Origin of the sequence: Methylobacterium sp. J-030 (assembly GCF_022829545.1) — a bacterium.
In the GTDB taxonomy this organism is placed as follows: domain Bacteria; phylum Pseudomonadota; class Alphaproteobacteria; order Rhizobiales; family Beijerinckiaceae; genus Methylobacterium.
The window spans coordinates 1-42,498 of record NZ_JAKSYM010000030.1 but is presented as its reverse complement, the minus strand read 5'-3'; the positions used below and the strand labels follow the sequence as shown (position 1 = coordinate 42,498).

Annotated in this window: 37 protein-coding genes, 4 pseudogenes and 1 riboswitch; of the genes and pseudogenes, 22 read left to right on the top strand and 19 right to left on the bottom strand. The window is 65.4% G+C overall.

Translation table 11 applies throughout. The annotated features are described in order from the left end of the window. A partial coding sequence (locus MKK75_RS00800) for a phytanoyl-CoA dioxygenase family protein (RefSeq protein WP_244040734.1) occupies positions 1 to 519 on the top strand: 519 nt, incomplete at its 5' end. Positions 520 to 559: 40 nt separating this feature from the next. Here the strand turns inward: MKK75_RS00800 and MKK75_RS00795 are convergent. Further along, positions 560 to 1,651: a glycosyltransferase gene (locus MKK75_RS00795; RefSeq protein WP_244040733.1), complete on the bottom strand. Its 1,092-nt coding sequence runs from the start codon at positions 1,649 to 1,651 to the stop codon at positions 560 to 562. Positions 1,652 to 2,221: 570 nt separating this feature from the next. Beyond that, positions 2,222 to 2,416: riboswitch (cobalamin riboswitch) on the top strand. A 107-nt stretch (positions 2,417 to 2,523) separates the two neighbouring features. Here MKK75_RS00795 and MKK75_RS00790 point away from each other — a divergent pair. Further along, the gene (locus MKK75_RS00790) at positions 2,524 to 4,662 is read left to right on the top strand and encodes a carbohydrate porin (protein ID WP_244040732.1); all 2,139 of its coding nucleotides are present in this window, start codon (positions 2,524 to 2,526) and stop codon (positions 4,660 to 4,662) included. A 645-nt stretch (positions 4,663 to 5,307) separates the two neighbouring features. Here the strand turns inward: MKK75_RS00790 and MKK75_RS00785 are convergent. The 3 genes and pseudogenes from MKK75_RS00785 to MKK75_RS00775 all read right to left on the bottom strand — a co-directional run bounded on the left by MKK75_RS00785 (position 5,308) and on the right by MKK75_RS00775 (position 7,318). Next, positions 5,308 to 5,544: a PsiF family protein gene (locus MKK75_RS00785; protein ID WP_244040731.1), complete on the bottom strand. Its 237-nt coding sequence runs from the start codon at positions 5,542 to 5,544 to the stop codon at positions 5,308 to 5,310. Between the two features lie 104 nt (positions 5,545 to 5,648). Beyond that, a pseudogene (locus MKK75_RS00780) lies at positions 5,649 to 5,793 on the bottom strand (IS5/IS1182 family transposase); the annotation flags it as partial. 286 nt (positions 5,794 to 6,079) lie between these two features. After that, positions 6,080 to 7,318, bottom strand: coding sequence for a sugar-transfer associated ATP-grasp domain-containing protein (locus tag MKK75_RS00775; protein WP_244040730.1), 1,239 nt, complete (start codon positions 7,316 to 7,318; stop codon positions 6,080 to 6,082). Positions 7,319 to 7,575: 257 nt separating this feature from the next. On the opposite strand from MKK75_RS00775, the pseudogene MKK75_RS00770 reads away from it, so the two are divergent. Beyond that, positions 7,576 to 8,965 (top strand): annotated as a pseudogene (locus MKK75_RS00770) (pyridoxal phosphate-dependent decarboxylase family protein). Positions 8,966 to 8,977: 12 nt separating this feature from the next. On the opposite strand, the gene MKK75_RS35575 reads toward MKK75_RS00770, so the two are convergent. Both MKK75_RS35575 and MKK75_RS35990 read right to left on the bottom strand, forming a co-directional pair. Beyond that, on the bottom strand, positions 8,978 to 9,562 hold the full coding sequence (locus MKK75_RS35575; protein ID WP_279593464.1) for a response regulator transcription factor: 585 nt from the start codon (positions 9,560 to 9,562) through the stop codon (positions 8,978 to 8,980). After that, complete coding sequence (locus tag MKK75_RS35990; RefSeq protein ID WP_244040729.1) at positions 9,559 to 10,617, bottom strand: sensor histidine kinase; 1,059 nt, start codon at positions 10,615 to 10,617, stop codon at positions 9,559 to 9,561. The genes MKK75_RS35575 and MKK75_RS35990 overlap by 4 nt, the downstream gene beginning before the upstream one ends. Before the next feature lie 208 nt (positions 10,618 to 10,825). Between MKK75_RS35990 and MKK75_RS00750 the strand changes: the two genes are divergently transcribed. The 4 genes from MKK75_RS00750 (at position 10,826) to MKK75_RS35985 (ending at position 16,924) form a co-directional block, all read left to right on the top strand. Further along, positions 10,826 to 12,115, top strand: a complete 1,290-nt coding sequence (locus MKK75_RS00750) for an efflux RND transporter periplasmic adaptor subunit (protein WP_244040728.1) — start codon at positions 10,826 to 10,828, stop codon at positions 12,113 to 12,115. Between the two features lie 66 nt (positions 12,116 to 12,181). Further along, positions 12,182 to 15,355, top strand: a complete 3,174-nt coding sequence (locus tag MKK75_RS00745) for an efflux RND transporter permease subunit (protein WP_244040727.1) — start codon at positions 12,182 to 12,184, stop codon at positions 15,353 to 15,355. A gap of 88 nt (positions 15,356 to 15,443) precedes the next feature. Then, entirely contained in the window at positions 15,444 to 16,256 is an 813-nt protein-coding gene (locus tag MKK75_RS00740) for an IS5 family transposase (RefSeq protein WP_244040726.1), read from the top strand. Positions 16,257 to 16,681: 425 nt separating this feature from the next. Then, positions 16,682 to 16,924: a hypothetical protein gene (locus MKK75_RS35985; RefSeq protein WP_313901823.1), complete on the top strand. Its 243-nt coding sequence runs from the start codon at positions 16,682 to 16,684 to the stop codon at positions 16,922 to 16,924. Between the two features lie 768 nt (positions 16,925 to 17,692). Here the strand turns inward: MKK75_RS35985 and MKK75_RS00725 are convergent. From MKK75_RS00725 to MKK75_RS36265, 10 genes are all read right to left on the bottom strand, one after another. Then, complete coding sequence (locus MKK75_RS00725) at positions 17,693 to 18,277, bottom strand: cyclic nucleotide-binding domain-containing protein (protein ID WP_244040724.1); 585 nt, start codon at positions 18,275 to 18,277, stop codon at positions 17,693 to 17,695. A gap of 172 nt (positions 18,278 to 18,449) precedes the next feature. Further along, positions 18,450 to 19,334 (bottom strand): MaoC family dehydratase N-terminal domain-containing protein, encoded by an 885-nt coding sequence (locus MKK75_RS00720; protein WP_244040723.1) that lies wholly within the window; start codon positions 19,332 to 19,334, stop codon positions 18,450 to 18,452. A gap of 19 nt (positions 19,335 to 19,353) precedes the next feature. Beyond that, positions 19,354 to 20,469, bottom strand: a complete 1,116-nt coding sequence (locus MKK75_RS00715) for a CaiB/BaiF CoA transferase family protein (RefSeq protein ID WP_244040722.1) — start codon at positions 20,467 to 20,469, stop codon at positions 19,354 to 19,356. Then, positions 20,469 to 21,632, bottom strand: a complete 1,164-nt coding sequence (locus tag MKK75_RS00710) for an acyl-CoA dehydrogenase family protein (protein WP_244040721.1) — start codon at positions 21,630 to 21,632, stop codon at positions 20,469 to 20,471. Before MKK75_RS00710 ends, MKK75_RS00715 begins: the two co-directional genes overlap by 1 nt. A gap of 391 nt (positions 21,633 to 22,023) precedes the next feature. Continuing rightward, positions 22,024 to 23,568, bottom strand: coding sequence for a citrate lyase subunit alpha (citF, locus tag MKK75_RS00705; RefSeq protein WP_244040720.1), 1,545 nt, complete (start codon positions 23,566 to 23,568; stop codon positions 22,024 to 22,026). After that, on the bottom strand, positions 23,568 to 24,446 hold the full coding sequence (locus tag MKK75_RS00700) for an HpcH/HpaI aldolase/citrate lyase family protein (protein WP_244040719.1): 879 nt from the start codon (positions 24,444 to 24,446) through the stop codon (positions 23,568 to 23,570). Before MKK75_RS00700 ends, citF begins: the two co-directional genes overlap by 1 nt. Before the next feature lie 10 nt (positions 24,447 to 24,456). Beyond that, positions 24,457 to 25,740: a TRAP transporter large permease gene (locus MKK75_RS00695; RefSeq protein WP_244040718.1), complete on the bottom strand. Its 1,284-nt coding sequence runs from the start codon at positions 25,738 to 25,740 to the stop codon at positions 24,457 to 24,459. Beyond that, positions 25,737 to 26,324 carry a TRAP transporter small permease gene (locus MKK75_RS00690; RefSeq protein WP_244040717.1) on the bottom strand — a complete coding sequence of 196 codons (588 nt, stop codon included), beginning with the start codon at positions 26,322 to 26,324 and terminating at the stop codon, positions 25,737 to 25,739. The genes MKK75_RS00695 and MKK75_RS00690 overlap by 4 nt, the downstream gene beginning before the upstream one ends. Positions 26,325 to 26,352: 28 nt before the next feature. After that, positions 26,353 to 27,354, bottom strand: coding sequence for a TRAP transporter substrate-binding protein (locus MKK75_RS00685; protein WP_244040716.1), 1,002 nt, complete (start codon positions 27,352 to 27,354; stop codon positions 26,353 to 26,355). Positions 27,355 to 27,903: 549 nt separating this feature from the next. Next, positions 27,904 to 28,053: an SDR family oxidoreductase gene (locus MKK75_RS36265; RefSeq protein WP_409567493.1), complete on the bottom strand. Its 150-nt coding sequence runs from the start codon at positions 28,051 to 28,053 to the stop codon at positions 27,904 to 27,906. A gap of 141 nt (positions 28,054 to 28,194) precedes the next feature. Between MKK75_RS36265 and MKK75_RS00680 the strand changes: the two are divergent. After that, a pseudogene (locus MKK75_RS00680) lies at positions 28,195 to 28,494 on the top strand (alcohol dehydrogenase catalytic domain-containing protein); the annotation flags it as partial. Between the two features lie 139 nt (positions 28,495 to 28,633). After that, positions 28,634 to 29,332, top strand: coding sequence for a GntR family transcriptional regulator (locus tag MKK75_RS00675; RefSeq protein ID WP_244040715.1), 699 nt, complete (start codon positions 28,634 to 28,636; stop codon positions 29,330 to 29,332). 102 nt (positions 29,333 to 29,434) lie between these two features. Here the strand turns inward: MKK75_RS00675 and MKK75_RS00670 are convergent, their stop codons facing one another. Continuing rightward, a complete protein-coding gene (locus MKK75_RS00670) occupies positions 29,435 to 29,842 on the bottom strand; it encodes a carboxymuconolactone decarboxylase family protein (protein WP_244040714.1) in 408 nt (135 codons plus the stop codon). A gap of 234 nt (positions 29,843 to 30,076) precedes the next feature. Next, complete coding sequence (locus MKK75_RS00665; RefSeq protein WP_244040713.1) at positions 30,077 to 30,877, bottom strand: N-acyl homoserine lactonase family protein; 801 nt, start codon at positions 30,875 to 30,877, stop codon at positions 30,077 to 30,079. 292 nt (positions 30,878 to 31,169) lie between these two features. Between MKK75_RS00665 and MKK75_RS00660 the strand changes: the two genes are divergently transcribed. From MKK75_RS00660 to MKK75_RS00600, 13 genes and pseudogenes are all read left to right on the top strand, one after another. Next, positions 31,170 to 32,396: an ABC transporter substrate-binding protein gene (locus MKK75_RS00660; protein WP_244040712.1), complete on the top strand. Its 1,227-nt coding sequence runs from the start codon at positions 31,170 to 31,172 to the stop codon at positions 32,394 to 32,396. Position 32,397: 1 nt separating this feature from the next. After that, positions 32,398 to 33,258 carry a branched-chain amino acid ABC transporter permease gene (locus MKK75_RS00655; protein ID WP_244040711.1) on the top strand — a complete coding sequence of 287 codons (861 nt, stop codon included), beginning with the start codon at positions 32,398 to 32,400 and terminating at the stop codon, positions 33,256 to 33,258. Further along, the gene (locus MKK75_RS00650) at positions 33,255 to 34,277 is read left to right on the top strand and encodes a branched-chain amino acid ABC transporter permease (RefSeq protein WP_244040710.1); all 1,023 of its coding nucleotides are present in this window, start codon (positions 33,255 to 33,257) and stop codon (positions 34,275 to 34,277) included. Before MKK75_RS00655 ends, MKK75_RS00650 begins: the two co-directional genes overlap by 4 nt. 11 nt (positions 34,278 to 34,288) lie before the next feature. Then, positions 34,289 to 35,017 (top strand): ABC transporter ATP-binding protein, encoded by a 729-nt coding sequence (locus tag MKK75_RS00645; protein WP_244040709.1) that lies wholly within the window; start codon positions 34,289 to 34,291, stop codon positions 35,015 to 35,017. Further along, positions 35,007 to 35,732, top strand: coding sequence for an ABC transporter ATP-binding protein (locus tag MKK75_RS00640; RefSeq protein ID WP_244040708.1), 726 nt, complete (start codon positions 35,007 to 35,009; stop codon positions 35,730 to 35,732). The genes MKK75_RS00645 and MKK75_RS00640 overlap by 11 nt, the downstream gene beginning before the upstream one ends. 106 nt (positions 35,733 to 35,838) lie before the next feature. Further along, on the top strand, positions 35,839 to 37,095 hold the full coding sequence (locus tag MKK75_RS00635) for an alpha/beta fold hydrolase (RefSeq protein ID WP_244040707.1): 1,257 nt from the start codon (positions 35,839 to 35,841) through the stop codon (positions 37,093 to 37,095). 29 nt (positions 37,096 to 37,124) lie between these two features. Continuing rightward, on the top strand, positions 37,125 to 38,075 hold the full coding sequence (locus MKK75_RS00630) for an NAD(P)-dependent oxidoreductase (RefSeq protein WP_244040706.1): 951 nt from the start codon (positions 37,125 to 37,127) through the stop codon (positions 38,073 to 38,075). 407 nt (positions 38,076 to 38,482) lie between these two features. Continuing rightward, a pseudogene (locus MKK75_RS00625) lies at positions 38,483 to 38,640 on the top strand (IS5/IS1182 family transposase); the annotation flags it as partial. A 242-nt stretch (positions 38,641 to 38,882) separates the two neighbouring features. Beyond that, positions 38,883 to 39,647, top strand: a complete 765-nt coding sequence (locus MKK75_RS00620) for a hypothetical protein (protein ID WP_244040705.1) — start codon at positions 38,883 to 38,885, stop codon at positions 39,645 to 39,647. 3 nt (positions 39,648 to 39,650) lie between these two features. Further along, positions 39,651 to 40,049: a DUF6152 family protein gene (locus MKK75_RS00615; protein WP_244040704.1), complete on the top strand. Its 399-nt coding sequence runs from the start codon at positions 39,651 to 39,653 to the stop codon at positions 40,047 to 40,049. 5 nt (positions 40,050 to 40,054) lie between these two features. Beyond that, positions 40,055 to 40,555 (top strand): DUF6644 family protein, encoded by a 501-nt coding sequence (locus MKK75_RS00610; protein ID WP_244040703.1) that lies wholly within the window; start codon positions 40,055 to 40,057, stop codon positions 40,553 to 40,555. Further along, a complete protein-coding gene (locus MKK75_RS00605; protein WP_244040702.1) occupies positions 40,555 to 41,055 on the top strand; it encodes a DUF6644 family protein in 501 nt (166 codons plus the stop codon). The genes MKK75_RS00610 and MKK75_RS00605 overlap by 1 nt, the downstream gene beginning before the upstream one ends. Continuing rightward, positions 41,052 to 41,495 (top strand): hypothetical protein, encoded by a 444-nt coding sequence (locus MKK75_RS00600; protein ID WP_244040701.1) that lies wholly within the window; start codon positions 41,052 to 41,054, stop codon positions 41,493 to 41,495. The genes MKK75_RS00605 and MKK75_RS00600 overlap by 4 nt, the downstream gene beginning before the upstream one ends. Before the next feature lie 540 nt (positions 41,496 to 42,035). On the opposite strand, the gene MKK75_RS00595 is transcribed toward MKK75_RS00600, so the two are convergent. After that, positions 42,036 to 42,290 carry a hypothetical protein gene (locus MKK75_RS00595; protein WP_244040700.1) on the bottom strand — a complete coding sequence of 85 codons (255 nt, stop codon included), beginning with the start codon at positions 42,288 to 42,290 and terminating at the stop codon, positions 42,036 to 42,038. Positions 42,291 to 42,498 lie beyond the last annotated feature (208 nt).

The following is a 42,498-nucleotide window of genomic DNA, read 5'->3' as shown; positions in this document are numbered from 1 at the left end:
ACCATGAAGGCGTGGCTGTTCCTCACCGACGTCGCCGCCGACGAGGGGCCGTTCACCTACGTTCCGGGCTCGCACCGCCTGACCAAGCGGCGGCTCGCCTGGGAGCGGCGCACCGCCATCAACGCGGCGTGCGGCGTCGATCGCCTCAGCGGCCGCGGCTCGTTCCGGGCGAGCCCCGCGGAGCTGAAGCGGATGGGCTATGCTGATCCGGTGGCCTTCGCGGTCCCGGGCAACACGCTGGTGGTGGGCGACACGGTGGGCTTCCACGCACGGGGCCCGTCCCTGCGGCCGGCGGTGCGCATCGAGGTCTGGGCCTACGACCGGCACAACCCGTTCCTACCGCTCGCCGGGTTCGATCTCTGGTCGCTTTTGGGCCTCGCCCGTTGGCGCACTCGGATCGAGTGGTGGCTCCTCGACCGGCTGGAGCAACTCGGCCTGCGCCGCAACGTCTGGCGCCCGGTGGGGGCCCTCACGGCCGATGCGCCGCCTCGGATCGTATGCGTCAGGGGCTCCGACTGAAAGCTCGGCGCGGGATCGTGAGACGTAGGAGCAGAAGTCCCTAACGCGTGCGAACCCGTGCCTCGAACTCGGATACGGGGCCGAACCGAGCGAGCTTGTGCGCGTACTCGAACGACCACCGGGGGTCCGTGCGCTCGATCTGGCACCCCCGCAGACCGTCGATGAAGCCATTGAAGGGCGCGCGCTCCTCGGCGATCAGGCGCAAGGTCGTGGCGCGCACGTAGTCTGCGGGTAGTTCGCGCGCTTTCATCGCTGCTACGCCATCCTGCACGGCACGCGGATTGTCGTCTACAATCAAGGTCGTGTCCGGGTGGAAGAAGACGTCGCGCCCACCCCGGCTACGCGTCGATACCACCGGCAACCCCGCCAGCAGATATTCGACGCTCGCGTACATCGCGCCCTCAAGGCCAGACAGACACAGGCCGACGTGAGCCGATGCCATCGCCTCGTTCACCTGCACGTGATCCATAGGTACGATGTCATCCGAGGTCACGTCGTTCAAGATCACATGGTTGTACGGCAGGCCACGAACAAACTTGCGCAGATGCTGCCGCTTGAGCTGCGGCGACCACGTGGTGAACATCTTCGTCACGTAGGCGCAGCTCGGTAGAGTGCGTGCAAGCTCATGCCGTTTAAAGGGCGCGAGCTGAGCGTTGTAGATTGCATCGAACCGTCGCGCGCGCTCTGGGATTGGGTGGTACATGCCCTCGTCGACGAACATGTTCTGCGGGGCATACTGCACGTCTACTCCGAGACGTCGCAGCAGCTCCTCTTCATCGCGGGTGTTGGCTAGGATGACGAGGCGCGCGCCGGTGTGCGTCTTACGGAACCGGCGGTGCTGGGCGGCGAGCGTGAGCGCGTTGAGCTTGCGTTCAAGGCTCATTGTGATCGGCACCAAGAAGACGAACCCTCTATCCGGGAATCGGGCGGCGAAGTGATGCGCTACTCCGAACGGCCGTGGCCTCGGCTGACAGTAGAGGATCGGAGGATCGAGGTTGAGGAATAGGCCGATGACTGGTCTGTCCGCTGGCCAGCCGCTCGGATCGCGCCTCAATAGCCCAACAAGGCCGGCCATGTCCTTCAGGACGGGGATTTCAAATAAAAACGGGTACTGAAGGTTCCGCAGGTTCATCGTCTAGGACGGCATCACCCCCGATTTCCGCACGTGGCGATGACGTGGGGAAACGCGCACCGCCTGCTTCACGCACTTCGATGCGCGGCCTGATCGAACGCGACCAGCCTCGATCAGAAGCCGGATCGCGGCACGAAGCTGAGCTTTAATCCCGACAGTTTCCGTCACATGTCTGATGCTCTCTGAGCACCGGATCGTGATCGGGCAGGTGGCTACATCATCGAGGCGGCCGAGCGCGGACGGCGGTCGGCTACATTCGGCAGGCGAACGCGTTCAATACGCACTCGGGTAGCAAGTTTCTGTAACGTCGAACCCGGCGATCATACATCCGAGCAGCGCCGGCGAGCATCCTATTGAAGCGTGATTGACGGCTATGCAAACCCAGTGTCGCCTTGTGTCGAGGCAAGAGTAAGAGGACGCTTCTGTATGGGTTGATTATAACGATTATAATCTGAATGAAGCCGTGTCCATTTGACCACACTCGTCCTTGTATTTCCTCTTACCGTGCAATGTGGCCCGAATTTGAGCGAGCTTGTTCGCCGCGTATATTGACCGCCGCTACCGTGGTTACGTATTCGTAAACCTGACGGTTCCCTCCGGGGATCAAAAGGGAATGCGGTGATGGCGTAAGCCTGATGCCGCAGCTGCCCCCGCAACTGTAAGCGGCGAGCCTTCACCACGAGGTCACTGGATGGATCATCCGGGAAGACGGTGCAGGGCATTGACCCGCGAGCCAGGAGACCTGCCGTCAGCCGTGGTCACACGCGAAGCGTGTCGGACGGGGTGTTCCGGCAGGTGCCGATGACGACGTGCCCCTCGGGACGCGCCGCAATCGGCCTCGTTCGCGGTGACGTGCCACAGCTCGGCCTGTCATGACGCGCGCATCCTCTCAATCCGATCCATTCCGCCTCCGGGCCTGGATCAAAGTCCTCGCTGTTGGTCAGTTGAGCTACGCCTCAGCCGTGGCAGCAGCTGACCTCGCGGTACCGCACCCAATAGCGGAAGGGTCGAACTACACCGACTGGTCGGGCGGCTACATCGGCCTGCAGGGCAGCGCCAGCGGCGCCTACGGCGACTACGCCTTCAGCCGGACCACGGTAGGCGGGCGCGCCGTCCCGAGCTTCATGAGTGGCGACGGCACCGGACGGCGCGATCAGGGCACCACCGCGACCACGATCGTCGGCGGGGCCTTCGGCGGCTACAACTGGCAGACCGGCCCATGGGTCTACGGCGTCGAGGCCGATCTCAGCGCCTCCAACCTCAAACGGCCGCTCCCCTCGACCATCACCGGTTTCGGCTACGAGGACGCCGACGCCTTCAATATCATCCGCGCCAAGACCGATGTGTTCGGCTCGCTCCGCGCGCGCCTCGGCTACAGCTTCGAGCGCTATCTCGTCTACGGCGCCTTCGGGCTCTCGGGAACCAACGCCCGCTTCATCGGCAACTACCCTGACATCGACACCGGCGCACTGAACGTCGCCAAGCATGAGGTGAGCTTCATCGGCTTCAACATCGGCGCGGGCGTACAGTACGCGATCACCGAAAGCCTCGCACTCGGTCTCGACTATCGCTACCTCGACTTCGGCAACAGCCGGCGCTTCTCCTTGGGTTCCGTCCCGGGCGACGCCGGCGGCCCGGTCGGCACACAGGCGAACTTCAACGCGCACCAGCTATTCCTGCGGCTGATGTGGTTCCCCGGCGGGCTGCGCGTGCCGCCGGACCCGGCCGAGATCGCGCCGCATGATCCGGACGACGGGAACTCGGACCGCTACTCCCTGCATGGGCAGACCACACTCATCGCACAGGGGACGCCCGGCTTCCGGTCACCCTACGTAGGCGACAACAGCCTGATCCCGCACCAAGCCCGCCAGACCACCACCGCCACGATCTTCCTCGGGCTCAAAGTCACCGACACGACCGAGCTGTACTACAACCCCGAGTTCAGCCAGGGCTTCGGCCTGTCGGGCACGCACGGCGTGGCCGGCTTCGTCAACGGCGAGGCGCAGAAGGCCGGCGCGCCGTATCCGCGGCTGCGCTCGAACCGCTACTACATCAAGCAGACGATCAACCTCGGCGGCGAGACCGAGGATGTGCCGGACGGCCCGAACCAAGTCGCCACCCGCCGCGACGTGAACCGGATCACGCTGCTCGCCGGCAAGTTCGCGCTGGGCGACTTCTTCGACGGCAACATCTACGCGCACGACCCGCGGGTCGACTTCTTCAACTGGTCGCTGTGGGGTTCCTCGGCCTGGGATTTCCCGGCCAACCTGCCCGGCTTCACCCAGGGTGTCTACGCCGAGTACAATCAGGCGAAGTTCGCCGTGCGCGCCGCCGCGACGCAGGTTCCCAAGGAGCAGAACAGCGACGTGCTCGACCCGCGGGTGTTCGAGCGGGCGGGGCTGAACGCCGAGTTCGAGGGTCGCTACGTCCTGCCGTGGCTGGATCAGTCGGGCAAGCTGCGGCTGGGGGTGTTCTCGAACGTCGGCAACGTGGCCAACAACCGCGAGATCGTGACGCTGACTCAGCTCGGCATCTTCGACGACATCAACACGGCCGCCGTCGTCACCAGCAAGCCGCGGCGCAAGACCGGCGGCTACGTCAACCTGGAGCAGGCGCTGACCCCGGATCTAGGCTTGTTCGCCCGTGCCAGCCTGAATGACGGGCGCACCACCAGCCTGTCGTTCACCGACATCGACCAGAGCTTCTCCGGCGGCCTGTCGCTGAAGGGTACAGCCTGGGACCGGCCCGGCGACACGGTGGGGCTGGGCGCGGCGATGAACGGTCTCTCGCCCTCGCACCGGGCGGCCTTCGCGGCGGGCTACTACGGTCTGCTGGTCGGCGACGGGCAACTACGCTACGGCACCGAGCGGGCGGTCGAGACCTACTACGCGATCAACCTGACGAAGTTCGTCACCTTGACCTTCGACTACCAGTTCGTAAACAACCCGAACTACAACCGGGACCGTGGGCCGGCACACTTCTTCGCCTCGCGATTGCACGCAGATTTTTGAACGAAGGTGCGTCTCGTGCACTCTCATTCCTGCGGCGTTTGGGCGGTTACTTCGACCAGCAGGCTACCGCACGACCATCGGAAACTTCCGAGCGATCTCCCGGCAGGACGCCTCCCTCCCCTCTGATGCCGCCATCCGCTCGAACTGCTCACGTCCCGCATACATCAGCGGGGCGGCTACGGACGAGCCGAGCTGGTTGAAGCAGCGTTTGGCGTCTTCCACGACCGCAGGGTTATACTGCGCGAACGCGCACTGCCCGCTGCTCCAGCGCAGTAGGCCATGCATTCGCAATACAGCTGGGCAATCCGGTTCAGCCTCCGCTGCACCAAGTCCAAAAATTAACAAGCATACGCCCCCCGTGAATGCAGCCAAGGATCTAGAAACGGGTTTGAATATCGGTGCGACCTGATCGCCGTTCGGAGCTGCCGATCGATATTTTGACTTATGCACTAGCGGACCTTTACCCGTCAGGATCCTCCGCCCGGCCGCAACGCCCTGTACCCAGCAAGCTTCTGCGGATCGGGCTTCAGTTTTGGCACGCTGCCCGGCCGGACGCGGTCGAGGAGTTGTCCGGTAAGGCCATCAGCGTCGACTCGGTTGTCATGGACGCTCGCCGGGAAACGCAGCAGCTTGGGCCATCGGTAATCAATCCTCCGGCTCGACGCACGTGTTCATGAACGTCGCGCGCTCTGCGCCCTTGAGCTTCTTCTGTGCAGCCTCTCGCTTGCAGCCCGCCAATAGCTCAGGGTCGACGTCCGTCATCGTATCATCGCCTTGGACTGAACCAGTCCCTGGCTTGTCCGCGGGCGCCGGCGCATTCTGCGCGAGCGTGCTGGTAATGAGGGCCGCGAGGGCTGTCGCGGCCAGGATCGAGCGTCTCATCGCTGTTCTGCCTGAGCTACGTTGCACAGTCGTGCACCCTCGCCGCGCTCTGCGGCGAAGGTTCGGCGGAATGCTCGGTCGCAAGCGCTAGGGCCTGGACTCGATCAGCACCAGAACGCGACGACGGCGGCCAGAGCGAGGGCTGAGGCGTAGTTGCGGGCGCGCTTATCGTAGTGGGTGGCGATGCGACGAAAATCTTTGAGGCGGTTGAAAGCCGCCCCGATGCGCCAGCGCTCCCCGATAGCGGGGCCTGCCTGTCATGGCGGAGAAGCATCGCGCCCTATCCCCAAAGCTCCGCGGGGCTATCCGTGCACGATGTGGGCCATGGCACCTCCGACTCAGAGCACGAGCCAATGCTTCAGACGGGCGTAGTATAGCCCGAGGGACGCGAGGAGGGTCAGTACGACCAGAACGACCAGTTTCATCCAGGCGAGCCGACTGCTCTCGGGCGTCGCGCCCCGCGACGTACGGATCCCGGCGCGGTAGGTGTCCGTAAGATTGAGCGGCAGCTTGCCCATTGCGATCGGAGCCGGCGTTACAGTGTTTCGATCGTGCGACGCACGTTTCGCCGGTGGGCGACGGCACTGGCGCGCTGCTCGGCCAGGAAGGCGTCGAATTCCGGGCTCAGTACGCCCCGGCGGTCGGCGAGTTGCACGAGGAAGAAGTCCGGGGTCTCGTTCATCTCCACGATGACCGGTCCGTCGGACGTGCAGGCGATGTCCCAGCCGATCAGCGGGACGTGCCGCATCAGGCGTGCCCCTTCGAGCGCCAGGGCGCAGGTCGCCGCCCAGTGCGGATGGCGGACCCCGGCGAACGAGGCTCCGGTATCCGGGTGGTGCCCGTGCGCATGCAGGGCCGGGCCGGTCCCCGAGACTACACGCCCGAGGGCGCCCGTTGCTAAGTCGATCTGGCCGAGCAGGTTGCCGCCGCGCCAGTAGTTATCGGCCGCGTTGCTCCCCGCCGGCAGCTTCCAGGCCGCCCGGAACAGCCTCGGCCCACCCTGGCTCGCCAGCGTCAGGAGGCGGATCGTCGCGAGGCGGGGGCCGCTGAGCGCGGCGATGGCCGGATCGGGGGCGGCGAACGGCTGGAACAGGTAGCCGTCGCGGAAGCCCGCATCGATCGCCTCGACGAGGTCATCGAGGGCGAGCAGGCTTCCATCGTGCCGTTCGAGCATGCGGGCGCCCGGATGGCAGCGGCCGAGGGCGATCGTGCCGAGGCTTTGGAAACCCGCGACCGGTTTGCCGAACAGCGGATAGTGGCCCGGATCGAGCAGGAAGGCTTCGAGCGTCCGGCGGTCGGCCAGGATCCGCTCGGAGCCCGCCGAAAGCTGCGGCGCGTAGATCGCCCGGATCGGGATCGTCGGGAGGCCGTGGGCCGCGAGGTAGCCGAGGGCCGCCACCTTGTCGGACATCAGCCCAAGCCAGTCGTGGCGGTAGTTCGCCGTCAGGCAGAGTTCGCGGTTGCGCCGCCGACCGACGAATCTGTAAAGACCACCGACTGTCCGGAACTCCGGATCGTACAGCCGCAATCCGACGAAATCGGAGAAGCTGAGGCTGCCGGGACCGAAGGCGAGGCGCGCAAACGACAGAGTGAGGGCCGCCGGTCCGAGCCCGCTCGCCCGGACGATCTCCGTGAAGGCGCGGGCCTCCAGGGCGGGCGCAGAGGGGCGATCGAGATCGAGCGCGGGCCGGGATTTCTGGCCGTCCGCGACCAGACCTCCGGGCGCGATGGAACCGAAGGCCGCCTTCGAGGTGTAGGGGAAAACCGCGTCCATAAACGGCTCGCTTGTCGCAGATCGTGACACTGCCCTGATCGTGCGGACAGCATGCGCGCGGCGATGCCGCCCCGAAACTGTCAAGTTTGACAGGTTCGATCCGTGCGGAAGCCCGTCACGATCGATTGGAGACGGGGCCTGCCCGTCGGCGCACGCGGTCATGTGCCGACGGTTTCGGATCCCGGGGGCGCGATATGGACCGCACTGAGACGCTCGATCCCGAGGATTGAGACGCCTTCCGCCATCAGGCGGAGGCGATGCTGCGCCTCCTCTGCGGCCACCTGCAGGGGCTGAGCGAGCAGCGCGTGTGGCAGCCCCCCTCGCAGACCCTGCGGGACCGGCACCGGTCCGCCTTGCCGCGGGCCGGCGGCGCGCCCGCTGATGTCTGCGCCGAATTCGAGTCCGACATCCTGCCCTACGGCAGCGGCAACACGCATCCCGGCTTCATGGGCTGGGTGCAGGGCGGTGGATCCCCGGTCGGCATGCTGGCCGAGATGCTGGCGGCCGGCCTCAACGCCAATGTCGGCGGCCGCGATCACATGGCGATCGAGATCGAGCGCGAGGTGATCGGCTGGAGCCACGAGTTCCTCGGCCTGCCCGAGGGGGCGGACGGATTGTTCGTGACCGGCACCTCGATGGCGAGCTTCATCGCGGTCCTCGTCACGCGGACCCGGACGCTCGGAGCAGGCACGCGCAGGACAGGTCTGTGTGCCCACGGTCGCCAGCTCACCGCCTACGCCTCGGCGGCCGTGCACGGATGCGTGGCCCGGGCGCTCGACATGGCCGGAATCGGCGCCGACCACCTGCGCCTCGTGCCCACCGACCCGTCCTTCCGCATCAGGCTCCCGGACCTCAGTACGCGCATCGCGGTCGACCGGGCGGCGGGGGCCTTGCCCTTCCTGGTGATCGGGACGGCGGGCACGGTCGATACCGGCGCCATCGACGACCTGGACGCGCTGGCCGACCTCGCCGCCAGCGAGGGGATGAGCCTGCACGTCGATGGGGCGTTCGGAGCGCTCGCAGCCCTGGCGCCCGGCCTGCGGCCTCGAACGGGCGAATTCGGTGGCCTTCGACTGGCACAAATGGGGGCAGGTTCCCTACGATGCGGGCTGCGTCATGGTGCGGGACGGCCACCGGCTTCGGACCGCCTTCGCGGGCGAGGCCGCCTATCTAAGCCGCGCCGAGACTGGCCTCACGGCGGGATCCTGGTGGCCCTGCGATCTCGGTCCCGATCTGTCTCGCGGCTTCCGGGCGCTCAAGGTCTGGATGACGCTGAAGGTCCACGGCGCGGATGCGCTGGGCCGCGTGGTGCAGCGCAGCTGCGACTTGGCCCAATCTCTCGCCGCGCTGGTGGCCGCGCAGCCCGAACTCGAACTCCTGGCGCCGACGGATCTCAACATCGTGTGCTTCGGCTACAGGGCGGAGGTGGGCCACGACGTCAACGCCGCCATCGTCGAGGCCCTGCACGCCGGCGGGCGGGTCGCACCCTCACTCACCCGCATCGGTGGCCTACCGGCGATCCGTGCCGCCCTCGTCAACCATCGCACCGACGCGCGGGACATCGAAGCCCTCGTAGCCGAGACGATCGCCCACGGGCGGCGGCTGAGCGCGCGGACCCGCGGCACGCCCCTCGGCGCGGCGGCCTGACCGGCGCTCGCCTCACCCCGGGATGAGGCCCAGACGCACGCAGGTGATCGCCGCCTGCGTGCGCGTCGCCACGTCGAGCTTGCGCATGACCCGGTCGACGTGAAAATTCACCGTGCGTTCCCGGATGCCGAGGATTTCGGCGATGTCGGTCGATGATTTGCCCCGGGCGACCCAGGCCAGCACCTCACGCTCGCGCTCGGTCAGGACAGGCGGCTGCGCGGTAGCTGCGGGTGGCGCGCTCTTCTGCAGCACGTTGTTCAGGACGGCCAGCAGGAGCTCGAAGTCGATCGGCTTGGCCACGAAGTCGTCGCAGCCGAGGCGCCGAGCCTCGATCTGGTTCTCCCGGCCGGCATGGGCGGTCAGGAGCACGAACGGGATCTGCGAGCCGCGCGCCCGCAGGGTCCGCAGGAGATCGAGCCCGCTCTGACCGGGCAGGTCGATGTCGCACAGGATGGCATCGTGGGCGTCACCGAGCCGGGCCAGGCCCGACGGGCTGCTCGCCGCCCGATCGACGAGAAAGCCCGCTTCCACGAGCACCTCCTCGACGAGTTCGGCGATGGCGAGGTCGTCCTCGATGCATAGGATGCGCCGGCTCATGGGGGCGGCTCCGGAAGGTGGAGGCGTACCGTCGTGCCCACGCCGAGGCGGCTTTCCAGCGTCACCCGGCCGTCATGGGCCTCGGCGAAGTGGCGAACAAGGTGCAGCCCGACCCCAATACCGGGGATGCCGACGCTGTTACCGGCCCGGTAATAGGGCTCGAACACGCGCGCGAGTTCCTCGGGTGCAATCCCCGAGCCCTGATCCGCTACGGCAATCTCCGTTCCGGCCATCACAGTCGAGGGTGCGACGGTGATCCGGATGTCGGCCGGCGCCGGGGAGTACTTGACGGCGTTGCCGACGAGATTGGCGACCGCCTGATAGATCAGGTCGCGGTCGCCGAAGAGTGCCGGTTCGGGCTGCCGGATGTCGAGGATCAGCCGCACCCCCTCGTGATCGGCGGCGAGCGGGCCGAGCAGCGCCCGCGCGTCGAGCGCCTCGCGGTGCAGCTCGATCTCGCCGCGCCCGACCTCCGCGGCGAGGCGGATGCGCGCAACCAAGCCCTGGAGGCGCGCCGCCGCATCCCGGATCTTCCCGGCCCGCGCGACGATCTCGTTGGGCTCGATGGCAGGGGCGAGCTTGGTCAGCCGGTATCCCTGCCCGTCGATCGACGTCAGCGCGGTCGCGATCTCGTGGGTGAGGATCTGCACGAAGCGCCGGCCAGTCTCGGCGGCGCGCCGCTCATCGGCGAGATGGGCCTCGACGATCGCGAAGTTGCGACGCCGCTGCTCCACGAGGAAGGCGACGAGCCACTGCGCGGTGACCGCGATCACCCGGTTGGCCACGAAGCTCACGGCGATGCCCCCCTCGGGGGGCCGGATGAAGGAGCCGACGAGCGAGGCGAGCGTCGCTGCGGCCGCGAGGCGAAACGTGCTGCCCGGACCGAGATAGACGCCGAGCAGGATCGGCAACGTGTAGGCGAAGCAGATCGAGACGTTGTCGGTCGGTTCGATCAGATCCGCGGTGAACACGCCGAGGATGAGCGTCGGCGCCAGAAGAAGCGCCGCGAGCTGAGGCCGCCCAACGGCAGGCTGATCGGTCGACGTCCAGGGCACGGACGCCTCTACGCCGAACTCGGCGACTTCGACCAGTCGAACCGTTCCGGGAGGCCCGAAATCTTGATCACCTCTTGGTGAAGACCGTGCATCGCGATCGGATCAACTGTCAGATCTGCCAGTTTGCCGGCCGTCCGAGGATGCCTAATGCGCAACGGATCGAAGGTTCGCCACCAGCGGCCTTCGCTCCTGACCGGGCCTGAGCGAGATGTCGAAGATACGGCAGGACGGCGCCGGACGGCGCCTCGGCGCGCGCCCGTGGACATGGTCCGTGGTGCTGGCCGGGTTCGTGGCGCTCGCAGCCGTCCCGCCCCTGCGCGACCGGGCCGCCGGCCTGTTCCGTGAAGCTGCCCCCCTGGTGACGGGCCGCGGCGAGACGGCCGACCGACCGGCCGAGGCGGCTCCCCCCGCCCGGACCTTCAGGCCGACCCCGGCCCAGCGCGCCGCCCTGGCGATCGCGTCCGTCGACCGCATCGCCTTCGTGCCCGAGAGCTCGGCCGAGGGCCGCATCGCCCTCAACGACGACGAGAATGTGCCGGTCTACTCGCCCTATGCCGGGCGCGTCGGGCGCGTCCTCGCCCGGGCCGGGGAGGACGTGAAGGCGAACCAGCTGCTGTTCACCGTCGAGGCCTCCGACATGGTCCAGGCGCAGAGCGACGATCAGGCCGCGATCAACGCGCTCGCCAAAGCGCGCGAGCAGCTCAAGCTCAACAGGACCATCGCCGACCGCCAGCGCATGCTGTTCCAGGCCAAAGCCGCGGCCTTGAAGGACTACGAGAGCGCGCAGAACGACGTCGTCTCGGCCGAGAGCGATGCGACGACGGCCGCGGCCGCCCTCGAAGCGGTGCGGAACCGGCTCCGCATCCTGGGGAAGTCCGACGCCGAGATCGCGGCGTTCGAAGCGGGCGGGCGCATGAACGCCGAGACCGAGATTCGCGCGCCGATCGCCGGGACGGTCGTCCAGCGCAAGCTTGGGCTCGGCCAATACCTCTCGGCGAGCGGGGATCCGCAATTCGTGATCGGCAACCTCGCCACGGTCTGGCTCATCGCCGACGTGCGCGAAGGCGACATTGCGCGCATCCGGCTCGGCCAGCCGGTCGTGACGACCGTTAACGGCTTCGGCGCGCGCACCTTCCGGGCGCACGTCACCTACATGGCTGCGAGCCTCGATCCGCCGACGCGCCGGCTCGCGGTCCGGTGCGAGATCGAGAACCCCGATGGGGAACTCAGGGCCGAGATGTTCGGGCGGTTTGCGATCATCACGGGCCCCGCGGTGAGCGGTCCCGCGGTGCCGGACAGCGCGGTTGTTCAGGAGGGGGACGGCGCCCATGTCTGGGTGCTGCTCCCGGACGGCGCGATCGAGGCCCGCGAGATCAAGCTCGGGCTGCGCAGCGGCGATCGCCTCCAGGTCACCGAGGGCCTGAAGCCCGGCGACCAGATCGTCGTGCGCGGGGCCCTGTTCATCGATCGCGCCGCCAACGGCGAGAAGGCCTCGTGACCGCCGGCCGAGACGATCCGGCCGGGACGCCCAGGGTCGCGTCACAGCCTTCAGCGGAATGACCCCATGACGAGCGTCATCACCTTCGTCCTGCGCCAGCGCGTCCTCGTCTTCCTGCTGTTTTTCGCGACGCTGGTCGTCGGGGCGGCGAGCTATGCCGAACTGAACATCGAGGCCTATCCCGATCCCGTGCCGCCGCTTGTGGACGTCATCACGCAGAATCCCGGGCAATCGGCCGAGGAGATCGAGCGCTACATCACCATCCCGCTGGAGGTTCAGCTCGCCGGCATCCCGAACGCCACCGTCGTGCGGACCATCTCGCTGTTCGGCCTCTCGGACGTGAAGGTCCAGTTCAACTACGCGTTCACCTACGAGGAGGCCGAGCAGCGGGTCCTGAACCGCCTGTCGCAACTGTCGCCGCTGCCTAACAACGCCCAGCCCTCGATCTCGCCGACGAGCCCGATCGGCGAGATCATGCGCTACCAGCTGGTCGGACCGAAAGGCTTCTCGCCCACCGACCTCAAGACCCTGCAGGACTGGGTGCTGCAGCGCCGGTTCAAGGCGATCCCGGGGGTCATCGACGTGACCGGCTTTGGCGGGAAGACCAAGGAATACGAGATCGCGGTCGATCTGAACCGCCTCCAGGGCCAGGGCCTGACCCTCGTGCAGCTCGTCACCGCCCTGAACAACTCCTCGATCAACGTCGGCGGTCAGACGCTGAACATCGGCGAGCAGGCCGCGGTGGTGCGCGGCATCGGCCTGATCCGCGAGCCGGACGACATCCGCAACACGATGCTCACCCAGGTGAACGGGACGCCGGTGCTGGTGCGCGACGTCGCCGAGGTACGGGTCTCGAACGCGCCGCGGCTCGGCATCGTCGGCCACGACGATCAGGACGACATCGTGCTCGGCATCGTGCTGCTGCGCCGGGGGAGCCCGAGCCTTCCAACGATCCGGAGCGTCGAGGCCGAGATCGAGAAGATCAACACGAGCGGCATCCTGCCGCCCGACGTGCGCATCGAGCCGCTCTACGACCGGTCTGGGCTGATCGCCAAGACCACCCACACGGTGATGCACAACCTCGTCTTCGGCGTGGCGCTGGTCTTCGTGGTGCAGTGGCTGTTCCTGGGCTCGCTCCGAAGCGCCATCATCGTGGCGGCGACGATCCCGTTCGCGCTGGCCTTCGCGGTGGCGATCCTCGTCTTGCGCGGCGAATCGGCCAACCTGCTGTCGCTCGGCGCCATCGATTTCGGCCTCATCGTCGATGCCACAGTGATCATGGTCGAGAACGTCTTCCGTCACCTCGCCGAGCGTCCCGGAGGTCCGCCCGATCAGGCCGTCGCACCGGGCGAAGACGCGGGCGGCCTGATGGCTAGGCTCGACGACATCCGCTCCGCCGCCTCCGAGGTGAACCGGGCGATCTTCTTCTCGGCCACCATCATCATCGTGGGCTTTCTGCCCCTGTTCACGCTGAGCGGCGTCGAGGGCCACATCTTCGGACCGATGGCCAAGACCTACGCCTACGCGCTGATCGGCGGGTTGCTGGCCACCTTCACGGTCTCGCCCGCACTCTCCGCCCTGATCCTGCCGGACCGGATGGAGGAGCGCGACACGCTCATCGTGCGGCTGCTGCACTTCGGGCATACGCGCGTCCTGCGCTTCGCGCTCGGCCACAAGATCCTGACACTCGGTGCCATGCTCTGCGTCCTGCTCGTCGCCGGGACACTGGTCCGCTCCCTCGGCCTGGAGTTCCTGCCCAAGCTCGAGGAGGGCAATCTCTGGATCCGCGGGACGATGCCGCCCTCAATCTCGCTGGAGGCCGCCAACACCTACGTCAACCGGATGCGCGCCGTGCTCAAGGCCTACCCCGAGGTCGAGACGACGCTGACCCAGCACGGCCGGCCCGACGACGGCACGGATGCCACCGGCTTCTTCAACGTCGAGATCTTCGCGCCCTTGACCGACGAGGAGACCTGGCCGTCGGGGCTGACGAAGGAACGGCTCGTCGCCGACATGTCGAAGAAGCTGGAGGAACAATTTCCGGGCGTCGAATTCAACTTCTCCCAGTACATCCAGGACAACGTCGAGGAGGCCGCCTCCGGCGTGAAGGGCGAAAATTCCGTCAAGGTCTACGGCAACGATCTCGGGGCGATCTCGCAGGCGGCCGAGCAGATCAAGGTGACCCTGGCCGAGGTGAACGGCATCACCGATCTGGCAATCTTCACCTCGTTGGGTCAGCCGACGGTCCGCATCACCGTGGATCGCGAGAAGGCTGCCCGCTACGGGCTCGCGCCCGGGGACGTGAACACGACGGTGCAAGCGGCGATCGGCGGCCAGACCGCGGGTGACCTGTACGAGTACGGCTCGGATCGGCACTTCGCGATGCGTGTGCGCTTGGCGTCGGCCTATCGCCGAGACCTCGCCACCATTCGCAACATCACGGTGGGCGCCCAAAACCCGAACGGCGGCGTGGTCCCCGTGCCGCTCTCCGAGATCGCCACGGTCGAGCTGGTCTCGGGCGCCTCGTTCATCTACCGCGAGGGCCAGGAACGCTACATCCCGGTGAAGTTCTCGGTGCGGGGACGCGATCTCGGAGGCGCTGTCATCGAGGCGCAGAGCCGGGTCGCTCAGCAGGTCCAACTGCCGCCAGGCTCACACCTCGAATGGGTTGGCGAGTTCGGGAACCTGCAGGATGCAATCGCTCGGCTCAAGGTCGTCGTCCCGATCACGCTCGCGCTGATCGCACTTCTCCTCTACATCAACTTCTCGTCGGCCACTGACATGCTGCTGACGCTGTCGGTGATCCCGATGGCGATGGTCGGCGGCATCTTCGCCCTCGTGCTGACAGGGACTCCGTTCTCGGTCTCAGCGGCGATCGGCTTCATCGCCCTGTTCGGCATCTCGACCATGGAGGGCGTGATCCTGCTGGCCTACTACAACCAGCTCGTGGCTGACGGATGGCAGCGCCAGAAGGCGGTGTTTCACGCGGCGACGGTTCGGATGCGACCGGTGATGATGACCTGCGTGGCGGCCTGTGTCGGCCTGCTGCCGGCCGCGATCTCGACAGGCATCGGCTCGCAGGTACAGAAACCGCTGGCGCTGGTGGTGGTGGGCGGCATCATCCTGGCGCCGGCCCTGATCCTGGTCGTAATGCCGATCTTGATCTCGCTATTCTCAAGACGGCAACCTGCCAAAGGCCGGCAGCTTCGGCCCAAACTGCAGGCCGTGTCGGCCCCTTAGAGCCCGTCCGATAAGGGCCTGAGGCGGGGTTGAGTGGCCGGGATGGCGATGATTCCAGGAGGGTGCTGAAGCCTAACCTGGAAGCGCCATGTGGACCCCGACCACCCGGCGGCAGCATAGCCGCGCGGGCCTTCGCTATGAAACTGACCTCACCGATGCCGAGTGGGCGGTGATCGCGCCGCTGATGCCGAGGCCAGCGCCCTGTGGCCGGCCTCCGCTCTGGACGACACGGGAAGTCCTGAACGCCATCTTCTACGTTCTGAGAGGTGGGATCTCCTGGCGGATGATCCCCAAGGATCTGCCGCCGCGTTCGACCACGTTCGGCTACTTCAGCCGCTGGCGCGACACAGGGCTGTTCGGCCGGATCAACCATCACCTCGTCATGGCCGATCGCGAGCGTGTCGGGCGGGAAGCCTCGCCGTCTGCAGCCGTGCTCGACAGCCAGACCGTCAAAACGATGGAGAGTGGCGGGCCGCGCGGCTACGACGCTGGCAAGAAGGTCAAAGGCCGCAAGCGCCAAGCTCTGGTCGACACGGACGGGCGTGCGCTCGTCCTCGATCCGCAACCTGCCGACGTGCAGGACCGGGACGGAGCCGGTCCGGTCCTGCGCCTGTCGCGCCGGACCTTCCCGTTCATCACCAAGGCCTTCGCCGACGCCGGCTATGCCGGCGACAAGCCAGCGAGCGCGACGATCATCGCCGTGGAGATCGTGCGCAAGCCGCCGGATCAGGTTGGCTTCGCTGTTCATCCACGTCGGTGGGTCGTTGAGAGGTTCTTCGCCTGGATCAGCCGCAACCGACGCCTCTGGAAGGATCCGGAAGCGACCCTCGCCTCCGCACGAGCCTTCCTCTACGCCGCAGCCGTCATGATCCTCGTCAGACGCCTCGCCCGATCAGCCTGACTTCTCGGACGGACTCTTAGAAATTTCGCAATCGCCATCGGTAACGGTCGGCTCTGTCGCTGCCGTCGCACGACGGGCCACGCCTGCAAAAGTGTAGTTATGCGTTCGGAAACCGATCATCACCCCGCGTGGTATCCGGCGCGGGATGCCGTGTTCGTCTGCACACCGCACGGACCAGCGGCTGCTCCGAAGACGTCAGTCAGCCGCGTCTCTCGCTGCGGGGTCGGGCTTGCACTGTCCTGGAGCATCGCAGCTTGCGCGGTCGGGCCGAACTACGTCCCACCCGAGGACCCGCCGGTCAGCCGCTACACCAGGGAGCCGCTGAAGAACCCCTCGGCCGCCGATGCCGTACGCACCCGGCAGGGCGGTTCAGCCTGCGGGCGCTCCAGGCCGACGCGAAGGCGGTGGCGGCCGCGGATGCCACGGTGAGCGCGACGAACCAGAGCCTCGGCCTGATCCGCAAGCAGTACACCGCGGGCGCCGTCACCTCCTCGCAGGTGCTGATCGCCCAGCAGGGCTACCTCTCGGCCCTGATCACATCGGCGGGCGCCCGAGCGACGCAATACGCCGACACGGCGGCCCTGTTCGTGGCGCTCGGCGGCGGCTGGTGGAACCGGACCGACGTGGCGCCACCGCCGCCCGAGAAGGATCCGCTGAAGATCCTGTGATACGGGCGCCTGCGGCCCGCTGGCAGTAATTTCTCAGAGGCCGGTCCGCAGGGCCAAAGTTTAGAACGGCTTGATGTCCCAGCTGCCACGTCAAACGTCCGCTATGGAGGAGCGGCTTGCGCGACTTGAATGACCGAGATGGGCGCAAAGCCGAACGGCCGGTTTTGCGCGCGATGGCGATGCGGCGTGACGTAGTCTGGCCGTAAGCGGAATGGCTGGTTCCGAGCAGGGCCACCCGAGAAGCGGACGGCCCTTCATCGACCCAACCTGGCTGCCTGGATCGGCATGGGCGTTTCCCATGATCGGTTATTCGTCGGCCCTCTGGCAGGCTCGGTTTGGGGTGGGTCAGTGCGCATTGATGGCAAGTATTGAAGCGGGCGTGCTCACCGCAAGATAATGAGCTTTTGATCCGCGAGGCGAGCGCTTCCTTGGCGAACAGTTTGGTCAATACCTGCATGCCGGGAGCGAGATGCCCGTAACCGACCGCTGCGTTTGCCTCGTCGCCGGTGATGACCAATACCTTGAGGAATGGCTGTCCCTCGCGACCCGCGTCAGTCATCTGCCGTCCGTTCATTCCCCCTGGTACTCTGCGATTTAGCCGATCTAAACCGTTGCAGTCGCATGTGCATCGCAACGCTGGCGAGCTCTGGCTTATGGCATCGACAGTAGCTGTAGGTTGACCAACACAAAGTGGTTAAAAAGTAATAAAGATAGTTAGCATTAGGCTAAATTTTATCTTTTCTCAATATTACATATCATATGTTTGCGTTATACTAGGTTTGTGCCAATAATATGCGAATGGGTAAGGCGGATAACGGCATAAATACACGTATTTTCATGGATTAAAGTAGATATTTGCTCGCTGGCAACAGAGCCCCTGAAGGATTTAGCGTTTGTATGAGCTTGAAAGTAGGAGCGGATGCGGGATAGCAGGTCCGCTGACGCAACACTGTCGACGCCAGCACTCGCCTCAATAGCGCGGTCGAGGACTAGCTGTCCTTGTCGTGCCGACGTCTCTAGTTCGTGAACGAGGTCTGGTTGTGCCGCCAGTATTGGAGCCGCAAAATTGGCTTTGAGTTCATAAACCACAGACATGGAAATAGCGCGTACGGTCGCTCCATGTGGCGCGCCGGTCAGTAGACCAATCTCACCGATGTAATCGCCTGGTCCAATGCGTCCCACGATCGAGGCTTCTGCATCCGCCGTTCGCGAAACCTCCAGCACGCCCGAGTTCACGATAAAGAGTGAACCGTCCTGGTTTCCTTCGGCGAACAGAACATCGTCTATGTTCAACGTGCGCTTGATAGTCCCTGCGGCAAAGGCAGAAATTTGTTCGGATGTGAGGAAAGGCACCGATGGAGGGTCGCTTGCAGGGATTGGGCGAGGGCTAGTCCGACCTGCAGGTCTATGCGCTCAGCACGGATGAAGCGGGGGCGAGCATCTCGTCAGCGCCGGGGCCACGATCGCATGGATCTTGATCGATGACTGAATCGTATTCAGTGGTGCGGTAAAACCGAGCAGGGCGTCACGTGGCTGCACCATGGGCGTCCGCCTGCATACAAACCCTACCGATCTGGTCTAGCGTCACGCCCTCGAAACAGTCTTCGCCGCCAACGCGCCCACAGACCTGAAACGTCTGATTGGCGGTCAACGCAGATGTGCCCCGGTATGTGAACTGACGCGGAACATGGCCGAGCAACCGAGCTGCGAGGTTCATCAGGAGTGTCGCCTGAATGGGCCCATGTACGACTAGATCCGCGTAGCCCTCCACCTCGGTGGCGTAGGGTCGGTCGTAGTGGAAGCGATGACCATTGAAGGTCATCGCGGAGTAACGGAACAGCAGCGTGGGCGTCGCCACGATCGACAGCGCCTCGGCATAAGCGGATGGTACGTCCTCCTGCGGCGGTGCCGCGACCGATGATGCGCCGGGCTGAGCTCGGTAGACGATGTCCTGCCGTTCGCGGATGGCGACGCCCCGTGCCGTCGACAGAACGTGGTCGACCGTTACGAAGCAGAGGCGGCCGCTGCGGCCCTCCTTTAAGACGACGTCCCGCACGGTTTCGCGTCGCGTCACCACGTCATCCAGGCGCAGGATGTCGAGAGTTTCGACCACGCCACCCGCCCACATCCTTCGCGGCAAGGGCACCGGCGGCAGAAACCCGCCTTTGGCCGCGTGTCCGTCGGGCCCAAGGGCGTCGCCCGGAGGCGTCTCCGGGGCAAGGCACCAATGGAGTGCCGGCGGAGCGACATCCCCCTTCCCCGGTGCCAGTAGCTGCCCGAACGTGGCCTGGAACGCATCGAGGATGCGCGGCGTGATCCGATCCGCCTTCTCACGCGACCGACCGATCCAGGACCGCAGATGGTCGATGCCCGCCGGCACCGAGCTGCCTTTCGTGAGATCGTCCCTCATCGCGTAATCCACCTCTCGTTCATGGGTCAAAGCCGTCCGCCCGCCCGAGGGCCGGGACTGGACCGTAGGTGCGCGCCTCGCCCTGCACGACCGCGGCCGGGGCCGGAAGGACGACGGGACCGGCCGGAGTGGCCACCGTGATTCGGCGCAGGTGCGGGTGGCTCGACAGAGCCGCCATGTCGTTGACTGACGCGAACGCGATGTCTGCCGCCGTCAGTCGGGCTGTCGCCTCGATCTCGTCGAGACCCGCAAAGGCGCCCGCGACCAAGGCATCTGTCTCGGTGCGATTGCGCGTGCGTGCGACGTTGGTGGCGAAGCGCTCGTCCCTGGCCACCGTGTCGTCGCAGAGGAGCAGGGCGCAGAACTTCACCCATTCCCGATCGCTCTGGATCGAGATCAGAATCCGCTTGCCGTCCCGCGTTCCGAACACGCCGTAAGGGGCGATCGACGGGTGGGCAAGGCCGACCCGCTTCGGGGGCCGCCCACCCTCGTGATGCAGCAGGGGCACGGTCAGCCAGTCGGCCATCACGTCGAACATCGAGATGTGAATATTCGCGCCGCGGCCGGTGATGCCGCGAGCAATCAGCGCCTCCAGGATCGCCGCGTGTGCGGTGGCGCCCGTCGCGATGTCCACGATCGAGATGCCGACGCGAGCCGGCTCGTCCGGTCCCCCAGTGATCGAGGACAGGCCGGACTCGGCCTGGATCAGCAGGTCGTAGGCCTTGCGGCTCGCAAGCGGACCCGTCTCGCCGTAGCCGCTGATCGAGCAGGCGACCAAGCGGGGATAGTCCCGGCAGAGGGTCTCGACCCCGAACCCCATCCGATCAAGCGCGCCGGGCTTGAGGTTCTGCACGAGCACGTCCGCCCTGGTGATCAGATCACGCAGTACGCTTCTGCCCGCGTCCGTTGCGAGATCGAGAGTGCGGGATTGCTTGCCGCGGTTGAGCCAGACGAAGTAGCTGCTCTGCCCGCCAGCGACGATGTCGTCGTAACCCCGGGCGAAATCGCCTTCCGGCCGTTCGACCTTGATCACCCGCGCTCCCGCGTCGGCGAGGCGGGACGTACAGAACGGTGCCGCCACCGCCTGCTCGATAGCGATAACGACGAGACCGTCGAGGGGAAGCCGCGCCGACATCAGAACGACCGCGGCAGGCCGAGGATATGCTCGGCGACGTATGACAGGATCAGGTTCGTGGAGATCGGCGCGACTTGGTAGAGACGAGTCTCGCGGAATTTGCGCTCGACGTCGTACTCCGCCGCGAAGCCGAAGCCGCCGTGGAACTGGATGCAGGCGTTGGCCGCCTCCCAGGATGCTTTCGCCGCGAGGTACTTGGCCATGTTGGCCTGGGCGCCGCAGGGCTTGTGCGCGTCATAGAGCCGGCAGGCCTCGTAGCGCATCAGATTCGCGGCTTCGATCTCGATGAAGCTCTCGGCGATCGGGAACTGCACGCCCTGATTCTGCCCGATCGGACGGCCGAAGACTTGGCGATCCTTCGTGTAGGCCGTGACTTTATCGATAAACCAGTAGCCATCGCCAATGCACTCGGCCGCGATCAGCGTGCGCTCGGCGTTGAGCCCGGTGAGGATGTACTTGAAACCCTGTCCTTCCTCGCCGATCAGATTTTCGGCGGGGATCTCCAGGTCGTCGAAGAACAGTTCGTTGGTCTCGTGATTGACCATGTTGAGGATCGGCCGGACGGTCATGCCCTTCATCTGAGCCTCGTGCAGGTCGACGATGAAGATCGACATACCCTCGGATTTCTTGGCGACCTCATCTAGCGGAGTGGTGCGTGCGAGCAGGATCATTAGGTCGGAGTGCTGAACCCGCGAAATCCAGACTTTCTGCCCGTTGATCACGTAGCGGTCGCCTTTCCGCACCGCGACGGTCTTGATGCGGGTCGTGTCGGTGCCGGCGGTGGGTTCGGTCACGCCCATTGACTGGAGGCGCAGTTCCCCCGCCGCGATTCGCGGTAGGTACTTTCGCCGCTGCTCCTCCGAGCCGTGCCGGATCAGGGTGCCCATGTTGTACATCTGCCCGTGACAGGCCCCCGAGTTGCCGCCTGAGCGGTTGATCTCCTCCATAATGACGGAAGCCTCGGTGAGTCCGAGGCCCGAGCCGCCGTACTCATCCGGGATCAGGGCAGCCATCCAGCCGGCACTGGTCAGCGCATCGACGAATTTCTCGGGGTAACCACGCGCCTCGTCGACCTTGCGATGGTATTCCGCCGGAAACTCAGAACAGAGGCTTCGCACCGCGTCACGGATGTCGCTGTAGCTGCCATGATCGATCGTCTGCATAAGGCACTCCCTGGACTTTTGTCGTCCCGATTTACGCGCGCTCGCATACCTGCCGCACGAGGATGTTCGGCGTGACCCGTGCGAGGGTGATCCGGACGCTCTTCATCCGGGACTCTTCCTCAGTCGCGGCCTGGTTATTGTCGGCGTCGCCGTCGTGCTTCCCACGGGCCCGGGGCATGAAGCGGCCCGCCCGACTGGTGTCACTCAGCAGCCCTCGGTTGCGGACGGACCCCTTGCGTCCGGAGCTGGTCCTGAGCGCTGCTGCGATCAAGGCTCGGAGCGGAAGTACAGTCGATCGAGAGCAGATCCTCGCGAAGGCCGGATACCGGACGACAGCGCATCGTCCAACGTCGTCCCGCTCCGCGCTGACCAATCCGGTCATGGGGTATCCTCAAGCCCCGGGGACGGCTCGGACGCAGTCGATGACCGTCCCGTCCCGATACTCAACGACGGCCACGATCCGGCCGTCATGGCTCCGGTCCCTCGGTGGGACGGGCGCCAGTTCCGCCGCGCGGTCAGCCAGCGCATCAATCGTGGTGAGCGGCAGCCCAGCCGTACGCAGCCGCTCGGCCAACTCCGGGCGACGCGGGTTCACGGCGATCCCGCCATCTGTCACCACGACGTCCACCGTCTCGCCTGGCGTGGTGCGCGTGGTGACGCGTTCAACCACCTTCGCGTGGCGCCCGGCAGTGAGTGATGTGGTGATCAGCGTCAACTTGGCGCCCGCCGCGGTGTCAGCATGTCCTCCAGACCCTCCCAGGATAACGCCGTCAGTCCCGGAGGTGACATTGACATCGAAGGCACGGTCGATCTCGGCGGCGCCGAGGATCGTGGCATCGATCCGGTTGACGACGCAGCCCCGGTTGTGCGGGTTGGCGTACATGGAGGCCGACATGGTCTGGTGTGCCGCGCTGCGGCAAAAGCTGTCCACCGCCGCGTGATCGAAAGCCTGCACGTCCATCAACGCGCGGAACAGCCCGGCGTCGAACATCTCAACGAGGCCCGCCGTGATGCCGCCCGCCGCGAAGCTTCCCTGGATACCCCGCTCGGTCATGATCCGCCCGAGGTAAGACGCGGCCGCCAGCGAGGCGCCACCCGCCCCCGTCTGGAACGAGAAGCCGTTCTCTAGGAGACCGGAGGCCGCGATGACCCGGGCGGCGGTGTCCGCGATGCCGAGGGCCACCGAGTTCGTGGTCGCCATTGTCGTGCCCGAGACGATCTGCGACGGGTCGCCGATCGAGGCCACAGGCACCACGAAATCTACCCAGTCCTGGCCGATCTCGATCGGTACTGCGGGGTAAGGCACCAGGGTGTCGGTGATCGCCACCACACGTTCGGCCCCTTGAGCGTCTGTCACTGCGTAGCCGAGCGGGCCACAGGCTGCCCGCCCGACAGCGCCGGTGAGATTGCCGTAGGTGTCGGCAGTGGGCGCGGCGACGAAGGCTACATCGATCCGAAGTTCCCCGGATTCGACGCAGCGCGCCCTGCCCCCGTGCGTGTACATCAGCACCGGACGCGGCAGGAGGCCGTGCGAGACAGCCTTCGCTAGGGGGCCGTAGATGGTACTCGCGGCGAGCCCTGTAACGACGCCGGTGCGAATATGCTCAATTAACGGCGCGTGGACCGGGAAGAGCGCGCTCGCGGCGACCGTGATGTCTCGTAGTCCCGCGCGCGCCACCGCGTCGAGCACGTGGTTCAGTACACCGTCGCCGTTGCGGAGATGGTGATGGAAGGAGATCACGGCGCCGTCGCGCAAGCCGCAGGCGCGGATCGCGGCGTCGATATCCGGCAGGACTTTGTCGCCGCCAGGTCGAGCGGCGTGCACCATTCGGACCGCACGCATCAGGGTGCCGAGATTGTCGAACGCACCCGTGAAGGGCCGAACCGTCCCATAGCCGGCAATCTCGGAGGGAAGCTCGCGGATCGTGTCGGCCATCAGGGGCTCGCAGACGCCAGGATGTCAGCGGCACGGCGCACCACCGGCGCGTCGATCATGCGCCCGTCGAGTTCGAATGCGCCGCGCCCCTCCGCTTGTGCGGCGACGTTACCCGCCACGACGCGGCGCGCCCAATCGATCTCGGCCGCCGTCGGCCCGAAGCCTTCGTTGAGTATTCCCACCTGCGCCGGATGCACGGCGAGCGAACCACGAAAGCCGAAGCGTCGGGCTCGTTCCACCGTCGCGCGAAAGGCGTCGAGGTCCCCGTAAGCGCCGATGCTGTCGATGAAGCCGAGGGGGAGAATGCCTGCAGCGCGCGCCGCCCGCAGGATGGCAAAGCTCGGCACTAGCAACGTGTCGGGATCGGGCACGCCGCCCATCGCGGCGGCGTAGTCCTCGGGGCCTAGGGTCATGGCCGCGATGCGTGAATGCGAGGCGATGGCGTCGAGATGTGGGAACGCCGCTGGCGTCTCGACCTGCAGGACGAGGCGCACGCCACCCCGCGGCATACCTCGCTCGGCCTCGATCGCGGTCACCGCGTCCGCGACTTCCGCGACGTAGCCTGCATTCTCGACCTTCGGCACGACGAGCGCGGTCAGGCCCGGCACCACTGCGGCCTCAAGGTCGCGCACTAGGTCGCGCAGGCCGTGATTGACCCGCACCATCGCCGCCGCGCCGTCGCGGGAGACCGCGGCGATTGAGACGGCGAGCTGGTCGCGAGCGCCGGGTTTCTCGCCGGCCGGCACGGCGTCCTCCAGGTCGAGGACCAACCCGTCCGCACCACGCGTGTGGGCGCCCGCGACGAAGCGCGGCACGTGGGCCGGCACGAACAGCAAGGAGCGCCAGCGCGGTGCCGTCTCCGGCGTCGAGGTGCTCATGCGCGTCTCCTCATAGCGCCCCCAGCGCCCTGGGCAGCCACAGGGACAGGCCGGGCCAGTAGGTTACGAGAGCGAGGAAAGCCAACATGGTCAGCAGCCACGGCATCACGGCGACGGTGAGTTCCGAGATGCCCATGTGAGCGATACCGCTCGCGACGTAGAGGTTGAGCCCGACCGGCGGGTGGCACAGACCGACCTCCATATTCACCGCCATGATGATCCCGAAGTGAATCGGATCAATGCCGAGCTTGGTCGCGATCGGAAACAGGATCGGGGCCATGATCAGCAGGATCGAGGACGGCTCCATCACATTGCCGGCGATGAGCAGGATGATGTTGACCACGAGCAGGAAGACGAGCGGGCTGAAGTTCATCGCGATCAGCCACGCCGCCATCGTCTGCGGGATGTTCTCCGAGGTCATCAGAAACGAGAACAGTACCGCGTTGGTGATGATGTAGAGCAGCATCGCGCTCATGTTGGCCGAGGCCAGCAGCACGCGGGGCACGTCGGAGAGCTTCAGGTCGCGGTAGACGAACACCGCAATCACGAAGGCGTAGACCGCCGCCGTGGCCGCCGCTTCGGTGGGCGTGAAGATGCCAGCATAGATGCCGCCGATCACCATCACCACGAGGAACAGGCCCCAGGCGCTCTCGCGGAAGGCGCGCAGGCGCTCAGCCCAAGACGCCCTCGGCATCCGGGGATAGCCGCGCTTCTTGGCAATGATAAAGGTGACGGCGGCTAGCATGGCCGACAGCACGATGCCCGGCATCACACCGGCCAAGAACAGGTTGCCGATCGAGGAGTTCGTCGACACCCCGTAGAGCACGAGGATGATCGAGGGCGGCACGAGGATGCCGAGCGCGCCCGAGGTGGTGATGACGCCGGCGCCGAAGCGCTTCGGATAGCCCTCCGCCACCATCGCCGGCAGGATGATCGAGCCGATCGCCACCACCGTGGCCACGCTCGATCCCGACACAGCCGCGAACAGCGCGCAGGCGACCACGCCGGCGAGGCCCAGTCCCCCCGGCCAGTGGCCGACGAGCGAGGTGGTGAAGTTGATCATCCGCTTGGCGACGCCGCCGTGTGCGAGGAAATTGCCGGCCAGAATGAAGAACGGGATCGCCATGATCGAGAAGTTCTCGATCCCGGTGAACAGCTTCAGGGCGACGCTCTCGATCGGCACCTGGGTCAGGGTGAACAGGAAGGTCAGCACCGTCAGGCCCAGCGCGATCGAGATCGGCATGCCGGTGAGCATGAGGGCGATGAGCAGCCCGAAGATAATCAAGCCGCTCATGCCGGGCCTCCCTCGCGGCCGAGCTGGATTGGATCGACGCCCTCGACGGTCTGGACCCCATCGACATGGGCGTGGTCACGTGCCGGGAGGTGCCCGGTTTTCCAGTAGCTCCACGCGACCTGGAGGAAGCGGAAGCACATCAGGTAGGAGCCGAGCGGGATCGCGAGGTAGACGATCCAGACCGGGATCTCCATGTCGGGTGTCGTCTGGTCGGTGTGGCTGATGCGCCAGACGAAGCTGGCGCCGAGGGTGCCGACGATCCCGGTGAACAGGGCGCCCGCCGCGAGGCTAATCAGGACCATGATCCGGCGCGCCCCCGGCGGCAGGCGGTTGACCAGCACGTCGACGCCGACATGGATCCCGGTGCGCACGCCGTAGGCCGCGCCGAACTTCGCGACCCAGATGAACATGTAGATGCACAGTTCCTGCGACCAGCCGAAGTCGATCCGATCGGTGTAGTCCTGAAGCGCCGGGATGCCCGACAGGAACCGGTGCACCACCGTGGCGAAGGTGATGACGGTCGCGGCCGCCATCAGCGTTCCGATCAGCATCTCTTCGAGCCGATCGAGAAGTTTCAGCAACATGGTCGGTCCGGTCGGCGCTGTGGCGGGATCAGTTGTTCGGCGCAGCCTCGGCTTCTTTGTTCAGCGCCGTGACGAGGTCCTTGCCGACGCGAGACGCCATCTCGCGCTGGACCGGCGCCAACGCCTTGCGCCACGCCGCGTTCTCGGCATCGGTCGGCGTGTAGACTTCGGTCTTGCCTGTAGTGCGGATGTCGGCGAGCGCCTTCTCGTTCTGCTTGTCGGCGATTTCGTGCTCGTAGGCCGTCGCCTCCTTTATCGCGCCCTCGAGCGTCGTGCGGATGTCGACGGGCAATCCGTCCCAGAAGCCTTTGTTCACGATGACTGCGTAGCCGACATAGCCGTGATAGGTCAGCGTGGCGTGCTTCTGCACCTCGTTGACCTTCTGGGTCGTGATGTTCGAGGGCGGGTTTTCCTGGCCGTCGACCACGCCGGTCTGGAGGGCTTGGTAGAGCTCGGAGAAGGCTAGGACCTGCGGCAGCGCGCCGAGCTGCTTGAACTGCGCTTCCAACACCTTCGAGGACTGAATCCGGAACTTCAGGCCCTTCACGTCCTCCGGCCCGTGCATCGGCTTGTTCGCAGTGAGGATCTTGAAGCCATTATCCCAGTAGCCAAGGCCCTTGATGCCCTTGGACTCGAGCTTCTTGAACAGGCCTTGCCCAATCGGTCCGTCCTGCACGCGCCGCAGCACCTGCTCATTCGGGAAAATGTAGGGCAGGTCGAAGGCCTCGTACTCCTTCACGCCGAGGGGCCCGAACTTGCTCGTCGACGGCGCCAGCATCTGCACGGCGCCGAGCTGGAGCATCTCCACTTCCTCTTTATCCTTGTACAGTGTGCTGTTCGGGTAGATCTCGACCTTTACCGCGCCCTTGGTGCGTGCCTCGGCGAGTTCCTTGAAGCGCTCGGCGCCCTGACCCTTCGGCGTGTCGGTGGTCGTGACGTGGCTGAACTTGATGACAATTGGGCTTTGTGCCGCCGCCGGCGCTAAGAGGGTGAACGCACACGCAAGCGCGCTTAGAATGTGGGCCTTCATCAACGCCTCCCGAAGTGACTCCGCGTCATCGCGCGGTTTGTATTTTGGATAGCCTTACAGCCGACGCACCATGGGGCAAGTCCTGAAGCCGGCCTCGCACTGACGGATCGGTCGCGCTCCCCAGGGTACGGATCTTGGTATCGGCCATGACGGTTTGGTCCTGGCCTAAAGCACAAGCGCACTTGATCCGTCTCGGATCGGTGTCGAGGCTAGAACGGGGCGACAGTTTCTCACCCGCGTGGGCATCGTCATCGGACCTGTGATCCCCAGCGCGGTGGCATATGTCGCCCAAGTCCACATGGCCTGCTCTGCAGTTCGCCGTCGGAGCATCGCCGCTGGCGGCCTCGGTCAGCGCCAGCGCCCAGTGGACCGCAGGGGAACAGCAGTGTCTCTTCGATGGGTTACGCTCATTTCTTCCGCCATCAAGTGCGTGTCTGATGGTTGCCCAAGCGGTCACCATCTCACGCCATACTGAGGCGTGATCTGATCCGCTATCGTATGACCCGGCTAATGTCGGGGGCCAAGCTCTCCAGCGATCGGCAAAACAGCCTACCAAGCGGTCGTTCCACCATCGGCAGTGAGCACGCCCCCGACGACGAATGGGGAGTCGCCTGAGGTTAGGAAGAGAATGGATGTGGCAATCTCGTTCGGTCGTCCCATGCGCCCGATCTGTGCATGTCCGTCCAACTCGCGCCGCATCGCCCTTGGATCGGCGTTCCGCCACTACCGGGCTCCTCCCAAATGAAACGCCGATTTTGGCTATGCACTCCAAATTAACATCTGTATGACTGTATGACAATATGATGAAAGGCGAGCTTACCGAGATCGCGTTCCGCCGTCCTGCACGCCACACCATGCGCGAAGCCCTACGTGCAGAGCTTGCCGCTGACGATCGAGTAGACCGATCTCGACAATCCGGGCCCAGGTGAGGCGCTCGTGCGCATCGCGGCGGCTGAACTGTGCCATTCAGACCTTTCGGCTATGAACGGCGATCGCCCGCGGCCTGTCCCGATGGCTCTTAGCCATGAGGCTTCGGGCGTCGTGGCCGGCCTCGGTGCGGGCGTCGACGATCTCGCGGTTGGTGATCGCGTGGTGATGTTGATCCTGCCGACCTGCGGCGTCTGCGGGCCCTGCGCGGAGATGGTGCGTGGATCATGGCTGCGGGCCGAACATTGGAACTAAAGTGTATTTGAAACTGCAACCTGTCGAACACAACAGCGCGCCTGGACCTGTGCTCCCTACCCGGGCATCGTAGCGCGCGGTGACGGATTGAATGTCGATGAGTGATACTCTGCGGGTAGTCCCCACGCCCATGCGGCGACAGGTCGAGGAGGGGCTGCGCTCGGCGATCGTGAACGGGCGTTTCCTGCCCGGAGAGCACCTGTCCGATCGGGTGCTCTGCGAATTGACGGGCGCCAGCCGCAGCGTGGTGCGAGAGGCCGTCCGCCTGCTCGAGGCCGAGGGCTTGGTCACGGTGCAACCCAATCGCGGGCCGTTCGTCGCGCACCTTTCCGTGGAGGAAGCCTCGCAAATCTACGAGTTGCGCAGCGTACTCGAGGCCCTGGCCGGTGAAGGGTTCGTGCTGCGTGCGACCGACGAGGAGCGCCGTGCGCTGCGGGAGGTCTTCGAGGAGCTAGCGCGCTGCGGACCAGATACCGCGCGGGAGACGCTGCTCGCGATCAAGCAGCGGTTCTACGGGCTGCTGCTGAAGGGGGCACGCAATGCCTACGTTGCCCGCACGCTTGAGCAGCTGATGAATCGCAACATGCAGCTGCGTGCGATGTCGCTGTCGGATCCAGGGCGCCTGCCCTGGACGATCAAGGAGATCCGGCGGATCGTCGAGGCGATCGAGAGACGCGATCCTGAAGAGGCATTCGTCGCGTGCCGTGAGCACGTGCAAAGGGCTGCCGACGTAGCGCTCCGGATCCTGCGGGCACAACGAGACGCTCCCCCAGGCGGTCCGTCTGACGGCGACTGATCAGGCGCGTGCCCCGTCCTGCTCGAGCGCCGGGGACTGCCTAGACGCTCGGTCGATTATGCCGTGAATGGCCGCAGAGTGCGACATCCACGGCTGCCACGGTCAGGAGGGCCCGACGGGTTCACCCGAAACGGCGCCCTCGGCCTTGAGCACCTCGTGTGCGGCTTTGAACGCATCGAGGCCCGCCGGGATGCCGCAATAGATGGTCGCGTGGAGTAGGATTTCCTTGATCTCCTCCACCGAGACGCCGTTGGCGAGCGCGCCCTTTACGTGCAGTTTTAACTCGGCTGGCTTGCTGAGCGCGGTCAGCATCGCGAGGTTGAGCATGCTGCGCGTACGCCGATCGAGACCGTCGCGCGTCCAGGCATAGCCCCAGCACCACTCGGTCGTGATGCGTTGAAACGCCATCATGAAATCGTCGGCCTTGGCGAGCCCACCATCGACGTATTCTGCGCCGAGTACGGCGCGCCGCACTGCCAGACCCTTCTCGAATTGTTCGCTCTCAGCCATCGCACCCTCTCCACACCGCAGGTAACCCGGACAGTCCGCAATCACATACTGTATGTCAATAAGACAGATATGATCGGTTGTTTCGAGTGACAGCCGCAGCCTCGTCGCGACTTTCCTGTTCGGAACGATATCGTTTTACGCCGCTGGGCACTCAACGTGGCATTGCCGGACCAAAGCGCTTCGATCGGTGAGGAAACGATCGCACGGCGGGGATGCGTCGTATCTCGTTAAGCGTTAGGCAGACGGCGACAGGTGGAGTTGCACGGCCTCGGCGCCGGGCCGGTCGAGGCGCGGATAACGCGTCATCACGAGCGGGTCATGTCCCGGAATAATATGTGCCTCGCTTCCGGCGAGTTCGTTGAGGCGCGCCCAGCTCTCCGCCATCGCCGCCACGTCCACAACGATCGGATATGGATTCCCGGTCTCCATGTTGGCGTAGTAGTGCGCGGCGTCGGAGGCCAGTACGACGGCGCCCCGGACGGTCTCGACGCGCACGCATTGTAGGCCGCGGGAGTGGCCCGGGACGAGGTGCACCGACACGCCGGGAAAGAGCGTCGCGTCGCCGTCGTTGAAGCGCACCCGACCGGCGTAGACCCGCCGTACCATTTCCACCACGTCCTCGACCGCGAAGGCGTTGCGCAGCCGGCCGTGACACATGCAACGGCCCGTAGCGAAAGCCATCTCCGCGTCCTGGAGGTGGAATCTCGCCGCGGGAAACGCCGACAGGTTGCCGGCGTGGTCGTAATGCAGATGCGTGATGATGACGTCCGTGATGCTTTCTGGCACGACGCCTAGCGCACGCAGCGCATCGGCCGGGTGTTGCAGCAGGACCCGACCTCTGGCCTGGGCTTCTGCCTCGCCGAAACCCGTATCGACAAGGATCGTTCGCTCCTCGGACCGCAGCAGCCAAATGAAATAGTCCATCGGCATTGGCGTATCGTGCGAGTCTTGGCTGGCTTCCGGCGGAAAAATGAAGTTGTCGCGCGCAAATCTAGCATGGGTGGCGTAACGAATTGCAAGGACTTCGTAAATCATCTTTCGCTCGATCCTCCTTCCCCGCCTGCGGCCAAACCACCAGACTCCGATTTGAGTTCGTGCGATCGTGGGCGCCTACGTCTGTCCATCAGGTCAGGGTGTCCGCGCACCGCGGGCTGCAGACGTCCGGCACACAGTCGATCACAGCGCCATCGCCCGAACCCGGTTTGCGCCTCCCATAATTCATACTGTCTTACAATCAGATTGAAGGAGTGTCGATTGACGCCTTGCGAGTGGTTTGACAGGGTGTCGATCAATGACGGGCCGAACACGAGCCGCGGGGAGGGGCACAATGTCGGACAATGATGCCGCAGATCGGCCTCCCCGCCTCGACCGGAGGCAATTGGTTGGCGCGCTGGGTGGAGCGGTCGCAGCGCCCTTTCTGATCCGCCGCGCGCAGGCCGCCTCAGCGGTCAATATCGGCGTCATCCTGCCCCTATCGGGGGCGAATGCTCAGTTCGGGGTTAATTCCCGTAATGGCATTCAGCTCGTCGCAGATCAGATCAACGCGGCCGGCGGCATCAAGAGCCTCGGCAGCGCTCGGGTCGAGCTCGTCGTGGCGGATGCCACTTCGACGCCGACGCAGGCTGCGACGGTTGCGCAGCGCATGATCACCCAGAACCGGGTCGCGGCGATCCTCGGCGCTTTTGCGTCTTCGCTGACACTTGCGATTTCGGAGGTGACGGAGCGACGCGATATCCCGCTTCTGACGATGTCGTTCTCGGACCAGATCACCGAACGCGGCTTCAAGAGCGTATTCCAGGTCGTCGCGAAGGCGTCCGTGATCGGCGCGGCGCAGTTCGATGGAACGCTTGCGATCGCGAAAAAGGCCGGGACTGATCTGAAGCAGGTCGCGATCCTGTTCGAGGATACCGCCTACGGGACATCTCAGGCCGGTGGGCTGCGCAAGGCTGCGGCGAAGGCCGGCGTGCAGGTCGTGGTGGACGAGGGTTATCCGCTTGGCATTACCGACGTGACACCGTTGATCAATAAGCTGCGGGCCTCCGGCGCCCAGGCGGTGTTTCCAGTCTCCTACCTCAACGACAGCCTGCAGATCATTCGGGTGATGCGTCAGCAAGGGCTGACCTTCCCGGCGATCGGCGGCGCGGCGGGCTACGTCATCCCAGACTTCAAGAGCGGCCTTGGCGAGTACGCGGAGGGCATCCTCTCGATCAGCCCCGCGAACTGGGATCAGGATCCTGCACTAACCGACACGTTCAGCAAGCGCTACGGCTACTTCATGGTACACGAGGCGCTTGAGCACGCGGTCTGCCTCGACGTTTTGGTGCAGGCCATGGAGAAGGCCGGCAAGTCGGACCCGGCCTCCCTGCGCGAGGTCCTACACGGCACACGCTTCGAGGGCGGCTGGACCAAGGTGATGACCGGAGGCGCCGTCCAGTTCGATGCGGCCGGGCTGAACACGCTGGCTGAGCCATTGATGGTGCAATGGCGGGGCAAGGAGCCCGTGACCGTGTGGCCTGAGCGCTTCGCAAAGGCTCCGCCGATCTGGAAAGCCTGACGTGGCGCTCATCCAAGCGATCCTCGACGGAGTGATGATCGGCGGAGTTTATGCCGTCATCTCGATCGGTCTGACGCTAGTATTCGGCGTGATGGGTATCGTGAACTTCGCCCAAGCCGAATTTCTTATGCTCGGCATGTTCATCGCGTGGTTCGCCTGGGCCAAACTCGGGCTCGACCCGCTTGTCGGCGCCTTCCTCGCCTTCGCGCTGGTCTTCCTCCTCGGGCTCGCGGTGCAACACTGGCTGGTCCGCCGGGTGATGCGTGCCCCCGAAGTCGCGCAGATCTTCCTGACCGTAGGCTTGCTGATCGTTCTGGAGAACGCCGCGCTGCTCGCTTTCGGCTCGGATTTCCGCTCGGTGTCGACGCCCTACCAAACCGCCGCCCTCCGGCTCGGGCCGCTGTTCGTCAGCGTGCCCTATCTCGCCGCCTTCGCGATGTCGGCCCTGAGTGGCCTGGGGCTGTGGTGGTTTCTGCGGGTGAGCTGGTTCGGGCGGGCGATGCGGGCGACAGCCCAAGACCCGATGGCGGCGCGGTTGTCGGGCATCGACGTCGACCGGATGCGGCGCCTCGCTTTCGGCCTCGGCGTCGGGCTCTCCGCGTTCGGAGGCGCGGTGATCCTGCCATATCTGACGGTTTATCCGACCGTCGGCAGCCAGTTCGTGGTCTTGATGTTCACGGTGGTGGTACTCGGCGGCCTCGGCAGTGTTGCGGGCGCTGTGGTCGGCGGCCTCGCGGTCGGTGTGATCCAATCGCTTTCCGGTCTCGTCTTCCCGATCCAGCTTCAGAACCTCGTGCTGTTCGTGGTGTTTATCGCTGTCCTGGCGGTTCGCCCCGAGGGGCTTCTGGGGAAGGCCCGGTGAGCGCCGTCGCCACGTCCCCGCCCTCAGCCGGATCGCCGCTCACAGGGCGGTTCGTGCCCGTCGCGGCGATCGCGGCTGCGCTGATCGTGCCGCTCGGGCTCGATGGCGACGGCTACGCGATCCGCGTGATCGCCCTGGTGTTCCTGTTCGCGGCACTGGGCCAGAGCTGGAACATCGTCGGGGGGCTCGCAAACCAGATCTCGCTCGGGCACGCAGCCTTCTTCGGGATCGGTGCTTACACCTCGACGCGCCTCCTCATCGACTTCGGTCTGTCGCCCTGGTTCGGGATGCTTGCCGGAGGCGTTCTCGGGGGTGCCGCAGCCGCCCTGATCAGTCTCCCGACGATGCGGCTGCGCGGCCACTACTTCGCCCTGGCCACCCTCGCCTTCGGAGAGGTCATGCGCGTCGTCGCCAATGCCTGGACTGGCCTGACCGGCGGCCCGGTCGGCATCTCCGTTCCCTATTCGGCGCCGGGGCTCTGGATGCTGAGCTTCAAGGGCACGCTGCCGTTCTACTATCTGAACCTCACCGCACTCGTGGGGGTGACGGCGGTGTTTGTGGGCATTCGCCGCTCAGCCTTCGGCTACCGGCTCCAGGCTGTGCGAGAGGACGCGAACGCCGCCGAGGTCGTCGGCGTCGATACCGCGCGTATCAAGATCCAAGCGGCCGTGATCTCGGGAGCGTTGACCGCGATGCTCGGCACGCTCTACGCCCAGATGAACTTCTTCTTTGATCCTGACGCGGTGTTCGGTGCGGCGCCGATCTCGGTGCGCATCGCTCTCATCGCGATCGTGGGCGGTATCGGGACGGCAGCGGGTCCGATCCTCGGTGCGATCCTGATCGTGTCGTTGGAGGAGATCGCCAACGTACTGCTCTCGGGTCAGGTCGCCGGACTGTCGAATCTCGTCTACGGGCTGATCCTGATCGCGGTGATCATGATCCAGCCGCACGGACTTGTCGCTTTGGGCCCGGTCTTCCGGCGGCCCTGGCGCGTGCCAGCTGTGGATGCGGCGAAGTGACCGCGCCGGACATGCCAGCGAGCCCCATTCTCGAGATGCGCGGGGTCGGCAAGCGCTTCGGCGGGCTGCAGGCGCTTCAGGATGTGAGCTTTGAGGTCCGGCGCGGCGAGATTCTCGGTCTGATCGGCCCGAATGGCGCCGGGAAGACCACCTTGTTCTCAACACTGGTCGGCCTGCACCGGGCGGATGCCGGGGCGATCCTGCTGGAGGGCCGGAACCTCGTCGGGCTCAAGCCCCACCGGATCGCACGGCTCGGTCTGACCAAAACCTTCCAGAACGTCGCGCTGTTCATGGACACGGACGTTCTCGATAACGTAGTCATCGGCGCGTTGCTGCACCACCCGTTGCCCGAGGCACGCGTCCGCGCGCTCGCCTGCTTGGAGCGCGTCGGGCTCGCCAACATCGCGCACAAACGGGCGGGCGACCTGTCGTTTCCCGAACGCGCCCGCGTCGAGGTCGCCCGTGCCCTATCGACCGAGCCGAAGATGCTCTTGCTCGATGAGGTAATGGCAGCGTTGAACGCCGTGGAGATGGCGGAGATGATGGACCTGATCCGGGCGCTGCGCGCGGACGGGCTCACCGTCATCGTGGTCGAGCACCACATGAAGGCGATCATGGCGCTGTGCGACCGGATCGTCGCGCTGAGCTTCGGCCGGCTGCTGGCGGTGGGATTGCCGGACGAGATTGTTCGACACCCCGATGTCGTCACCGCATATCTTGGGCGTGCCTATGCCGAGTGAGGCCGTCGACCTCCTGAGCGTGCGCGATCTCCATGCTGGCTACGGCACGGCGGACATTTTGCGCGGTGTCTCCCTGCGCGTCGGCGCGGGCGAGTTCGTCTGCGTCATCGGAGCCAATACCGCCGGCAAAAGCACACTTCTGCGGGCGATCTCCCGCCTCGTGCCCCGGGCGCGGGGGGCCATCAGCTTCTGCGGCACTGACCTGATGGCCATGCCGGCTCACGCCGTACCGGCGCTCGGCATAGCCCACGTGCCCGAAGGGCGTCACGTGTTCGGTGAGATGACGGTCGAAGAGAATTTGTGTCTCGGCGCGTTCAGCCGGCGGCGGGAACCAGGTCTCGGCGATCGCATCGAGACCGTCTACGCCCTCTTCCCCCGGCTCGCCGAGCGGCGCAGGCAGCGCGCCGGCTCGATGTCGGGAGGCGAGCAGCAGATGGTGGCGCTCGGGCGCGCGCTCATGCTCGCCCCGGGCCTGCTGATCCTCGACGAGCCCAGCCACGGGCTTGCGCCGATCGTCGTTGAGGAGTTGCACCGGGCCCTGTCCGACATCCATGCCCGCGGAACCGCTATCCTCCTGGTGGAACAGAACACGGTGCTCGCCCTCGATGTCGCGAGCCGGGGCTACGTCTTGGAGGCTGGCCGCATCGTGATCGAGGGGACTGCCGAGATGTTGCGGACCAACTCGCAGGTGCGAACCGCCTATCTCGGGATCTGAGCGCCTGATGTCCCACGTGGCTTCCCAGGCTGCCGACGGGAGGAACGACCATCCGGCCGATGGTGCGATGCTTCGCCGCCCCTGGGCAGTGGGCTGAGGAACCGAGATGCTGGATTTTATCGCGACGCTGACAGCGCGCCTCTCGTTCGCCCTAGATGATCCCGAGTTGCAGGCGTCGGCGCGTGGCCTGGACGCGCGCGTCCGACTTGCATGCGGCGATGCGGCGGTCGATCTCGTTTTCGCGCCCGACGCGCCGACGCGATGGTCTGGTTCCACCGGCGGGGTTGTCGACGTCGCTCTCACCGCACCGCCGATGATTTGGGAGGCAGCCCTGGCGCGGGTGCCGCCGCCTCTGCACCAGTCTTTTACCGCCCTGCAACTGGCAAATCCCGACGCGACCGTGTCGGGCGACCCGCTGCGCGTGGCCCAGGCGCGCCCGGCGCTGGAGCGGCTGCTCGAGGTCCTGCGGCTGGTGGCCGGACCGGCCACCGCCGGTGGTTCGCCGCCTCAGCCCGTCACCCGGGATATGGGCCAAGTGATCGGACGCTACGTGTCCCTGATCACGCAAGAGGGACCGTGCGAGGTATTTTATGAGGCGGCGGGCTCAGGTTCGCCGGTGGTGTTCCTGCACACGGCCGGGGCCGATTCGCGGCAGTACGGCGCGTTGCTGTCGGACGTGGCATTGGCGCGAGACTGGACGCTCCTGGCATTCGATTGCCCCTTTCACGGGCGATCGCTGCCACCCCTGGATTGGGACGGAGGCGCGTACCGTCTCGACGGCGCACGCTACGCATCGTGGGTCACGGCGTTTCTGGAGACCGTTGTGCCGACGCCGGCGATCCTGGTCGGCTGCTCGATGGGCGCGGCGATCGCCTTGACGGTCGCTGCCGACCGACCCGACCTGCTGCGAGGGATCATCGCTCTGGAAGCGCCGCTGCGCTCATCAGGTCGACGCAACCCCTATCTCGCCCATGCGGCCGTCTCCGGAGGGGGGCACAACAGCGCCTACGTGCGCGGCTTGATGAGCCCGACCAGCCCGGAAGCGTGGCGGCGCCGCGCCGCGTGGATCTACGCGCAAGGCGGGCCAGGGGTTTATACCGGCGACCTCGCCTTCTACAGCGACGAGTTCGACGGGGCCCGGGTCGCGCCGCGAATCGATGCGGGCCGGCTTCCGGTCCACCTCCTCACCGGGACCTACGATTACTCGGCCACCACCGACGATGGCGCGGCGCTCGCCGCCCTCATGCCGGGCAGCACCTTCCACGCGATGCCGGACCTTGGTCATTTCCCGATGTCCGAAAATCCCGACCTGTTCCGCCCCTACTTCGCGCGGGCGCTCGACGCGATCCGGGCCGCCGGCTGAAAGATATGAAATCCATGGAGGAGAGAACGATGGCGGAGAACAAGATCATGCCACCCGTGACGCTCGGGTTTATCGGCCTGGGCAAGATGGGACTTCCGATGGCCGTGCGGCTGATCGGGGCTGGCTACACCGTGCGCGGCTACGATCCAGCTCAGCAGGCCTTGAATAACCTTGCCGGCGCCGGCGGCACGGCCTGTACTTCCGCCGCGGCAACGGCAGTGGGCGCGGCGGCGGTGATCACCATGTTGCCCGATGGCGATACCGTGCGCCGCGTGGTGCTCGACGATGCTGATCCGGTCGGTACGGCGATGGCCCGGGACACCGTCTTGATCGAGATGAGTTCCTCAGCGCCACTCTCGACCCGAGCGCTCGGGGAGCGACTGGCGGGGGCTGGGATCGATGTCGTCGATGCGCCGGTCTCGGGCGGTGTGAAGAAAGCCGTAGCCGGTACCTTGTCCATCATGGCAGGCGGCGAGCCGGCAGCGATCGAGCGCATCACGGGCGTGCTCGATGCGATGGGCTGCTCCATCTTCCGAACCGGCGCCCTGGGCTCTGCTCATGCCATGAAGGCGCTCAACAACTACGTGTCCGCCGCTGGCTTGATCGCCGCCTGCGAGGCGGTTCAGATCGGCGCGGCGTTCGGACTCGACCCAGAATTGATGACGGATATCTTCAACGTCTCTACCGGCTGCAACAATTCCACCGAAAACAAGCTCAAGCCCTTCATCATCACCGAAGCCTATAATTCGGGTTTCGGGCTCGCGCTCATGACCAAGGATATCGGTATCGCGGTTGATCTCGCCAAAGATCTGGAGCGACCTGCACCGTTCTCCCAGGACGTGGTCGCATTCGCCCGTCGCGCTCTTGAGCAGTTGGGGCCGGCCGCCGATCACACAGAGGTCGACCGCTACCTCAAGATTTTGGCGGCCGAATCTGTAAGTGAGCGTGATCTGTCAACACGGGCCCTGAAATCAGAGTAACCGCTATAGATCTGGAGACGGTGCCTTTTCACTGTGGCCGTTATAAACGGCAGGGGCATGCACCAGGACTTGGTGATCCTCGCAGTGCCACCCGGATGACCACAGGCTGGAAATCTTTGCGGTGATCACTGCGAAACAGTCTTGATCTTCCGCAGACGGACTGCGAGCGCTGGATGTAGCCGCTCGGCCGACACGTTCGAGGCTCGACACGCGATCGAGAGGCGGTCTCACGTCGAGTACGCCACCGAATCCTTTGGGCCTGCGTAACTCGCTCGCTCGTCGAAGGAGGCAGGGAGAGGCGGTGCGCGTGGATGCGGCCCGAGCGAGCAGCTTGACCGAAAGGAACGGGTGCCAAAGGCACTTTGCGGCATGACCTCATCGGGTTGGCGCGCGCATGCGACCCGCGGGTGATGAGCGCGATGGTCGCCCGCGTGAAATGGGCTAGCCGCCGCAGCCGCTATCACCTCACGAAGCAGGTGGTCGGATCGGTCTTCGGCCAGATCAAGCAGGCCCGAGGCTTCCGACAGTCCTGATAAGAGGGCTCGATCAGGCACGGGGCAGGTAGGCCATAAACTGCATGGTCCACAACTTCTTGGAGCTGGCACAGGCCGGCCGCTGAGCCCACTGATCCGAACCCGCCTCCGAGCAAGCATGTCGGTGCCCCAGTCATGCCCTGAGGGCGGCGTGCGGAAATAATGTTTCTCGGCAGAACGACTCCGGATAAAGATCATCCCTGAGGCTTTAGGCTTGAAGCCATCGTCGCGCATGTTCTTGCATTTGTGGGCTCTGGTCGTATAGCCTCACTTCATGGTTCGCTGGCGACTCTCTTTCTTCGGCTGCATGGCCGTGTGTGCTCTCGCTTTCGGTCCGGCCTTCGCTGAACCGGACCTTTCCGGCGTCTGGTTGCCGGACGTCGCGGATCAGATGCGGCAAGAGAGAACAAATACGCCGCCCTGGAATGACGCTGCCGGCAAGCAAGTTCAGCATCTCAAGGACGAACAGAAAGCCGGCCGGCCGTTCCTCCTGCTAAGCCACTGCCTTCCGCACGGAATGCCGAGCTGGATGCTCATCACGCACAATCCCTTCGAGATGCTGGTGACACCCGGCCGTATCACGATGCTCGGCGAGGTCGACGGCAACCGGATGCGCAGGATCTACACGGACGGGCGTTCCCATTCCGAGGATCCCGACCTCACGCTGCACGGCGAGTCGATCGGCCGGTGGGAGGGGGATACGCTCGTCGTCGATACGGTGGCGATCTTACCGCAAGCCTTCCTCGCGATCAGCGAGGCTGTCGGGATACCGAATGACGGAGATACTCACGTCGTCGAGCGCCTGCATCTGACGGCGCCGAACACCTTGCACGACGATCTGGAAATCACCGCACCACATGTCCTGACCAGCACGTGGAAAACGACGCGGGTCTTCAATCGCTATCCCGAAAAGCACTTCGAGATCGCAGAAGGTGAGTGCGCGTTGGGAGAGTTGCGCCCTGGCAAGGACAGCTACGGAAACGACATCTTCGTGCCCGCGCCCGAGGGTGAGTACGGCACCGTCCACACGGAGAAATGACCTGTGATCCACAATTGGCGTTCCTCACTCGGTCTCGGCATCGCTGTCTCCGTCGTCGCTGGCAGCTTGGCCTTCGCCCATCACTCGACGGCCGGATATGACCTCGATCATATGGAGGACCTGGCCGGCACGCTGAAGCAAGTGAACTGGGCCAATCCGCACATATCCTTCATCATCGATACCGACGCGAAGGACGGCCCGCGGTCGGGTACATGGGCTTTCGAGGCCTCGAGCCCCGGCGTGCTGACCCGATCCGGCTGGACCAAGCGATCCATCCAGCCGGGCGATCACGCAATCTTCACGTTCGCCCCGCTGCGCGACGGCAAGCCGGGAGGGATCCTGAGGAAGGTCAAGCTCGATAACGGGACTGAGCTTAGCTACAGCTTCATGCCGGTCGAGTAAGCGCCATGGAATACGCGCTCTACGAACTGACGGGGAGATTGTCCCACACGTGGCTCAGCGGCTTCATCCAGACGACGCCCTACGTGATCCCGGGCTTGCAGATCGTCCACATCCTCTGCGTCGCCATTGTGTTTACCGCGGCTACAGTGACGGCCGGGCGCGTGTTCGGGTGGGTTGAACGCGATGTTGAGGAGAGCCGAGTCGCCCGACGGTTTCTGACCTCGATCTGGAAGGTCTTGCCGATCCTGGTTCTGACCGGAAGCTTGCTGGTGGTCGGCGAACCGCGGCGATCGCTGTTGAACGCCACGTTCGGCCTCAAGATGGCTTTGCTTCTGTTCGCTATCATACTGACGGGCGTCTTACAGGCGCGGGTCATGCACTTGCCCGACGGCATGCGGCGCCGCGAGGGGCGCACGGCCACCATCATGGTTTCGATCGCCTTTCTGACGCTCTGGTGTACCATTCTGGTTGCCGGACGGTGGATTGCCTACACACCGACCGCCTGATGACCTTCAGAGACCTCATCGCGCTGCTGGAAAACAGCAGCATCGCCGAAGCTATTCGCGAAGGCGACTGGCTTTTTCCCTCGATCGAGTCGGTTCACGTCATCGCGATCTGCGCGACGATCGGCTCGATCTTCATCCTCGATCTCCGGCTGCTGAATATGGCGTCGCGTGATCGGCCCGTCATCAACCTCGCACGATCCGTCCTTCCTTTGACGTGGATCGCTTTCGTGATCGCCGCGACGACGGGCTTCCTCCTCTTCATCTCTAATGCCAGCCGATATCTCGCCAACGGCTACTTCGACACGAAGTTGGTTCTCATAGCCCTGGCTGGGGCGAACATGCTGGTCTTCCATTTCCTCGGCGGCCGTGATCTCACCAAGTGGGTTGCAGATGCCCGACCCCCCAGCGCAGGGCGTATCGCCGGTGCTTTATCAATTGCTCTGTGGGTTGCGGTCGTAATCTGCGGGCGCATGATCGGCTTCACAATGGATCCGACGTGAAACGCGCAGCTCCGCTCGGCATCCTAGCAATTCTACTTGGGTCCGCGGTGAAGGCGCAGGATGCGCTACCACCCTTCGTCGAACAGGTCGACATGAAGACCTTCATGGAGCACGTACTGACGCCCGCAGCGACCAAAATCTGGGAGGTCAACGCGGTCGTCATCGACGTCAAGGGGGAACGTGACCTCGGGCCGAAAACGGATGAGGATTGGGAAAATCTGGTGAGTGCGTCGGCTACGCTGGTGGAGGCGACAAACGCCCTGATGATCCCGCAGCGGCAACGCGATGCACAATGGAACGACTATGCCAAGCGCCTCGCCAATATAGCCAAGAAAGCTTATGTCGCGGCGGAAGCGCAGGATCTCAAATCCATCTCCGAGGTGTCCGACCAGCTTGATGGCGTCTGCGCCGCGTGCCATCGGCACCTCGGATTGGAGTGATCGCGGTCTTGGCCGCCCAAGCTGCGGAACGCCGCAGCGAGCTTTGTTCCGTAGCGTGTCCTTATGCGAATGGCTGGACGGAGGGCGGCAATGTCCGCTTACGGGACTTTCCCAAGTGGGCTGAATGGCCGCGATGGGCGCAAAGCCGAAGGTCTGCTTTTCAGCTGAATCCATAGCTTGCCCCGCTCGGCTGCTCGACCGCCCAGTAGACAGTCTCCAACAGGCACGATCGTCAACGCATTGACATTAGGATTATTATCCGATATGGTGCTCGACGTCGCCCAAACCCCGCGACGCCGCAACAGGCGGGTCACGATGCCCCCTCGCCCCAAACCACCCCCACCCTATCGGCACGCGCAGCCTCACCTCAGCGCATCCCCCTCATCAAGGCGGCCCTCGGGCCGCCTTCGTCGTTTCTGGAGCCCGATCATGCCCGCCAACCCTCCGCACCGGGCCGCAACCGTGCCGCCACCAGCCGCAATCAAGATTGGCCTCAAGCCCCCGGCGGTACGTAGGCCCACAGGAGCCATGGGCGCCACGTCAATAGCCATGGCAGGCGACAGCAAGGCCGCGGCAGCGGCACCGTCCCCCGTGGGCAGCCAGAGTGGCGGCATAGTAGGCGTCCTCGTCATCGCCCTGGGCTAGCACGAGGCTGCCGGGGCCGATGTCGGCCCAGTCGAACGGCGGCTTGGCGCCCCCGCCCGAACCCGCGCCGGCCCATACGGCCATCCCGCCGCCACTCTGGCTGCCCACGGGGGACGGTGCCGCTGCCGCGGCCTTGCTCTCGCCTGCCATGGCTATTGACGTGGCGTCCATTGCTCCTGTGGGCCTACGCACCGCCGGGGGCTTGAGGACAATCTTGATTTCGGCTGGTGGCGGCACGGTTGCGGCTCGGTGCGGAGGGTTGGCGGGCATGATCGGGCTCCAGAAACGACGAAGGCAGCCCGAGGGCCGCCTTGATGAGGGGGATGCGCTGAGGTGAGGCTGCGCGTGCCGATAGGGT

Excerpts from the sequence above, each read along its gene's own strand:
- MKK75_RS00795 (WP_244040733.1), bottom strand. The coding sequence starts at position 1,651 with ATGAACCTGCGGAACCTTCAGTACCCGTTTTTATTTGAAATCCCCGTC.
- MKK75_RS00790 (WP_244040732.1), top strand. The coding sequence starts at position 2,524 with ATGACGCGCGCATCCTCTCAATCCGATCCATTCCGCCTCCGGGCCTGG.
- MKK75_RS00785 (WP_244040731.1), bottom strand. The coding sequence starts at position 5,544 with ATGAGACGCTCGATCCTGGCCGCGACAGCCCTCGCGGCCCTCATTACC.
- MKK75_RS00775 (WP_244040730.1), bottom strand. The coding sequence starts at position 7,318 with ATGGACGCGGTTTTCCCCTACACCTCGAAGGCGGCCTTCGGTTCCATC.
- MKK75_RS35575 (WP_279593464.1), bottom strand. The coding sequence starts at position 9,562 with ATGAGCCGGCGCATCCTATGCATCGAGGACGACCTCGCCATCGCCGAA.
- MKK75_RS00750 (WP_244040728.1), top strand. The coding sequence starts at position 10,826 with ATGTCGAAGATACGGCAGGACGGCGCCGGACGGCGCCTCGGCGCGCGC.
- MKK75_RS00745 (WP_244040727.1), top strand. The coding sequence starts at position 12,182 with ATGACGAGCGTCATCACCTTCGTCCTGCGCCAGCGCGTCCTCGTCTTC.
- MKK75_RS00740 (WP_244040726.1), top strand. The coding sequence starts at position 15,444 with ATGTGGACCCCGACCACCCGGCGGCAGCATAGCCGCGCGGGCCTTCGC.
- MKK75_RS00720 (WP_244040723.1), bottom strand. The coding sequence starts at position 19,334 with ATGAGGGACGATCTCACGAAAGGCAGCTCGGTGCCGGCGGGCATCGAC.
- MKK75_RS00715 (WP_244040722.1), bottom strand. The coding sequence starts at position 20,469 with ATGTCGGCGCGGCTTCCCCTCGACGGTCTCGTCGTTATCGCTATCGAG.
- MKK75_RS00710 (WP_244040721.1), bottom strand. The coding sequence starts at position 21,632 with ATGCAGACGATCGATCATGGCAGCTACAGCGACATCCGTGACGCGGTG.
- citF (WP_244040720.1), bottom strand. The coding sequence starts at position 23,568 with ATGGCCGACACGATCCGCGAGCTTCCCTCCGAGATTGCCGGCTATGGG.
- MKK75_RS00700 (WP_244040719.1), bottom strand. The coding sequence starts at position 24,446 with ATGAGCACCTCGACGCCGGAGACGGCACCGCGCTGGCGCTCCTTGCTG.
- MKK75_RS00695 (WP_244040718.1), bottom strand. The coding sequence starts at position 25,740 with ATGAGCGGCTTGATTATCTTCGGGCTGCTCATCGCCCTCATGCTCACC.
- MKK75_RS00690 (WP_244040717.1), bottom strand. The coding sequence starts at position 26,324 with ATGTTGCTGAAACTTCTCGATCGGCTCGAAGAGATGCTGATCGGAACG.
- MKK75_RS00685 (WP_244040716.1), bottom strand. The coding sequence starts at position 27,354 with ATGAAGGCCCACATTCTAAGCGCGCTTGCGTGTGCGTTCACCCTCTTA.
- MKK75_RS36265 (WP_409567493.1), bottom strand. The coding sequence starts at position 28,053 with ATGCGGCGCGAGTTGGACGGACATGCACAGATCGGGCGCATGGGACGA.
- MKK75_RS00675 (WP_244040715.1), top strand. The coding sequence starts at position 28,634 with ATGAGTGATACTCTGCGGGTAGTCCCCACGCCCATGCGGCGACAGGTC.
- MKK75_RS00670 (WP_244040714.1), bottom strand. The coding sequence starts at position 29,842 with ATGGCTGAGAGCGAACAATTCGAGAAGGGTCTGGCAGTGCGGCGCGCC.
- MKK75_RS00665 (WP_244040713.1), bottom strand. The coding sequence starts at position 30,877 with ATGATTTACGAAGTCCTTGCAATTCGTTACGCCACCCATGCTAGATTT.
- MKK75_RS00660 (WP_244040712.1), top strand. The coding sequence starts at position 31,170 with ATGTCGGACAATGATGCCGCAGATCGGCCTCCCCGCCTCGACCGGAGG.
- MKK75_RS00645 (WP_244040709.1), top strand. The coding sequence starts at position 34,289 with ATGCCAGCGAGCCCCATTCTCGAGATGCGCGGGGTCGGCAAGCGCTTC.
- MKK75_RS00640 (WP_244040708.1), top strand. The coding sequence starts at position 35,007 with ATGCCGAGTGAGGCCGTCGACCTCCTGAGCGTGCGCGATCTCCATGCT.
- MKK75_RS00635 (WP_244040707.1), top strand. The coding sequence starts at position 35,839 with ATGCTGGATTTTATCGCGACGCTGACAGCGCGCCTCTCGTTCGCCCTA.
- MKK75_RS00630 (WP_244040706.1), top strand. The coding sequence starts at position 37,125 with ATGGCGGAGAACAAGATCATGCCACCCGTGACGCTCGGGTTTATCGGC.
- MKK75_RS00620 (WP_244040705.1), top strand. The coding sequence starts at position 38,883 with ATGGTTCGCTGGCGACTCTCTTTCTTCGGCTGCATGGCCGTGTGTGCT.
- MKK75_RS00610 (WP_244040703.1), top strand. The coding sequence starts at position 40,055 with ATGGAATACGCGCTCTACGAACTGACGGGGAGATTGTCCCACACGTGG.
- MKK75_RS00605 (WP_244040702.1), top strand. The coding sequence starts at position 40,555 with ATGACCTTCAGAGACCTCATCGCGCTGCTGGAAAACAGCAGCATCGCC.
- MKK75_RS00595 (WP_244040700.1), bottom strand. The coding sequence starts at position 42,290 with ATGGCAGGCGAGAGCAAGGCCGCGGCAGCGGCACCGTCCCCCGTGGGC.